Raw genomic sequence first — 56,174 nt, 5'->3', positions numbered from 1 at the left:
GCGCACCCGTACCGGCTCGGGGAGGTGAGCTATCACCTCGGATGGACGTTCCACCATGCCGCGCCGAACCGCTCTGACCTCCCGCGCCGGGTGATGACCGTCATCTACATGGACGCCGGCATCACGGTCGCCCGGCCGGTCAACGACAACCAGTGGGCGGACCTGCGCGCGTGGCTGCCCGGCGCCGAGGTCGGGACCGTGCCGGACACCCCGCTCAACCCCGTGCTGTATGGCGATGCGGGATGACCGGCGCCCCCGCAGGGTTGTCACTGCTTGACGGCGCCGGCCAGGCCGTTCACGAAGAACCTCTGCAGCACCAGGAAGATCGCGATGATGGGGGCGAGCGTGATGACCGAGCCGGCGCACAGCAGCGTCCAGTCGGTGGAGTTCTCGCCGATGAAGGCGTACATCCCGACGCCGAGCGTGCGCAGTTCGGGACGGGCGAGGGTGAACACGAGCGGGATGAAGAAGCTGTTCCACGCCGAGATGGCGGTGAACAGGCCCACCGTGGCCAGCATCGGCCCGGCCAGCGGCAGCATGATCCGCCAGAAGACCTGGTGGAAATTGGCCCCGTCCACCCGGGCGGCGTCCTCCAGCGCCCGGTCGATCGCCCGGAAGTAGCCCATGAACAGGAAGGTGCCGAACACGATCCCGCCGGCGGACTGCACGATGATGATCGACCAGAGGCTGTTGAGCAGGCCCAGCCCGTCCATGATGTCGAAGATCGGGATGATGGTGTAACCGTGGGGCAGGAACACGGTCGCCGCCACCGCGACCAGGACCAGGCCCTTGCCGGGGAACTCGGTACGGGCCAGGGTGTAGCCGGCCATGGCGGTGACGAGCAGGGTGATGAGCACCGTGGCGACGGTGATGGTGAGGGTGTTGAGGAAATACTGCCCGAAGGAGGCGCCCTGCCAGGCCTGCGCGTAGTTCGACCACAGCGGCGTGCCGGGCAGCGGGTCGAGGCCGCGGCCGAAGAACTCGTCGGTGCTCTTGAGCGAGCTGCCCAGCGTCCACAGGAACGGGTAGAGCCAGGCCACCCCGCCCACGAGCAGGAACACGTGCGTCATCACCGGCGCGCGACGGGTCATGCGCGGCCTCCCCTGCGTCTGACCAGGGCCCGCAGGAAGAGGGCCTGGACCACGGCGAACACGATGAGCAGCAGCCCGTAGAAGAACGAGGCCGCCGAGGCCAGGCCGACGTCCCGGTCGACGCTGGAGCCGGAGAACCCGCCGAAGGCCAGGTGGTAGATGTAGGAGTTGACGACCTCGGTGGCGAAGTACGGCCCGCCGTTGGTGAGCACCTGCACGAGGTCGAAGACCTGGAACGAGCCGATGACCGACAGCAGTACGATGACGACGCCCACCGACCTGAGCAGGGGCACGGTGATGTGGCGGAAGCACGCGAAGGCGCCCGCGCCGTCGAGCCGCGCCGCCTCGTAGAGCTCGTCGGGGATCGTCTGCAGCCCGGCCAGGAAGTACACCAGGTTGTAGCCCAGCGTGTGCCAGATCCCGACCCCGATGATGATGATCATCGCGAAGTTCGGGTCGCCGAGCCAATCGATGTACTCGTGGGTGAGGCCGAGCGACATCAGGACGTCGTTGACGACGTCGCCGAAATTGGAGAACAGCAGCTGGACGACCACGCCGACGACCGCGGCCGAGGTCACCACCGGCAGGAAGAACAGCGTGCGGTAGAAGGTCCGCAGCCGCAACCGGCGGTTGTTGAGCACCAGGGCGAGCGCGAGCGCCAGGACGAGCTGGATGGGCACCACCAGCAGCACGTAGAAGAACGTGTTGCGCAGGGCGCCCCAGAAGATGCCGTCCGTCATCACCCGGGAGAAGTTGGCGAGCCCGACGAAGTCCCCGGGCTCGCCGATCCCGTCCCACCGGTAGAAGGTGTAGCCGAGCGAGGCGATGATGGGGTAGATCACGAACGCCAGCAGCAGCACCAGCATCGGCAGGACGTACAGGTAGGACCAGCGGGCGGCGGCGATCCGCCGCCACAGGCCGGAGACCGTCCCCGTGCTCAGCGCACGGGGCCGGGCGGCCAGTCGGACGTCGGTCATCAGGTCATCCGCGCTTGGTCGTGTACGGCTTGGCGATGTCCCAGTCGGCGAACACGTAGTCGTCCATGCCGACCTTGAGCCCCTGCCCGCGGGCCTTCGCGACGGCCTCGCTCAGGGCGCCGTTGAGGCGGTCCTCCAGTTCCTTGAGCGCCTTGGGGGCGTCCTTGAGCTGGCCGGTGTAGATGCCCGCGGCGACGTCGGGGAGGTCCGGCTGGACCGCCGCCACCTCCACCTTGGCGATCTCGGGGTTGCGGATCGCGGGCACCGGGCCGACGAGTGCCGTGCCGGCCATGGCGACGTACTGGCGGAACGTCGGTGAGGTCACGCCCGCCGGATCGTTGTTCTCGGGATAGACCGACAGGCCGTAGCCGCCCTGCACCCAGCGCTTGCCGGCGGCGGGACCGTAGAACCAGTCGAGCCAGGCCCACGCCTGGTCGGGGTTCTTGGCCTTGGCCGAGATGCCCAGCAGGTAGCTGCCCGGTGATCCGTAGAAGTAGCCCTGCGGGGTGCCGGTCGGCGACGGGAGCGTCATGAGGCTGTAGTCCTTGAAGCCGGCCTCCTCCCAGGGCGCCTGGTTCCACACGCCGCCGACGATCATGCCGAAGCGGCCCTTGGAGAAGAACGCCCTGGCCTGCTCGTCCGAGATGCTCATCGAGTTGGGGTAGATGAAGCCGCGGTTCTTCCAGTCCAGGAGCAGCGCCAGGAAGTCGGCGTAGTTGCGGTCGGTGCCGTAGGTCCAGCGGCCGGTGCGGTAGTCCACGTTCTGGGTGCCTCCGGGCGACCCGGCACCCCGGCAGAACAGCTCGATCAGCCACGGCAGCGCCCCCTTCTGCGCGTTGCCGAAGCCGAGCCCGAAGACCTTGCCGCCACTCTTGCTGGTGATCGTCTCGGCTGCGCGGGTGATGTCGTCCCAGGTCTTCGGGATCTGGACCGTCCCGTCGGGGTTGGTCAGCCCGGCCTCCTTGAAGACGCCGTTGTGGAGGTAGAGCTGCAACGCCGGTGCCAGGCCGCTGAAGGGCGCGGAGTAGACCTTGCCGCCGAAGATGTTGACGCCCTCGACGAAGCTGTTGTCGGGGAACCTCGACCGCCACTCGGCGGTGGCCCACCTGTCCAGGGGCATCAGCCACCCCTCGCCGACGTGGACCTCCAGTTTCGGCTTCGTGGGCAGCAGGAACACGTCCGGGGCGGTGCCGCTGCGGAACGCCAGCGCCAGCAGGTCGAGGTACTTGTCGGTGACCTGCGTGGTCTTCTTGACCGTGGTCTTGCCGTTGGCCTGCTGGAAGAGCTTGATCTCGTTGTCCACCCACGGCGCCTGGCTGACGTACCAGTCCCAGTACGCCAGGCTGGTGCCCGAGGCAGGGCCGGCGTCTTCGGGGGAGCCGCCGCAGCCGGCGAGCAACGCGGCCCCGCCGGTGGCGGCGGCGGCCCGCAGAAGTTGCCGGCGGCTGAGTTGTATGGCTGGCATGGTCTTTCCTTTCGGGTCTGCTGAGGTCAGCCGACGACTACCGTGATCGCCTTGCCGCTGATGGTCGGCATCGAGACGGCGACCTCCTTGGTGACGCCGCCGGCCGTGACCTTCACGGTGTAGTCGCCGAGGAAGCCGCGCACCGTGGTCGAGCCGGTCGGCCCGGTGGTGGCCGTGGCCTTCGTCCACCAGGTGCCGTAGATGAGGTCGCGCCAGGCCCGGCCGTTCGGCTTGAGGGTCCAGTCGGTCCTGAACAGGGCCCGCTTGGGATCCCAGGTGTCGCCCTCCCAGAACCCGAACGTGCTGACCCCGGTGACCTGCGGCATGCTGAACATCGTGGTCAGGAAGTCCCGCGTGTAGTCGGCCTGGAGTTGCTCGTCGGTGGTGCCGACGTCGAACTCGGTGATCGCGACGGGCAGGCCCAGCCCGCCGAACCTGTTGATCAGCGTGACCAGGTCCGCCGGCGGGGTGAGCTGCTCACCGGCGAAGTGCCCCTGGATGCCGATCCCGCCGATGGGCGCCCCGCCGTCCTTGAGCGCGCGGACCCGGGCGGTGAAGTGGTCCTGGTGGCGGGCCTCCCAGCCGTTGTCCTCGACGATGTCGTAGTCGTTGAGGTAGAGCCTCGGGCCCGGGTCGGCCTGCCGGGTCAGCCGGAACCAGCGGTCGAGCTCGCCGTCGCCGAGCACGTCCTGCACGTCGTGGTTGGCGTACGGCTCGTTGACCACGTCCCACTCGTCGATCAGGCCGGCGAGCGCGCCCGCCTCCTCGGTGATGTGGGCGTCGATCCTGCTCCGCAGCGCGGCGGGGTCGCCGCGGAGGCCGCAGACGTCGGCGGGCATGTTCCCGCACGACGGCCAGATCAGGGTGTGCCCGCGGACGAACAGGCCGTGGTCGCGCCCCCACTGGAGGGCGGGCAGGGTGTAGCCGTTCCGCTCGGGCAGGTTCTCCCAGTGGTTCCACTTGAGGTTGTTGCCGAGCGTGAACTGGTTGAAGTTGGCCAGCAGCGTGTCGCGGTACTTCTGCGCGGAGGTGTTCTGCGTCATCAGACGTACGCCGTCCGCGGCCGAGCCGAACTTGAAGGCGTGCCTGGTCATGTCCGCCTGGACGGTGGCGCCGGGGACGAGGTGGCCCTCGGCGTCGACGACCTTGACGTACAGGTTGCCCTTGCGGTTGCGTTCGATGCGGTCGGCGGCGGCGGCCCGCCACGCGGCCCCCGCTTCGCGGCCCGCGTAGGTGGCCTGGGGCCAGCCGTCCGGGGTTCCGGCGCCGTACCGGAGCACCGACACGCCCGCGATCTGCAGCACCTGCGGGCCGTACCCGAGCCAGAAGTTGATCCGGACCTGCCCGGCCGCGTAGTCGGCGGCCATCCGGAACGGCAGCCGGTAGCGCTGCCAGGTGCCGCCGAACTTCATCGCCGCCTGGGTGGACTTGGTGTAGCCGCCACCGTTCTGCTCGAACACGAAGTGGGCCAGGCCGGAGCCGGTGGGGGTGGGCGTGATCGAGCGGGCCCAGAAGGTGGCCAGCATCGCCTCGCCCTTGACCGTGGGCAGCGCGGAGGGGGCGCCCACGCCGAGCGAGTACTCGCCGTCCAGGCCGGGAGAGGCGGGCTGCCCGGTCACCGTGATCTGCAGCGCCTGGTCGAAGTCGGGTTGCCCCTGGACGTCGACGATCGTCGTCCGGGGTGCCGGATTCCCCGTGAACTGGGTGAACGCCTCCAGGACGTGGGCCGGCATGATCTCGGTCGGCGGATCCGCGGCGGCCGCGGGCGCCGCCAGTCCCAGAGCCGCGAGCAGCGCCCCGGGAATGACGTACGCCAGCCGGCGCCGCGCTTTCGTCCAGCGACCCATGGTCGGGTCCTTTCTGTCGACGGGCAGGGGGGATCACGACCGGTGCCCCGAGGGCACGCCGGCCTTTTGCTGCGTCGAAATATGGGCGTCGAAATGTGAGCGTCGGAATAGGCGGTGAATTTAGAAGGAGGGTGAAATGGCGGGCGTCAGTTCGGTGCGGGACCCGTGCTGTCCCGGACGACGAGGGTGGTGGGCAGGTGCACGCGGGTGGGGGGCGGGCCGTCCGGCGCGAAGTCCGCCGCGGACTCCGGGGAGATCGCGGCCAGCAGCATCCGGGCCGCCTGCGCGCCCATCTCCTCGAACGGCTGGCTGACCGTGGTGAGGGCGGGCTTGACGTGCGCCGAGGACGGTATGTCGTCGAATCCCACCACCGACACGTCCGCGGGCACCCGCAGCCCGAGGTCGGCGGCGGCCTCCATGGCGGCGTAGGCGGTGGCGTCGTTGTGCGCGAACACCGCCGTCGGCCGGTCGGGGCGGTCCAGCAGCGCGCGCAGCAGCTCACGGGCCGTGGGCGGGTCGAATCCTGTCCGCAGGGTGAGCGGGGCCTCGATCGGAACCCCGGCCGCCGTCAGCGCGTCCTCGTAGCCGCGCTGCCGGTCCTGGCAGCAGGGGTAGGTCATCGGCCCGGCCAGCGACGCGATCCGCCGGTGGCCCAGGTCGAGCAGATGGCGGACCGCGCCGTAGGCCCCCTCGTAGCTGTCCGCCTCGACCGACGGCAGGTCGAGGCGGGAGCCCAGGGTGTTGATCAGGATCACCGGCACTCCCTGCGCGTGCAGGTCGAGCAGCGGCTGCATGGCCTGGTCCTGGTTGATGACCAGAACGCCGGCCGACATCCCCGAGGCGAGCATGCGGTCGATGACCGGCGCGTAGTCGTGGTCGTTGGTGCTCGTGTAGAGAATGATCTCGTACGGCGTGCGCTCGACGACGGACGCGACCCCGTAGTTCAGCGGGGCCACCATCCGCCACGTCAGCCCCGGCACGATCATGCCGATGAACGGCGGCCGCCCCTTGGCCAGCGCGCTGGCGGTGGCGTTGGGCACGTAATTGTGCCGTCTGATGATCGCCAGCACCCGGCGCCGGGTCTCCGGGTCGACCCGCGGGCTGTTGTTGAGCACCAGCGACACCGTCGACTTCGAGACGCCGGCCAGGCGTGCGATATCGCGGATGGTGATTTTCTGCATAGTTGGTTCCTCGACTGCGCCGGCCTTTTGTCAAACCGGTCCAACGCTTGCCAGGAAGGTAACGCTGGACCGGTTCGATAGCAATACCTGAAGGAAAAACGGTAGTAACTTGCCGGTAACTCTTGCGACGAATACCGGCCGGTGTCAGCATCGGTCACGAGCGCCCGGAACCCACTGGACGGGCTCCCGCTCCCTCATCAGGCCCGGCGTGCCCGTGCCCGCCCCCTCCTCCCCCGCCAGCCCTCCGTCAGGCAAGGGATTGACGCATGCCTTATTCCGTTGACGAGTTCGCCTTCGACCTGCGCGGGAGCCAGGCGCCCTCGGACGTCTGGGTCACCAGCGGCTGGACCACGGTCCACGCCCCGCCGGGTTCGGTGTGCGGGGTCGGGGGGTGGTTCGCGCCGCCGTACGCGGCCCCCGACGCCCGGCTGGCCGTCGAGCTGGAGGTGGACGGGCACCGGATCACCGACGGCGCGGCGCCGGGCGTGGCCGGGACCGGCCTGCTGCACGCGGGCGGCACCTGGTGGCCCGGCCGGATCGTCAGGGACGGCACCTACCACCGCCGCCACCGGGGTGAGTTGATCTCGCTCCAGGTCAGGAGCACCCTCACCCCGCTGTACGGACACGCCGGGTTCGTCCTGGAGGTGGAGATCGCCAACCGGGCCGGGCGGGACGTCACCGTGACCCTCCACCCGCACGTGGCACCCGGCGGCCCCCGCCGCGTCCCGCTCGGCGAATGGGGCTGGGTCCCGCCCGTCCCCGGCCCGGCGGCCGTACGCACCGGCCAGGGGGCCTGGCAGGCCGGCGACGTCACCGTCGAGCTCTCCCACGAGGGGCTCCGCCAGGACCTCCCGGCGGGCGGGACGGCGGTGTTCGCGCTGGCCGTCCGCGCCGGCGCGGGCACGTCATCGGGGCGGCCGCGGGAACTGGCCGCAGAGTCCGCCGGCCGGTCGGAGGTTCGGCTGGCCCGGGCCCTGGCCCGGGTGCCGCGGCTCTCCAGCGACATCCCCGGGCTGGAGGCGTACTGGCGCGGCTCCCTGGTCAGCGGGCTGGTCTGCCTGTGGGACAACCCCGGTTTCATCACCTCGCCCTTCGTCGCCACGTCCGGGCTGGACGGCGGGGCGCTGTGCGCCTACGCGTGGGACACCGGCGGGTACGCCCCCCACCTGCTCACTCTCATGCTCGGCGACGCCGCCACCGCCGTACTCGAATCGATCATGAAGGTGGATCTCACCCGCCACTACGCGATCGCCCCCAACGGCACCGGCCTCGGCGTCCCGTACGCCTACAGCGGCTGGTCCCTGGTCACCCTGGCCACCGCCGTCGCCGCGCACCTCGGCCTCTCCCCGTCCCTGGTCACCCAGCTCCACGACCTGGTCGAGGGGCTGGACGCGCGCTTCACCCCGGCGGGCGCGCTGCGCGACTACGGCGACCAGTACAACCTGCTGGAGATGCGCAGCACGGGCTGGGAGCACGTGGTGGCCAGCCCCAACGCCGAACGCGCCTGGTGCCTCGACCGGCTGGCCGAGTTGTCGGAGGTTTCCGGCGCCCGCCTCCCGGCCGGCGACCTGCGCGCCCGTGCCCGCGACATCAGGCAGGCGATCGCCCGGGAGTTGTGGGACGAGGAGGCGGGATGGTTCCGCTGCCGGTATCCCGACGGGCACACCGAAGTGGTCCGGCACGTCCAGGCGTTCGACGCGATGCGGAGCGGCGCCTGCACGCCGGAGATGGCCGGGGCCATGCTCGGGCGGCTGCGTGACGGCTCGTTCCTCGCGCCCTACGGCGTCAGCGCCGTGGCCGCGGACGACCGGGTCCACTACGAGCTCGGCGACACCGACTGGTCGGGCGGCGGGGCGTACACGGGGGAAGGGCCGCAGCTCGCCCTGACCCTCTGGGAGCAGGGCGAGCCCGGCCTCGCCTGGGAGGTCATGCGGCGGCTGCTCTGGATGGGGCGGCACTTCCCGTACTTCCCCCAGGACCACTACTGCGACCGCCCTGCGGCGCCGCCCGCGGGCCGGCGGATCAACATCGTCGCCGGGCTGGCCGGGGCGGAGGCGATCCTGACCGGCGCGGCGGGCGTGCGGTTCCGGCTCGACGGCAGCCTGGTCGTCAGCCCGGCGGCCCTGCCCGGCGGGCACGTGGAGCTGACCGGGCTGGGCTACCGGGGGCGCACGATCGACATCTCGACCACCTCAGGCACCGTCACCGTCGACGGCCGTCCCAGAAAGGCCGGGGAGGTGATCGGGTGAGTCCTGTACGGGCAGCGGCGGGCGGGGATCCGGTGACGGCCGGGCGGGCAGGGTGGCGTGGTCGTCTCAGGACGGGGGCCACAGTCGGGGGCACACGGCGGGGTCGGTGTAGTCGGGGCGGCCCTCGGGGTCACGGCGTACCAGGTCGTCGTTGCCGTGCCGGGACCGCGGGGTGTGCCGGTTGTCGCCCGGCTGCAGGTGCACGGCCAGTGACCGGCGGGGCCGCCCGCTCAGGTTCGGGCCGCTGCCGTGCACCGTACGGCAGTGGTGGAAGCTGACCGCCCCGCGCGGGATCTCCGGCACCACGACCCGCACCCCACGCGAGCCGCGCAGCCGGTCCAGGGACGACAGGTCGGGGTCGAAGAAGTCGAGTGCCATGTCGTCCGGCCACAGGTGGCTGGCGTCGGCGAACGAGATCCCGCCCATCACCTCACCGACATCGTGGAAGGGCACCCAGGCGGTGAGCATCTCCGTGCTCGTGCAGCTCAGCCAGTACTGGCGGTCGGTGTGCCAGCCCACGTTCACGCCGCCAGGCGCGGGCAGCGCGGACTCCGGCGGCTTGTGGAGCAGCTGGTCGTGCCAGAGCCGGATCTCGGCCGCGCCGCTGAGCCGGGCGGCGCACCGGGCGATCAGCGGGTGGCGGACGAGCGCGGCCAGTTCGTCCACCACGAGCGAGGCGTAGTCGTTCTTCCGCAGCACCTCGCCGTGCTCCGGCCGCCAGCCGCCGAGGGGTGCTCCGCCGGGCAACGGCCGGTCGGTGTCGCCCGCGTACAGCCGCGCCATGCCCGCCTCCGCGGCGTCCAGCACCTCGGGGGGCACGATCGGCGCGGAGATCCAGTAGCCGTGGGCACGATAGAACTCCACGTCCTCGTCGGTGGGGAGCAGATGGTCCAGCGCAGCGTTCGAGGTCGTCATGGAACGGAACGGTACGGGCGGGCCGTGGCCCGGGGCGTTCACCAGAACGGCGAGAACGTACACGATCGCGGGGTGGTCCGCCCCGCCGGGCTGCGCGCGGGCTTCCACGCCCACCTCGCCGGGTCCGGCGTGCCCGGCCTGGTGCACGCCGGCGACCAGCGGGCCCCGTCGTCCTGGTTCATCGCCGAGCACCGCCACGAGGTGTGGGAGCTCTACCTGCAGACGGACGGTCCCCCGACGCGGTGGCGGGTCGGGGACGCCGAGTACGAGGTGCCGCCGTACGGGCTGCTGATCGTGTCCCCGCACGTGGGGCACCGCATGGCTCGGCCCGCCGACACGGTCTGGCAGTTCATGTTCGCCGCCCTCGACGCGCCGCTCCTGCTGCCCGAGGCGCCCTGGCGCCGGTCGCCGGCCTTCGTGGCGGACGCGGCCTCGGCCGTCACGCCGTTCGAGACGTTCCTGCGCGAGGTGACCACGACGCGGACCCTGCGTGTCCCCGGGCTGCGGGCCAGCGCCCAGCAGCTGCTGGTGGAGGTGGCCAGGCTGCTCGCCCCGAGCTCGACGGCGGGGCGGCTCCTCCTGCACCCCGCCGTGGCCCACGTGCTGAACGTGCTGGAGACGCGCTATGCCGAGCGCCTGCCCCTGTCCGCGCTGGCCGGGGAGGCCGGGCTCTCGCCGTCGTACCTGGCCGCGCTCTTCACCGCCCAGCTCGGGGTGAGTCCCGCCCGCCACCAGGCGCGCCTGCGCATCCGCCGGGCCAGGACGCTGCTCGCCGAGACGGACCGGAGCGTCACGTGGATCGCGGCCGAGCTGGGTTTCTCCTCACCCCAGCACTTCGCCACCGCCTTCCGTTCCCACACGGGCGCGACACCGCGCGAGTTCCGCGCCGCCGGTCGCCGGTAGATCTCAGCCGTACGATCCAGTACGGTGTCCCATCCAGGAGATTTGTCACACCCGCGGCGTAGCGTGCACCCCATGAGGAACGGGCACACACCACTTGATGGCGAACAGTGGCAGCCGGGGGACCTTGTCGTCGATGCCGATGGGCGTCTGTTCACTCGCGCGAGCGTGCGGGACCAGGACAGAGGGCTGCCGTGGGGCCATCCGCATGACGTGACACGCCACGCCGACGGCGGCGTCCACGTGCCGGAGGGGCAGGTGGCGGAGACGGTTCCGGCGCGGCCGCTCACGTTGTTGCTGCGCGACGGTCAGCCGGTCCTGCCGGCCGCGCCCGCCAACGCCTCGACCGTCCTCGGCACGCAGGCCCACCAGGCGGCGACCGCGGCGGGCGTCGGTGGCCTGTTCCTGGCGGCCACCGCCTTCGACCCCGACGGCGCCGGGGATCCCAGAGCGGCGAGGCTGCGCGCGGAGCTGCTCGACACGGTCGTCGTGGTGGACACCGGGGAGGCCCTGGCGGCGATGTTCGGTGGGGCGGCCGACGGGCTGCTGGTCGAACTGGCGGAATGGCATCGGCGCAGCGTGGAGGAAAGCGCCTGACCGGTGCCCGGGTGCGGGCGGACCAGGCGTGCCCGAGCCCGCCGGCGCTCGGTGAGGTGGCTCCACGCCGACACGACGGCGATGGAGACGACCAGCAACACCGCGCTTCCTGCGAGGTCGAGCACATAGTGGTTGCCCGTGGTGAGCACCACTGCCGCCATACCCAGCGGGAAGATCCACGGCAGCGACGCCAGTCGCGGATGGAAGCCACGCAGCGCGCACCACGCGACATACGCGCACCACAACGACCATCCCACGTGCATGCTGGGCATCGCCGAATACACGTTCTGGCCGCTCTCGATCCCTCGTGAGGCCTGGCCGCCCAGGATGTCGTGTTCGGCGATGATGTCGACGACGCCCGGTAAGGCGAACCGCGGCGGCGACATGGGCAGCGCCCAGAAGACCGGCAGCACGAGAACCATCATCGCGACGAGGGTCCGGCGGACCTTGACGTAGACCTCGGCATGCCGGACGAAGACCCACACCAGCACACCGAGGATCGCCAGGTAGTAGAGGCGGTAGTAGGACCGCCGGCTGGATGAGGGCCGGATGCTCGGTCAGCCACCGCTTCCGCCCACCCTCCCGGCAAGTGCCACTGACCGGGCACGAGCCACCAGGCATGAGAACCGGCCTGCGGCCACCTCACGCGGGCTCACGCGGGTCGTCCTAACCCGCCCGCCCCGGCATGGATCATCACGGGGAGATCGTCCTGTGCAGGCGGCGAGCCTCCTGAAGGACGAGGCTCGATCCCTTGCGCGCCGCCAGCTCCGCCAGCCCGGGGATCTCCGCTCGCGTCCCCGTCAGGACCGCGGCCTGGACGGCGACGCTCAGGAGCTCGCCCAGCCCGCTCCGCGTCTTCTCCCCCGCGGCCGGCAGGAGAAGCGGCACGGCTGTGGTGAGCGCCCGGCACACCTCGGCATGCGCCCCGGCGGCGACCAGGTCAGCGAGGGCGGCGGTGATCTGCCTGAGCGAGACGGCGCCCACCCGGACCAGGTGCGCGACGGCCCAGCCGAGATCCGCGGCCGGGAGCTGCCCGCGCACGGCCAGGACGGTCAGCGCGTCGGCGGCGGCGGCGCGCTGGACTGGTCGGGGGTGGGCCAGGCAGGCGGCGATGGAGACCGCGGTCGCCCTGCCCACCGGGCCTTCGCCGTGGGCCAGGGCCACGACGGCGTCCACGCGGGAGCCGCCGCGCCGGGCGAGCCAGGGCAGCACCTGCACCATGTACGCGGCCACGAGCTCACGATGGGACGGCAGGATCGCCGGCCACCACACCACGTCGTCGGGATAGGCGGCGTATCCGTTGGCGGGCCGTGCCGAGCACAGCTCGCGCAGCCAGTCGGGCAGGCCATCGGGCGCCGCGGTCGAAGCCCATACGCCCAAGGTGAAGTCGGGGTTGATGCCGTAGGGCTGCCCCACCTCGCAACGCACCTCCGGGTCGGGCAGGCCGCCGTCGCGCAGCCAGTCGGCCAGCCGCCGCCCTGCCCGCGTGGGCAGCTTCTCCGCCCGCACGAGCAGGGCCGTGTCCACCTGCCGAGGCAGCCGGAGCAGCGCCTGCTGGAAGTCGGCTTCGAGCGGTTCGACGTCGCCCAGCCGCTCCATGCGGTCCAGCAGGGTCTCGGGATCGAGGTGCCCGGTGGCGGCGGTCGGGGTGGCCAGCAGCACGGGGAGGGTCGCGCCCCGCTCGAACAGGTGAATGATCTCCCGTATGCGGCGCAGGACCAGGCGGTGGGGCAGCACGGCGTCGGGGTAGGCGGGGTCGGCGCGTTCGGCCAGTGCCGTGGTCAGCCGGCGGCTGTAGTCCGGATAGGCCAGCGCCAGGACACAGCGTGACAGCAGTGCGTGGGTGGTGCGGTCGTTGCTGAGGTAGGCGTGGGGCAGGGGATTGTCAGGGTGCCCCCAATGACCGCGCCACATGGGTGCCAGCAGTGCCACGACCTCCTCGCGGTCACGATGGGCCAGCTCCACCATGGCGGCGAGGATCCGTTCGTACTGGCTCGGGTCCTCCGGCCAGCGCAGGCCGGTGAGCTCGGCGGCCAGTTCCGCCGCCGACGTCAGGGGCGGCGCGAGCACGGGCGGCGGGGGCGCGATGAGCTTCGCGGCGGCCGGCGGCTCCGGCTGCGTCGCGGCCGGCACGGTGCCATAGGCGGCGGCCAGGCGCTCGCGTGGCTCGTCGGGCAGCCGGCCGGCCGCCTCGCGGATGGTGTCCCGGGCGGCTTCGTCGGCGTGCGGGGCCAGCTTGACCGCCAGCCGCACCGCGGGGTCCCACAGGGCCGGGAGATCACCGTCGAACACGTGCGCCAGCGCGGCCACCGCGCCGCCGCCCCTGGACGGGGACACGGCCGCGAGCCACTGGATGGCCGCCGTGACGTATTTCCTCTCCGGCCGGAACGCCAGCGCGCCGACCGCCTCGGCGAACAGAGCGTCAGGCAGTGCCCCGGCGGCCTCGGCCCGGCGCAACTCGTCCACCACGAGCCGCACGAGCGGTGAGTCCGCCGAAGGCAGCAGCCGGACGAAGTCGAGCACCGGGATCTCGGCCACCGAGGTCTCCAGGAGCCGCCACAACGTCACGAACGGAGCGATCTCGGCATCCTCGCCGCCGACCAGGAACCGGCTCGCGCAGCCGTCGACCAACGTCCGGCGCGGCAGCCGTCCCGCCGCGGCGAGGGCCGCCAGTTCGCCGGCGATGCTCAGGCACGATCGCGGATCGTGCGCCGGGCCACCGGGACTCGCCTCTCGCTGCTGCCGCCGGCTCTCGTCCTCGTCGGCGACCAGCGCCTCGGCCACACCCTGGGCCTGGAACAGGCGCGGGAGCAGGTGGTCGAGCAGCGGATCCCCGTCGAGGACGGGCCGGCCGCCGTTCTCCCGGTGCCGTGCCGCCGCCCGCCAGGCCCAGCCGGCCACGAACGCGTCGCTCTCCGGCGGCGCGACTCCGGTCTCGATCACCAGCGCGGCGGCGAGCTGCCAGCCCGGCTCGCCCCGCAGTCGCCGCCAGATGCCGCCCGCCGGTGGGCGCAGCCGCTGCACCAGCCGTACGGCGAGGTCCTGCCGCCACTCCGGCGGACGGCGCCGCAGCACGGACATGACCAGCGCGGCGTCGGCCGCCTCATCGCGCACCCGGCGCAGCTCCCGCCGGTTGAGCCAGGCCGCCACCTGCGCGGCCCCACCAAGGCAGGCCGCCCCGGCGAGCCGGTAACCGGTGACCGGCTCGCCGGGCCGTGTCATGACCTGCCGTCGGGAGGCGCCGCCCAGCCGCGTGGCCAGGTGGCCGGCCAGCTGCCCGGCCACCATCCGCCGGTCGGCGTCGCCCAAGCCGTTGAGGAACTCTGCCAGGCGCTGGTCGTCCTCCGCCTCGATGCGTTCGAGGACTTCGTCCCACGGTGTCACGCGGCCGCCACCTCGACATCGGAGGGGCTGGACAGGGGGCGTCCCGGTAATGAAACGATCATGGGCGGCACAGTACCGGCTGCCACTGACATTGCGCGGCGTGGCGCGAGTCATGAGGCGTAGGGCCGCGCGCCGGCTCCTTCGGTGTCACCGACCGCGCCGGCACGGACGCGCTGCTCCGTGACGAGGCCGCCCTTCACGAGGAGTACGCAGGGTGACAAGGTCAGCCATCTTCTGGCGGGAAGGCCGGCGGTCTCGAATAATCGGGCCATGTGGACGACTGCCAGGGCCTGGTTAGGGATGACGCTGCTCGGTGGCCTCCTCGCAGGGTGCGGTGGCGGTGACCCCGTCGCGACCGGCTCCCCCACGGCGTCTCCGACCCCGACCACACCCACGGCATCAACGGCACCGACGGCCTCGGCGCGGCCGTTCGCCCTTCCGGAGGACTGTGATGATCCCCGGCTGGTCGCGGCCATGGGCGCGCTGATCAAGGGGAAGAAGTTCGGCCGGCGGTTCGACTCCGCCGGCAAGGTGACCTGCTCGTGGGGGAAGGAGGTCCCCACGGCCGCGGTGACGATCGCCCTTCCCTCGGCGCGACCCAACTATGAGGACTTCCCCGAGGTCGAGATCGCCGAGCTGACCGCTCTCGGCGTCAAGGCGCAGTCCGGCGGCACCGAGATCGCCGTCGGCGACCGATCCCTGTACAACCAGGCGTTCGTGGTCATCGCCCCGAGGTTCCGGCTCACGGTCGAACAGCTGAGCGAGGAGCGCCGTGACGACGCTCTGCGCGAGTCCGCGGTCGCCCTCACCACGTGGTTGACGTCGTAACGTCCCGGCTCAGGACGCTCCAAGCTCCCGGCTGCTCTCGACCCGGAAAGAACCGCCGGCGGGAACCATGGTGAGCCTGCTCACGGTCCCGTCCGTACCGAGGCGGAACACCCGTGCGCCCGCCGGGGTGACCGCGTCCAGGGCGACGGCGCGGACACCGTCGCCGGACGCGGCCGACAACAGCGTCGTCGCCCGGCCGGACGGCCACTCCCCCGTGGTCATCTCGGCCGAATCCGGCCGCGGATTCGCCAGCCAGACGTGGTCCAGCTTCCACGCGGTCACGACCCTGCGCATCTCCATGACCACCCCGCCGCGCCGGTAGTCGCCGGGGGCATCGCCGGTCGTGACCATCTGGCCCCAGACCAGCACCACGACCCGATCAGTACGCGCGGCGACGATTCCGCTCTCTGCGGCCACCGCCTCCCGCGCCATCTTCCCGTCGCGGATCCGCTGCGCCTGGTCTCGCAGCCGGCCGGTGTACTCCACGTTCGCGCGTCCGGTGGTCGCCTCGTCCACCGCCTGGAGGTTCTCGTCAAGCGTCCGGTAGCCGAAGCCGTTGACGATCCCGTACGCCCGCCGTGCCGCCTCCTCGGCCTGCTGGGCGTAGAGCGGCGGCGGCGCAAGCGCGTCCCGCGTCGCCACGCCCGCCGGTCCGCCGCCTTCGCCGGGCCACCCCCTCCATGCCGCCGCACCGGCCCCACCCGCGATCGCGACGACCGCTGCCACCGCGACGACCCATCCCCGCTTCCAGGCCCGCCCTCGTGCCGGCGCCCCGGCGGACTTCATCGGGGTACGGTCGGCAAGGTGATAGAGGAGCTCCTGGGCCGACGGGCGGAGAGCCGGGTCCTTGGCCAGGCACGCCTGGAGGATCGCGCGCAGGAACCCGCCCAGCTCGGCGGGGGTGCCCAGGTCGGGTTCCCGATGGAGAACGCGGTAGACGACGGCCGGCACCGCGTCGTCGCCGAAGGGATGACGGCCTGTGGCGGCGTAGGCGAGCGTCGCGGCCCAGGAGAAGACGTCGGCGGCGGTGGTCGGCGGATCTCCGGCCAGCTGCTCGGGCGCGATGAACGCGGGGGTGCCGGCGATGTCGGCGTCCGTGGCGGGGCCGCCGACGGCGCGGGCAAGGCCGAAGTCGACGACGCGGGGGCCGTCCGGGCCCATGATCACGTTGCCGGGGGTCAGGTCGAGGTGGGCGACGCCCGCGCGATGGATCGCCGTCAACGCGGTGGCGGTGGCGACGGCCAGCCGTTCCAGCGCCTCGCCGCGACGGGGGCCCTCGCGCTGGACGAGTTCGGCCAGCGACGGCCCGGGGACGTATTCGGTGACGAGGTGTGGCGGATCGGCGGCCGGGTCGGCGTCGAGCACCTGGACCGTACAGAACCCGGAGACCCTGCGGAGCAGGTCGAGCTCGGCCGCCATGCGCCGCCGGGCGGCCTCGCCGGAGATCCGGGGGAGCGCTTTGACCGCGACCTGCCGCCCGTCGTCCCCCACGGCGAGAAAGGCGACGCCTTGACCGCCCGCGCCGAGCCGTCCGAGCAGCCGGTATCTCCCGATCCTCGCGGGATCGCCCGGTCGGAGTGGGGCGATCAGCCTCATTGCGGGCGCCGCTCGAACATGGACCGGTTGTCCTTGGGGGACGTGACGTCCTCCAGCCTCCATCGCCCGCCTACGCGGCGCAGGTGCAGCCGATAGGCCACGACCTTGTGCTCGGGGGCCTTGGCCGAGTCCCCGAGGTGGATGAGGGTCGCGGAATCGGGTCCGTCGAACCGTTCGAAGGCCGTACCGATGTCCCGGTACTGCCAGCTCCACCAGTCGGGAACCTGGTCGTCGGGGACCGCGGCCAGCTCTCGCCACCACCGCGCGGCCCGTCCCGTGGTGCACCGATCGAAGAAGTCGGGGCGCTCCTCCAGGCGGGGCCCGTTGATGAAGGCCTCGGTCTGGCAGCGGGCGGCATCGGCGGCCATCCGCCGCACCTCCGCGGAGGGCCAGGCGGCGCCGGCCGGAGCGGCGGAGCCGGACGGTGTGGTCCGCGCGTAGTCCATCTTCCAGCCGCCGCCCGCGGGAACCATCTCGGCGAACAGCAGGGGATCCTCCGACTTCACCGGAGTTCCGTTCTGGGTGATGGTGCTGAGTCCGGTCACGATGATCGACACCCGCTCCGGCGACGCCCAGACGATTCCCGCGGCGGTCGCCCGTGCCGTCTGCTTCGCCTTGGCGGCCGTCACCGCGTTCTTGGAATTGCCGATCAGATGCTGGTAGTCCTGCGCCGCCACCCCGGAGAGGCTCGCCAGCGTACGCCGTGCTCCGCCGTCGTAGTCCGTGTAGTCGAGGCTGTACCACGCTTCGAAGGCCGTACGTGCCGCCCCCGCCGCCGCCAGGGAGTACGCCGGAGGCTCGCCGGCCGTCGTGGGCTCCGTGACCGTCGTCGTCTCTTGTGCTCTCGCCCACCAGAGGGTCCCCGCCGCCAGGGTGACCGCGGTGACGATCGCTCCGGAGGCCGACAGCGTCCGGCGTAATCGCCTCGGGGACTTCGCCGCCGTTCGTACGCCGGGAGGTGGCTCGGCCCGGGGGCCGAGACCGACATCCATGATGGACAGCGGCAGCTCGGATGCCGTGGGACGGTCGGCGGGATCCTTGGAGAGGCACCGCTCCACCAGGGAGCGGAGATGCCCCGGAAGGGAGCCGAGGTCAGGCGGCTCGTGGAGCACGCGATACAGGACAGCGGGCAGTGAGCCGGCCTCGAACGGGGAGCGACCGGTGGCGGCGTGGACGAGGGTGGCGCCCCAGGCGAAGATGTCGGCGGCGGGGCCGAACCGCTCCCCGAGGATCTGCTCGGGAGCCATGTATCGGGGAGTGCCCACGTGGGCGCTGGCGACGGCGGCGCCGTCCTGGAGGAAGCGGGCGATGCCGAAGTCGATGACGCGCGGGCCGTCGCGCCCGAGCAGGACGTTCTGCGGCTTGAAATCGCGGTGGACGATGCCCGCGCGGTGAATCGCGATGAGAGCCGTGGCCGTCGCCACCGCGAGCCGGTCGAGCTCGGCTCCCGTGATGGGACCGTGCTCGGCGACGAAGGCATGGAGAGACGGGCCGGCGACGTATTCGCTGACGATGTACGGCGGGTCGGCCGTCACATCGGCGTCGAGAACCTGCGCGGTGCAGAAGCTGGATACGCGCCGTAGCACGGCGAACTCGCGCTCGAACAGGCGGCGGGCCTCCGAGCCGACCTCGGCATGGATGACCTTCAACGCCACCCGGGTGCCGTCCGGCGCGTCGGCCAGGTAGACGACGCCCTGCCCACCGGCTCCCAGCCGCCCGGTTATCACATAACGCCCGATGTGCTTCGGGTCGCCTGGAAGCAGCCCATCAACGCTCATCACGGCCCAGAGTAGTGGTCGTTCCACCTACCGGCCAGGGTGCCCGGATGAATCCGGCGCACGTCGCGGAGCCGCAGCCGGACGAGCCCGGTCGATCGCGGTGGGCCGACCGGGCTCGTGCGGTTGGGACGGGTCAGGCGAGGTCGAACCGGTCGAGCTCCATGACCTTGGTCCAGGCCGCGACGAAGTCGGTCACGAACTTGTCGCGGGCGTCCTGGCTGGCGTAGACCTCCGCGAGGGCCCGCAGCTGCGAGTTGGAGCCGAAGATGAGGTCGACCGCGGTGGCGGTCCACTTCACCTCGTCGGTGGCCACGTCGCGGATCTCGTACACGTGCTCCTCGGACTCCGCCGCCTTCCACCGGGTGCCCGGGGCGAGCAGGTTGGTGAAGAAGTCGTTGGTGAGCACGCCCGGCCGGTCGGTGAGCACGCCGTGCCGGGTGCCGCCGAAGTTCGCTCCGAGGGAGCGCAGGCCGCCGACCAGGACGGTCATCTCCGGCGGCGTCAGGTTGAGCATGTAGGCACGGTCGACGAGCAGCACCTCCGGCTGGGTCTTCTCCCCCGTACGCAGGTAGTTGCGGAACCCGTCGGCCCGTGGTTCGAGGACGCGGAAGGACTCGACGTCGGTCTGCTCCTGCGTGGCGTCGGTGCGGCCCGGACGGAACGGAACCGTCACCGCCACGCCGGCCTCGCGTGCCGCCTTCTCGACGGCGGCCGAGCCGGCCAGCACGATCAGGTCGGCGAGCGAGATCTTCGCGCCGCCGGCGTCGTTGAACTCGCGCCGGATGCCCTCAAGGGTGTCCAGGACCTTCGCGAGCTGCTCGGGCTGGTTGACCTCCCAGTTGCGCTGCGGTTCGAGCCGCAGCCGGGCGCCGTTGGCGCCGCCGCGCTTGTCGGTGGACCGGAAGCTCGCGGCGGAGGCCCAGGCGGTGGAGACCAGCTGGGCGGTCGTGAGGCCGGACTCCAGGACCTTCGCCTTGAGGGCTTCGACGTCGGCGTCACCCACGAGCGCGTGGTCGACGGCCGGCACCGGGTCCTGCCACAGCTGGGGCTCGGGAACCCACGGCCCGAGGAAGCGGCTGACCGGACCCATGTCGCGGTGCAGCAGCTTGTACCAGGCCTTGGCGAAGGCCAGCGCGAACTCGTCCGGGTGCTCCATGAAGCGCAGCGAGATCTTCTGGTACGTCGGGTCGACGCGCAGCGCCAGGTCGGTCGTGAGCATCGTCGGCTTGTGCTTCTTCGACGGGTCGTGGGCGTCCGGGATGATCGCCTCGGCGTCCTTGGCCACCCACTGCTTCGCGCCGCCGGGGCTCGTGGTGAGCTCCCACTCGTAGCCGAAGAGGATCTCGAAGAACCGGTTGCTCCACTGCGTCGGCCGGTCGGTCCACGTCACCTCGAGACCGCTGGTGATCGTGTCACCGCCCTTGCCGGTGCCGTAGCTGCTCAGCCAGCCCAGCCCCTGCGCCTCCAGCGGCGCGCCCTCGGGCTCCGGCCCGACGTGGTCGTCGGCGATGCCAGCGCCGTGGGTCTTGCCGAACGTGTGGCCGCCGGCGATGAGGGCGACGGTCTCCTCGTCGTTCATCGCCATCCGCCCGAAGGTCTCGCGGATGAAGTGCGCCGCCGCGACCGGGTCCGGGTTGCCGCGAGGACCCTCCGGGTTGACGTAGATGAGGCCCATCTCCGTGGCGCCGAAGTGCGGCACCATCTCGGTGTCGGAGACGTAGCGCTCGTCGCCGAGCCAGGCGTCCTCCGGACCCCAGAAGATCTCCTCCGGCTCCCAGACGTCCTCGCGACCGAAGCCGAAGCCGAAGGTCTGGAAACCCATCGACTCCAGGGCGACGTTGCCGGCGAGCACGAGCAGGTCGGCCCAGGAGATCTGCTGGCCGTACTTCTGCTTGACCGGCCAGAGCAGCCGGCGGGCCTTGTCGAGGTTGGCGTTGTCGGGCCAGCTGTTGAGCGGGGCGAAACGCTGGGCGCCGTCGCCGGCCCCGCCGCGGCCGTCCTGGATGCGGTAGGTGCCCGCGGCGTGCCAGCTCATCCGGATCATCAGACCGCCGTAGTGGCCGAAGTCGGCCGGCCACCAGTCCTGGGAGGTGGTGAGCACCTCGATGATGTCCTGCTTGAGTGCCTCGACGTCGAGCTTCTCGAACTCCTTGGCGTAGCTGAAGCCCTCCGCCAGCGGGTTGCCCTTGGACGAGTGTGCGCGCAACACCGAGAGGTCGAGCTGGTTGGGCCACCAGTCCCGGTTCGTACGCGGACGACCGCCGGTCTTGGGAGTCGGCGAGTCGATCGCCGGGTTCTCGCTCTCGCTGCCATGCGCGGTCACGGAGTCGTGGGCGACCGGGCAGCCGGCCGCCGCCTTCTGGTCCACGCCCTGCGCGCTGGTAGGGGTGTTGTCCTGGGTGTCGCTCATCTATATAGCTTCCTTCCGAACTGCCGGGTCACCGGGCAATGCGTCCGGTCACACAGTCGGGGCAGGTGCCCCAGTAGACGACTTCCGCCTCGTCGACCGTGAAACCCTGGTCATCCGAGGGGGTGAGACAGGGGGCGTGGCCGGCGGCGCAGTCGACGTCCGCGATCGCACCGCAGGAGCGGCACACCACGTGGTGATGGTTGTCCCCCACCCGCGACTCGTAGCGGGCCGTCGCACCGGCGGGCTCGATGCGCCGCACCAGACCGGCCTTGGTGAGCGCACGCAGCACGTCGTACACCGCCTGGTGGGAAACCCTCGGGAGCTCGGCCCGTACCAGGGCGATCACCGTGTCGGTGTCGACGTGCGCGTGATCGCGCAGCGCGGCCAGCACTGCCAGCCGCGGCCGGGTCACGCGCAACGAGACCGCTCGCAACTGCGCCTCGAAGTCAGACGCCATACAAACCACATATACCACTATTCTGGAATAGTTCAAGTTTGTGGCCCGCGCCCGTAGCTCGGAAGTCCCTAAGCCTGGCGCGCCAGCGCCTGCCTGGCCAGGTCCAGATTCGGGTACGCGTCGAGCGCGCGGCCGAGGACGCCTGTCCTGCGGAGCAACTCCTCAGGCTTGCCCTGGAGACCGGCCACGACCAGCGTGCCTGCGGCCTCGTCGATCCGCTGCTGGATCCGGATCAGGCAGCTGATGCCGGTGGAGTCGCAGAACCGCAGCTCCGACAGGTCCAAGATCATGATCAGCTCGCCTTCGCGCTGGGCCTGGAACGCTCTGTCCAGTACGCGCTCCGCGTCCGCGGCGGTCGTCCAGTCCAGGGCGCCTCGCAGGGCCACGACCTGTGGCGGTGGCTCGGCGCGTACATTGATCATCAGCCGTTGGTGCGGTTCGGTCATCGTCCCTTCTCCTCCGTGCCAAGTGCTTTCACTCAAGGGGGACCTGCCCCCAGCTCGTGGCCTGATGCGGCTGTCACGGCCACCAGGGCGAGCCCATCCTTCGCCCAAGCCACGACTTCGGCCATCGCGATCGCCCCCGGCCCCCGGGTCGTTGAGAACATGAGCCGCCGTCACGCCTCAGCGGGTTCGTTCGTCCGCCGCAATGCCGCCGCCCGGGTGTCCGCCGGGAACAACGCGCGCTCGCCACCGGGCATCTCGACCGTCCGGGTGCCCCGGTGGGCGGTGGGGGTGCGAGGGACGGTCATCGGGCCGGGCAGAACAGCCGTCTGCCCGGCCCGGTATCAGGCGGCGCCGCCGCTGCTCCCCCCGAGGCAGCGGCCGCGCCCGGCCGTTGCCCCGCAATCCCCGGATTCGCGGCACGGCCTGACGGTATAGGTATCCACATCGACGTAATCCGCCCCTTTTGCGAGGGTCAAGTTTGCGGATAATCCGCCCTTGGCGGTGTCCGCGCCCCCGGGCGAGGCGTCATGCGGATGCGGCGAGGCGCTCCATCAGCGCGGCGGCCAGCCGGAGCACCCCGCGTTCCGTCTCAGTGAGAGCGGCCATGGCCGAGGACAGCCAGGCGTCCCGGTCGGCCATGTCGGCAACGAGCGCCTCACGACCGGCCGAGGTGATGTCGACCATGATCTGGCGTCGATCGCTCTCGTCAGCGCTGCGGGTGATCAGGCCCTCGTCCTCCAGCTCGGCGAAGACCCTGGTGAGCGACTGGGGCCGCTGGCGGTCGGCCGCCGCGAGCGCGCCCGCGGTCATCGGGCCGTTGCGCCGCAGATGACCGAGGACCGCGATCTTGTTGGCGCTCAGGGCGTCGGCGCCGCGCTCGGCACGCAGCCGGCGCGAGAGGCGGACGACGACGCGGCGGATCTCCGCGACCTCCTCGCTGGAGGGAATTTCCTTCGCCATGTTCTTAAGCTATCACTTACTATCTCGAAGCGGCGCATGGCCGATTATCGCTGGACAGATGAGGACGAGTGGGCTGAGGTCGTACGTATGGCTTATGAAACTGAAGGCGAGCTTGGTCCGACGGCTGAGGCGCGCGCGGCGTTCGGGGTGCCGGACGGCCCGGCGCTGCGCCTGCCCGGAGGGGGTGGCACCTGCTGGCAGGTGGGTGAGCTGGTGCTCAAGCCCGGCCGGCGTCCGGTGGTGGCGTCGTGGCTGGCCGACGTGTACGCCGGGCTGCACGGCCCCGGTTTCCGGGTGCCCCGGCCGGTACGGGCGGCCGGCGGTTCCTGGGTGGTGGACGGGTGGGCGGCGTGGGCCAGGGTCGACGGCGAGCCGGCTCCGCTGGAGCGGTGGCCGGAGCTGGTCGCCGCCGGGCGGGCGTTCCACGCGGCCCTCGCCGGCAGGCCGGCGCCGGCCTGGCTGGGCCGGGGCCGTAACCGGTGGGCCGTCGCCGACCGGGTGGCGTGGGACGGGGCCGACGTCGAGCCGGCGCCGGAGCTGGCCGACCTCGTCGCCGGGCTGCGCGCCGCCATGCGCCCGGTACGGCTGCCCGACCAGCTGGTGCACGGCGACCTCGCCGGCAACGTGTTGTTCGCGGCCGGCCGGCCGCCCGCGGTGATCGACTTCTCTCCCTGCCACCGGCCGGCCGACTACGCGCTGGCGATCGCGGCCGTGGACCTGCTGGCCTGGTACGCCGCGCCGCCCGAGATCCTCGACGAGCTGAACGGCTCGGACGACATCGACCAACTCCTGCTGCGGGCCCTGGTGTCCCGCCTGGTCACCGAGTCACTCGGCCGGCCCGACCCGGACAGCAGGCAGGCGGTCCGCCGCGCCAACGAGCCGGTGGCCGAGCTGCTCCTGTCGCGCGTGTCCGGCCGCCAGGTCGCCGGCAGGTCCCTGACCGACCGGGACATCGCCGGGCTGGCCGGCCGCGTGCTCGGGGAGGAGGTCACCGCCCTGCGGCCGGTCGAGGGCGGGCACACCAGGGCCGTGCGCCGGATGGCGGAGCTGTTCCGAGGCGGTTCGGCGTTCGTCAAGGCCGGTCCCGGCCCCGCCACGCGAGCGGAGCTGGAGGTGGAGCTGGCCGTGTACGAGGCCCTGGGCGACAGGCCCTTCCTGCCCCGGCTGCTGGGCGGCACGCGCGAGCCGGTCGCCATGCTGGTGCTGGAGGCGTTGGAGCCGCGCGGCTGGGTTCGCCGCTGGACTCCGCCGCTGGTCGAGGCCACCCGAAAGCTGCTCGACGACCTGCACGAGCTGCCCGCGCCGCCCGGCGTCCCCCGGCTGGAGACGACGGCGAACCCCTGGGAGGCCATCGCCGCCGACCCGGCACGCCTGCTACGCATGAACGTCTGCTCGGACCGGTGGCTGGCGACCCACCTGCCCGCCCTCCACGCCACGGCCGCCGAAGCGACTACCAGCGGGGACAGCCTGATCCACCGCGACGTGCATGCCCCGAACCTGTGGTGTCACGATGGCCGCCTCGTACTGACCGACTGGGGATCGGCCGCGATCGGCGATCCCTGGTTCGACCTGCACCTGTGGCTGGTCGCCCGGCACGCGGAAGGCGGCCCGGCCCCCGAGGCGGACCAGGGACCACCCGCCGCCGGCCATGCCGCACTGATCGCCGGGCAACAACCCCTGCTCACCCCGGCCAGGGACGCGAACCCGGCGCTGTTCGACCAACGCCGCCGCCGCCTGGCCGTCGCCCTGTCCTGGGCCGCCCGCCTGCTGGGCATCCCGCCGCCGCGGTCCTCGGCTGTGCCGGGCGACCGGCGCGCGCCCGCCCCTGCGTCGGTCGAGCAGGCCGGACGGCGGGCGGCGGACTGAACCGAGATCACGCCTGGTCCAGCGTCGAAAGGCACCTTCTTCATGGGACCTTCGGCACCAAGCTTTGTGACAACCCCTGCTTCCGGCCATGGTGCCGTTCGGCTAGCGTCGCACGCATGATTCGTGTGTTCCTCGTCGACGATCACGAGGTCGTCCGCCGGGGTGTGGCCGCCCTGCTGGAGTCGGAGGACGACATCGAGGTCATCGGCGAGGCGGGCACCGCCGAGTCGGCGATGGCCCGCATTCCCGCGCTCCAGCCGGACGTCGCGGTCCTGGACGTGCGACTGCCCGACGGCAACGGTGTCGACGTCTGCCGCGAGGTGCGTTCCCGGCTCCCGGGTCTCAAGTGCCTCATGCTGACCTCGTACGCCGACGACGACGCCTTGTTCGAGGCGGTGATGGCCGGCGCCTCCGGCTACGTGCTCAAGCAGATCCACGGCTCCGACCTGATCGGCGCGGTACGCACGGTGGCGTCGGGCCAGTCGCTGCTCGACCCGCAGACCACCGCCGCCATGCTGCAGCGGCTGCGTGACCAGGCCGCCAGGAAGGACCCCCTGGCCGCGCTGACCGAGCAGGAGCGGAACATCCTGGACCTCATCGGGGAAGGGCTCACCAACCGGCAGATCGGCGAGCGCATGTTCCTGGCCGAGAAGACCGTCAAGAACTACGTCTCCAACCTGCTGTCCAAGCTCGACATGCAGCGCCGTACGCAGGCGGCGGCGCTGGCCGCGCGACTGCGGGCGGAGCGCCGCGACGGCCCTTCCTAGAGCCCTCACGCAAGGGGCATGGGCACCCGGTACGGCGAGTTCGGGAGAGGACACGCCGGCCTGGTCAGTCCGTAGTAGGACACCGCGGCGACGAGCAGACCGAGGCCCCACGCCGTGTAGCCGAACATCTCCATCGAGACCCTCCAGACCGGGGCCTGGGCCAGGTTGCCCTCGCCGAGGAGCCAGGCCGCCATCCCGGCCACGCCGAAATAGCCCGCCAGGCCGGCGCCCACGAACCAGGCGGGCCCGAGTACGAGCCAGCGCGGCACGTCACGCCCCGCCAGGGGGACCACCCACCGTGGCCAGATCCTGCCGAACCGGTGGACCAGGGCCAGCGGCAGCAGGGTGCCGGCCAGGATCAGCAGCACCACGAAGACGGCGAAGGGCGTACCGAGCGCGAACGGCGGCCTGTGCGCCGTGACCGAGTCCAGGATCAGCGCGGCCACGCGGACCGAACAGCCGGCGATCGCGACGTAGGCGGCCAGACGGGCCCACCACGGCGCGGGATCGGTGCGCCGCTCAGGCGAACGGCCATGGACCCGGGCGCAGTGCGGACAGGCCCGCCGGACCCTGCGCTGCTCGGCCACCGCGCACACCAGCGTCAGCGCGCCCGCCGTCGCCCCGGCCGCCCGGGCCAGCAGGCTCCCCCAGTCGTCGACCTCGCCGAACAGCAGGGTCGCGACGCTGATGGCCAGCATGTACGAGTACAGGATCAGCCCGGCGCCGGCCACCCATGCCACCCCCACCAGCGTCCACCGCGCGGGCGCCGGCCGGCGCTGCCCGGCGCCCGCGGCGATCAGCGAGCACGCCACCGCGGCCGAGAAGGCCAGCGCCACCGCCATCCACCGCCCGGGCGAGAACACCTCCTCGGGAGGAGCGAACGGGGAGCCCGGATTCGCCAGCCACCACACGTTGGCCGCACCGTAGGCCGAACACCACACCGCCGCGAGACGCGGCCACCCGCCCACTGCGTCAGCTCTCATCCAGGCTCCTCGACCCGTGCCATCACGACCTGGTCATGCTCGCCCACCGGGCCTGTGGCCTCGCTGAGAGACCCTGAGAGCCCACTCAACCGCGACGTCCGCCCCCGCCCGCCTTTCGCACGCCTCCGCACGCCTCCACACGCGGGCGGTGCGTGGACCGGCTTCAGCCGGCCGGCGGCTGGTGCGTCCGCTGATAGTGCCGCCGGGCCTTCATCCTGTTCCCGCACACGGCCATGGAGCACCAGCGAGCCCGGTTGGTCTTGCTGCGATCGAGGAGGAACAGCCGGCACTCGCCGTTCGCGCAGGGCCTGAGCCGCCCAGGCCGCGCCCTCCGCACAGCGTCCCAGGCCAGCACGACTCCGACGCTCATCGCCCGCCCGGGCAGCACGTCGAGTGACCATTCCACGCCCTGCTCCGACATGGCCGGACGGCAACCGGCGCCTTCGAGGAACGGCCCCAGGGCGCTCACCGGCAGGGCGCCCCGAAGCACCCCTTGCAACGCGTCCCTGACCTCCCGTACGGCATCGCGTTCCTGCGCCGACCCCTCACCGCCACGCTGCCGCAGCCAGGCACGCGCCTCGGCCGGATCGGCAAGGAGGTCCTGAGGGACCCCGTCGACGAGCGGGGTGCTGTTGAGCACGTCCAGCAGCACGTCTTCATCCACCCATGTCATCGCCTCGAACATCCCTAACCTTTCATGTCCGCTTGACAGGTTAGCATTCCTTCTGCTTCCGTCTAACTATTGAATCCAATTTTGGGGGTTAGTCATGGGGAACGTCCACCACCGTTACGCGACCGTGCAGGGCCGGCGGCTGTTCTACCGCGAGGCCGGACCCGCGGACGCGCCCGCGCTCGTCCTGCTCCACGGCTTCCCGACCAGCTCGTTCATGTTCCGCGAGCTCATCCCGGCACTGGCCGACCGCTACCACGTCATCGCCCCCGACCACCTGGGGTTCGGGCTGTCCGACGCCCCGCCCGCCGACGAGTTCGCCTACACCTTCGACGCCCTCACCGAGCTCACCGCGGGCCTGCTGGACCGGCTCGGCGTCTCCCGCTACGCCCTCTACGTCCAGGACTACGGCGCCCCCATCGGCTGGCGGCTCGCCCTGAACGACCCGGACGCGATCACCGCCATCATCACCCAGAACGGCAACGCCTACGAAGCAGGTTTCGTCCCGGGATTCTGGGCCACCGTCTGGGACTACCACCGCGAGCAGACACCTCAGACCGAGAATGCCGTCCGGCAGGCGCTCACCCTCGACGCGATCCGGTGGCAGTACCTCACCGGCGTGCCCGACGAGACCCTCGTCAGCCCCGACACCTGGCACCACGACTACGCCCTGGTCTCCCGGCCGGGGAACGACCGCGTCCAACTGGACCTGTTCCTCGACTACGCCACCAACCCGCCGCTCTATCCCCGCTTCCACGCCTACCTTCGCGAACGTCAGCCGCCCCTGCTCGCCGTCTGGGGCAAGGGCGATGAGATCTTCGGCCCCGACGGCGCCCGCGCGTTCGCCGGCGACCTTCCCGACGCCCGGATCCACCTCCTGGACGGCGGCCACTTCCTCCTGGAAAGCGCCCTCGACGAGGTGACGCGGCTGATCAGGGATTTCCTTGACGGGATCGATCCGCGCCCCTGACCCGCCTTTCGAAGCCCCTGACCCGCCCCTTGCGGCCCCTGGCCCCGTGGAGCGGCTGACCCGCCCCTTGGAGCCTGTGACCCGCCACGTGGAGCCGCTGGCCTGCCCCTTGACGCGCGGCGGGGCCCGACGGACCGGCGATCAGGCCCGCGCAACGCGACGCCCACCTCCGGTCACCGGGAGGTGGGCGTCCGGTCGTGCGCACTACTGCAGCCAGGCGTTCCGCCGGACCACCGGCAGGTTGCCGAGCCCCAGCGTGCGGCCGGTTCCGGCGAGCGCCAGCCCGATCAGCACGATCGCGTAGACGATGTGCTCGTCCATGAAGGGGTTGGTGTCCAGCGGCAGCTCGGCCGCCCACATGAGCACCAGCATGGCCGTGCCCGCACCCGCTGCGATCTTCGTCCCGACGCCCAGGACCAGCGCCAGTCCGACACCCAGCAGACCGGCCATGAACAGCCAGTCCACCCAGGCCTGCCCGGCAAGGCCCGCGAAGAACCCGCCCAGCGCCTTGTCGCCGGTCCCCTTCAGGAACCCGGTCGTCGGGCTCCCGCCCACGACCCACGCCTTGGCGGCCGGAGTCGCGAACCCCCAGCCGAACGCCTTGTCCAGGAACGCCCAGAGGAAGATCCAGCCGATCGAGATCCGGGCGATCGCCCAGAGGTGATCGACCGGACGGCGCGCGGCGGTGATCTGCGCGACGGGCGAGTTGACGGTGGTGGCCATGACGGCCCCCTTTCGAGGCGGAAGCGTCGTCTTTGTCACGCCCCAAGCACACCGCAGCCGATCACCCCGGAGCAGAGCACTACGGCCCGACCGAAAGGGACCTTCGTCCCGGGTGCCTGCCCGGCGGAACGTACGCGAGTAAGGCACCGTCTCCCCTGGACCGGCGCTAGTCCAGGCTCCCCAGCGGAACGCGCCAGCGTAGCCGGGTGCCGCCACCACCGGGCGTATCCAGCTGCGCCGTGCCCCCGAGCCGGGCGGCGCGGTCCTCGATGTTGCGCAGGCCGCTGCGGCGCCCGCTCTCTCCCGCTCCCACGCCGTCGTCCGTGACATCAAGGATCACCTGGTCGGCCGCGACCTCGACGGCGACCTCGGCATGGGCGGCGTGGGAGTGGCGTACGACGTTGGACAGGGCCTCGCGCAGCACCGCCAGCAGGTGCTCGGCGACGGGCTCGGGCACGAGCGTGTCGAGCTGCCCCTCCATCCGCAGGCCGGGCATGAAGCCCAGATGGCCGCCGGCCCCCTCCACGAGATCCACGATCTGCCCGCGCAGCGTGGGCGCGACCTCGCCCAGCGGCCCCTGCAACGCGAAGATCGACGAGCGGATCTGCCGGATCGTCGCGTCCAGCTCGTCCACCGCATGCTGCAACCGCTTACCGGCCTCGGGATGGTCCACCAGCCGGACCGTGCTCATCAACGTCATAGCGGTCGCGAACAACCGCTGGATCACCACGTCGTGCAGGTCCTTGGCGATCCGGTCCCGGTCCTCCAGCAGGCCGAGCCGCTCGGCGTCCCTGCGCGCCTCGGCCAGCTCCAGCGCGATCGCCGCCTGGTCCGCGAACCCCCGCAACACCTGCCGGTCGATCCTGCTGAACCGCGGCCTCCCGCTCCGCTTGGCCAGCACCAGCACCCCGCGCACCGCCGAGGCCGCGCCCAGCGGGATCATCAGCACCGGCCCGTAGCCCAGCTCGCGCAACGGCGACCCCGCCTCCCGCGTGTCGGGCCCGGACATCGGCTCGCCCTGGGTGAACACCTCACCGGCGAGCGTGGCCGCCACCTCGAACGCCGTCCCCAGCACTTCGTCCGCGCCGTCGCCCTCCGCCACCTCCACGATCAGCGACTGCTTCGACGGGTCCGGCAGCAGCACCTGCACCAGGTCCGCGTCCCCCATCTCGCGGGCCCGGGCGGCGACCACGCTCAGCACCTCACGCGGCTCGGCGCCCGACAGCAGGATCGTGGTGACCTCCGAGGACGCCTGCAGCCAGGTCTCCCGGCGCCGCGACTCCTCATACAGCCGGGCGTTCTCGACCGCCACGCCCGCGGCGCTGGCCAGCGCGATCACCACGGCCTCGTCCTCCTCGTCGAAGTCGCCGCCGCCGCGCTTCTCCGTCAGGTAAAGGTTTCCGAAAACCTCGTCTCGCACCCGTACCGGGACGCCGAGGAACGTGCCCATCGGCGGGTGGCCGGGCGGGAACCCGTACGACTCCGCATGGTCGGAGATCCGGCTCAGCCGCAACGGCCGCGCATCCTTGATCAGCAGCCCCAGCAGCCCCAGGCCGTGCGGCCAGTGCTCGATCCTGGCGATCTCCTCATCGCTCAGCCCCACCGGGATGAACTGCAGGAGCGTCTGCTCCTCCCCCACCACGCCGAGCGCCCCGTAGCTGGCGTCGACCAGCGTGGTCGCCGTCTCCACGATGCGGCGCAGCACCGTCTCCAGATCGAGGTCGCTGCCCACCGACACGACCGCTTCCAGCAGCGCGTGCACCCGGTCCCGGGTGGCCAGCACGGCGTTCAGCCGCACCTGCAACTCGGCCAGCAGCTCGTCGAGCCGCATGTTCGGCAGCAGCGGCCTGTGCTCGCTCTCCACACCGACCAGTCTCCCATCTGCCCACCATGCGGACGAGTTCGCCGGGGCCTTTCGGCGCCCCGGAAGGGCGAAGGTCACAGAGGGCTCGCCGCGGTCGTCCGGGCTCGAAGGCCGCCGCATTCGAACGTTGATGGCGGGCGGTGGGCGATCTATGGTCGCGTCATGGGCATTCCGACCGAGCCGATCGGCAGCATCCCCCGCTCTCCCGAGCTGCTGGCCGCGCTGCAGGCGCACGCGCAGGGCCGCATCGACGACGCCGAACTGGCCGCATCCACCGACCAGGCGGTGGCCGCCACCATCAGCCGGCTTGAGGAGCTCGGCTCGCCGGTCGTGACCGACGGTGAGCAGGCCAAGCCGAGTTTCGCGACCTATCCGATCTCGGGGCTGCCCGATCTCGCGCCGGACGGGGCGGTGATCCCGTTCGCCGACGGGCACACCCGGCAGTTGCCGCGCCTGACGGGCGGGCCGTTCCGGTACACCGTGCAGGCCGCGCGCTACCTGGAGACCGCGCGACGGTACGCGAAGGTGCCGGTCAAGCAGGCCGTCATCGCGCCGTCGGCCCTCAGCCTGCTGTACCCGGCCGGCGGCATCGACGGCTACCCGCGCGAGACGTTCCTCGACGACCTCGCCGACCAGGCCGAGGCCGACATCCGCGGCTGCCTGGACGGCGGCGCGCACATGGTGCAACTCGACTTCACCGAAGGCCGCCTCGCGCTCAAGCTCGATCCCTCGGGCGGCGTCCTGGACGACTTCGTCGCGCTCAACAACCGGGTCCTGGAACGCTTCTCCGGCGGCGAGCGGGCGCGGATCGGCGTACACACCTGCCCGGGCGGGGACCAGGACTCCACCCACAGCCTCGACGTGGACTACGCCGGCCTGCTGCCCAGGCTGTTCCAGCTCAGGGCCGGCGCCTTCTACCTCCAGCTGGCCGGCGAACCCGACCCCGAGAAGGTGCTGGCCGTCGTCGCCGAGCACGCGCCCCCGGACGTACGCATCTTCGTCGGCGTGGTCGACCCGGTCGATCCCGTCGTGGAAACGCCCGAACAGGTGCGCGATCGCGTCCTGACGGCCGCCCGCCATCTCCCGGCCGACCGGCTGGGGACCTGCGACGACTGCGGGTTCTCGCCCTTCGCCGACGACACCTCCACCTCCCGCGACCTCGCCTTCGCCAAGATCCGGGCCCGGGTCGAGGGCACCGCCATGGCCGCCCGGGACCTGGGCCTCTGAGCCTCCACCTGCCGCCGCGGGACGTTGGTCACTCCAGAATGTCGGTGAGCGGGCGGCGGGGGACGTCCTTGCTGTCGAAGGTGACCCCCAGCCGCATGACCATCTGCGGGTACTCACCGGAGCAGAGCTCCTGGCGCAGGAACTCCCGCAGCAGATCCAGCTCCAGGGCCTGCGTGTGGAAGGCGGCGCTGACCCCGTGCGCGGAGGCGTGCAGCAGGACGCGCTGCAGCGCCTGACCGGCCGCGATCCACTCCTCGCGGCCGTCACCCCGCGTGGTCACCACGGCCACCACCCCGGTCGACACCTCGGCCGGCTCGGCGCGCGTGCCCCAGCCGTGCCGCCAGGAATACCGGCGCTGCGGAAAGTCCGGCTCCGTCGGCACCGGCTCGCGCGGGTAGGCCTCGGCAGGCACCCCGTCGGTACGGGTGCTGCCCGGTGGCCGGGACCAGCGGATGAGCTCCAGGCTGAACCGCTCGTCCTGCGCCTGAACGCCCTGAGCCGCCTGCGTGAGCGCCGCGAGCACGTGCACCGCGGCCGGCGCGCGGATGGGCGTCAGCTTGGCGCCCTCCCTCATGGCGCCCCTGGCCAGCGACTCGATGAGCCGGTCGGGAAGCGGTACGTCGGCGAAACCGGCCCGATGGGTACGCCGCCGCTCGATCTCACCGCCGAGAACCCGTGTCAGCTCGTCGGCCTCCAGCTCCTCACCCGGCCGGATCGTGGCCACCAGGCCCGGCCGGTCGGGATCGGGCAGGATGCGGACGGCGGGTTCGTAGCCCTCGCAGCGCATCGCGGTGCTCATGGTGAACAGGGCGGCACCGCAGCTGATCAGCAGCTCCCGGCCGGCGGCGTCACTCACCGGAAGCTTCCTGGAGGTGTCGGCCCGCAGGCTGATCTCCTCCCCGGTGACGGCGAAGGACCAGGGCTGGGTGTTGTGCACGGACGGGGCCCAGCGGCCGGCTTCCACCGCGGCGTCCAGTGCCCGCTTCGGCGATCGGATGCTCATGGTGCACCTCCAGGAGACGATGGGCTCAGCGCATCACACCGCGGGCGCCCGGCGAAGCACGCCGGCTCCTGGTTTGCCAAGCCTTGTGTCCACCACCATCATGTCCCCCCTGGTGGTCGAGCCGTTCCGCCCGAAGGGTCGGGCCGAAGGACCCTGTCCGGTACGGCAGGCGAATGGGTAGCTTCCCCCCAGGCAGAGCGCGTCAACCACGACGTGCCGCCGGTCACGTCATCACCATGGGGAGGACACGCTCATGACACACACCGGCGACTTCGGGCGTCGCATCACCCATCACCGTACGAGGCTCGACCTCACCCTGGAACAGGTCGCCGACCGCGCGGACATGTCGGCCGGCTACGTCCAGTACCTGGAAGACCACCTGGGCACCCCCGACATGGGCACGGTGACCCGGCTGGCCGGGGCGCTGGAGACCACCGTGGCGGACCTGCTGGGCGGCGGCCGGGACCGCCCGCCAGGACCCGGCCCGGCCATGGCCGAACCGGTCCTGGAGGTGCTGGAGCCCGAGGAGTGCCTGCGCCTGATCGCACCCGGCGGGATCGGCCGGGTCGCGTTCCAGGGCTCGTACGGGCCCACGGTACTGCCCGTCAACTACAAGCTCCACGACGGCGCCATCGTCTTCAGGACCGCGCACGGCGGCCCCATGGACAAGGACCTGAGGACCGGGCTGGAGGGCGTCGAGATCAAGATCGGTTTCCAGGTGGACCGGATCGACGAGGCCCAGCGCGCGGGCTGGAGCGTCCTCGTCCAAGGGCCCGCCCACCACGTCCCTGACGACGAACTGGCCACCGTGACCGATGCCGAGGTCACCCCGTGGGCGGGCGGCGAGCGCCACCTGTACATCCGCGTCGTGCCCCACCAGATCACCGGCCGCCGCATCCACGGCCTCTGAAGCCGGCCGGCGCCGGCCGAGTGCCCGCCGGTGACGGCAAAAGCCGGCCAGGAAATGTGAAAGCTTTCAGTACCGGCCCCTCGCGGCCTGCCCCACAGCCTCGCGGTCTGCCGAGAGTGGGAGGTGTGAACGACACCTTGGGCGTGGTCATCGGCTACGACGGCTCCGACCACTCGATGCAGGCCCTGGACTGGGCGATGGACGAGGCCGAGCTCCGTACCCTTCCTCTCACCGTCTGCCATGCCTGGCATTGGCCGTACGGCGAGGGGGACCAGGCGGCCCGTGACTCGCTGCAGCGCGCGGCCGAGCACGTGCTGTGGCACGGAACCGACTGCGCGCGAGCCAGCGCTCCCGGGCTTGACGTGCGAGCCGACCTGTACGAAGGGTCGGCGGCCGGGCGGCTGGAGGAACTGTCGGCCGATGCCGAACTGCTCGTGGTCGGCTCCCGCGGACCGGGCGCGGTGGCCCGGACCCTCACGGGCTCCGTGGCCTCGCATGCGGTGGCCCATGCACGGTGCCCGGTGATCGTCGTACGCGGCCGGGGATCGCTGCCACGCAGGCCCCACCCCGGGCCGATCGTGGCGGGCATCGCCGACGATGACAAGGCCGACGCGGTGCTGGGCTTCGCCTGCGCGGAAGCGGCCATGCGGCGCCTTCCGCTGATCGTCGTCCATGCCTGGCACCCGCCTCCGGTGGCCTGGGGCGGCGTCACCCTGCCGGCCCTCGACCCGCTCGCCGTCCGGAACGCGGCCGAGGATTGGCTGACCCGGGTCCTCCTGCCGTGGCGGGAGCAGAACCCGGAGCTCGCGATCGAGGCGCGCACGCCGCATTCGCGAGCCGGCGAGGCACTCGCCGAGGTGGCCGACGCGACCTTGATCGTGGTGGGGAGTCCGCGTGGAAGGTTCGGCTCGGTGACGGCGACCCTGTTGCGGCACTCGCCCTGCCCGGTGGCGATCGTCAGGCAGGAGGCTCGCCCCTGACGCACCCCAGGTCTAGCGGATGAGCAGCGAGCGCAGCACTATGCCGGGCTTGGCCAGGTCGTTCGGATGCCTGAGCATGGAGACGACCTCGTTGAACACCCGGGCGATCCGCACGTCCGTGACGGTGGCGTTGAGCACCCGGTCCGCGATCGGCTTCGTCAGCGCGTAGCCGGGCGGGTAGGGCCCGTCCACGTGCGGCAGCGCCAGATCGGCGGACGTGGACGTGGTCCAGGCCGCGTCCACCACCACCTTCTGCAGGGCGAAGAACTCCCGGGCCGGCGCCCGCAGGTCCGGCGCCGACCGCAGGTACATCGACAGCGCCGCCGCGTGCAGCGCCGCGGACGTCATCCCCTGGCCGTACACCGGGTTGAACGACGCGACCGCGTCGCCGACGCTGACGAGGCCGGCCGGGAACCGCCGCAGCGCGTGGTAGTCCCGGCGGCGGCTGTCCGGGTGACGGTAGGTGGCGATGTCGCCGATCAGCTCCTCACCGGCCAGGGCGGCGAACTCGGGCGGGAAGTCGGACCGCATCCGGCGCAGCAGGTCGTCCCGCGTGCTCCCCGGGCGGTCGTCGCCGTAGCCGGCCATCATGAGCATCCACCGGTCGTCCTCGACGGCGAAGAAGGCGACCCCGGCCACGTCGACTCTCGACTTCTCCGTGTACGCGCTCATGACCACGGTGTGCTCCGGATTCTGCTCCCGCCTCCGGAAGTACGCCGTCGCGTAGTTGAGGTCGAGCGTCATCCGCCGTAGCGGCGGGCGTTCCCAGCCGCCCTGCTCCAGCCAGTCGGACAGCCTGCTGGAACGTCCCATGGCGTCCACGACGAGGTCGGCGCTCTCGACACCGTCCATCCCGTCGGAGTCGGTGCGGACCCCGGTCACCGCGTCGCCGTCGATGACGAGTCCGGTGCCCCTGGCCTGCACCACCTTGACGTTCGGGAGCTGGAGCACGCGCCGGCGGACCAGCCCTTCCAGGAAGGGGCGGCTGCCCGCCAGGATCTCGCTCTCGTCGGGCACGACGACCTTGCGCCGGCCGTCCACGTAGGTCACCCTGCTCTCGGGCGGCACCGCGACCGCCCCGAGCGCCAGAGCCTCCCGGTTGAAACCCGGGAACAGGCGTTCCAGGTGGAGGAGGCCGCCGGGGAGCAGCGCGTGTAACTGGGTGCTCTGCGGCACGCCGCGCCGCGGTCCGGTCCCCCGCAGCTCGTCCCGATCGATGATCACGACGCTGTCCGCGTGATCGGCGAGCACCCGCGCGGCCAGCAGCCCGGCGATGCTGCCGCCGAGCACGACGGCCTTGCCGATCACCGGGTTCGGACGTTCGGGCGGCCACAGCTCGGTGATCGCGGCGAAGACGCGGGCAGGTGATGCGGTCACGATGATCTCCTCCAGCAGGGCGGTCATTCAGCTTCCGGGTCATGAAATAGACGGCATGCCAGCCGTTTTCGTGACGGACCTGCCGGACGAATTTTCCCGGACCGCCGGCCACGGCCCAACTCCCGGCCTCTCCTTCCCCGTACGGCTGGTGACTCGCCGTGACCCCGGTGCTTAGAATGCGGCAGGCACCGTTCTCAAGGTGTTCCGCCCTCCCCCGGAGGTGGCTCATGGCCAGCGAGACGATCCAGCTGCAGGTGCGCGTGATCGACGCCGCCGCCGATCCTCAGGAGCTGGACTCGGCCACCGCCAGTCTGAGGAACGACCTGCTCGAACTGGACGTGGTGGTGAGCGCGGGCACGGCGGGAGAGGCCCCCGAAGGCTCCCGGGCGGTCCTGTCGTTCACTCTCGGCGGCATGGTGATCGCACTGGCCGGCACGGAGCTACTGGCCTCGATCGTGAACGCCGTGACCGCCTGGCTCAATCGCCACCAGCACCGTTCGGTCAAACTGGAGGTCGACGGCGATGTGCTGGAGCTGACCGGCATCCGGGCCGTGGAACAACGCGAGCTCACCGAGGTCTGGTTGCGCCGCCGCAACCAGCCGGACGCACCCGGGCAGGCCGGCCGGCGCCTCGCGCTGATCGTGGCCAGCGACGAGTTCCGCGATCCTGGGCTGCGGCGCTTGCGGGCGCCGGCACTGGACGCCGACGCCCTGACCAGGGTGCTGGGCGACGAGAACATCGGCGGGTTCGACGTCCGTACGATGCTCAACGAGCCGACCGCCGTGATCAACGAGGCGGTGGAGGAGTTCTTCGCCGACCGTCACCCCGACGACCTGCTGCTGCTGCACTTCTCCGGTCATGGCGTCAAGGACGACAACGGCGAGCTGTATTTCGCCACCCCCAGCACCAAGCTCAACCGGCTCGGCGCCACCGCGGTGTCCGCGGAGTTCGTCAACCGGCGGATGAGCCGCAGCCGCTGCCGGCGCATCGTGCTGCTGCTGGACTGCTGCTACGCGGGCGCCTTCGCGCGCGGCGCACTGCCCAGGGCGGGCTCGGACATCCACGTCGAGGAGCAGTTCGGCGGGCGCGGGCGGGTCGTCATCACCGCCTCCAACGCCCTGGAGTACGCCTTCGACGGGCCCGACCTCGCCGATGCGCAGGAGACGAGCTCGCCTTCGGTGTTCACCAGCGCGCTGGTGGAAGGACTGGAGACCGGCGAGGCCGACCAGGACCAGGACGGCTATGTGGGCATCCAGGAGCTGTACGACTTCATCTACGACAAGGTGCGGGCCGTCACCCCCAAGCAGACGCCGGGCAAGTGGACGTTCGACGTGCAGGGCGAGCTCATCATCGCGCGGCGCGGCCGTCCCGTGGACCGGCCCGCGCCGCTGCCGAGCGAGTTGCAGGAGGCCATCGACCACCCGATCGCCAAGATCAGGGAAGGGGCGATCGACGAGCTGGCCCGGTTACGGCACAGCCGGCACGCCGGGCTCGCGCTCGCGGCGCGGCTGGCTCTGGAGGAGCTGACCCACGACGACAGCCGGTCGGTCTCGGCCGCGGCGACCCGCGCCCTCGGCCTGCCCGCCGCGTCATCCCCTCCCGCGCCATCCCCTGCCGCGCCATCCCCTCCGCCAGCATCCCGTCCGGCTGCATCCCCTCCGCCAGCAACCCGTCCGGCTGCATCCCGTCCGCCTGCATCCGCTCCGCCTGCATCGGCTCCGGCTGCATCCGCTCCCGCTGCATCCCCCGAGGTTCCCGGCCCGGCGGCCGCGCCTCCCCGCGCCGCCGCGCCACCTGCCACTCCCCCTACCTCGCCCCCTGTCTCGTCCACCGCCGCGCCTCCTGCCGCGCCTCCTGCCGCGCCCGTGGCCGTGACAGGCGCCACCGACCGCGCGACACCTGCGGATGCCGATGGCGCCGCGGACGTCGGCCGTGACACACCCGTGGACGTCACCCGTGCCGCCTCGGCGGATGCGGCGTCCGGCACGCTGAGCGGCCAGGCATGGCCGGCCCTCGCGCTGCGTGGGGTGGCGCTGCTGTCGGGACTGCTCTTGATGCTCGGCCCGGGGTTCGCCCCTGTGCTGGGTGGCCGCGAGCTGGTCGCCGACTACCTGATCTGGTACTGGTTCCTCATCGCGGCGGCGTTCGCCGTCGGCCTGCTGCCCGAAGGCCGCCGGCGAACCGTGGGTCTCGGCGCGTCCGCCGCTCTGGCCGCGCTGCACCTGGGGGTGTTCGCTCACCTCCAGTATTTCACCGGCACGGATGTCCTCACCGTGGTGGCCGCCATGCTGATCCTGGCGGTCGTGTTCACGGAGACGGCCCTGGCGCAGCCCGGCCGCGAATGGTGGAAAGTGGCCGGATCGGCCGGCGGGCTGCTCGCCCTCGTCATGATCTACGTCAACCAGCGCATGTCCCGCGACATCGCCGATGATCCCGGCGAGGAGACCCCGTGGCTGGTGGTGTTCTCGGCCGTGGTGCTCTTGCTCGGCTATGTCGTGACCCGGCTCATCCGGGGCTGGAGAGCGGGAGAGAAACGGCCGCCGCTGGTGCTGGGCGCGGTGGCGACGTTTCTGGTCTTCGCGGACGTGTGCGCCATCTACCTGATGGAGGGCGGCTCCGACTACCCGCAGATCCCCGCGTACCTGCCTGCCCTGCTGGTGCTGCTGCTGATGGCCGCACAGACGCTGGAGGACCGGCCGGAACTCCTGGTGGCGGTCCAGCTCACCGTCATCGCGGGCATGGTGCACAACCTGGCGCTGGTCCGCACCTGGCCGGTGTTCGTGACCGTGCTCTTCGCCGCCGCGGTCTGCGCCGGGGCAGCCGTCTACCTGCCCGGCAGACGCGCGGCTCGACCACGGTGACAGTCGCTCCAGGCCGTCGGTGCTCGGACACGCGAACCCGACGGCACGACAGGTGACCTGGTCCTGCCTGGCTTCTAGGCCGGTGGTGTTGAGGCGCGCAAGATGATCTCGGTGGGGAGGATCACCCGGCGGGAGGTCGGCGGGGTGTCGCCGATCATGGAGAAGAGCATGTGGGCGGCGGTGCGGCCGATGTCGTGGAGGGGCATGCGGACCGTGGTCAGTGTCGGGGTGGTACGGGCGGCGAAGGATCTGTCGTCGAATCCGCTCACCGCCACGTCGTCGGGGACTCGCAGGCCGAGGGCGTGGGCGGCGTCCAGGACTCCGGCCGCTATCGTGTCGGAGCCGCAGATCACACCCGTCGGGCGCGGCGACTCGCGCAGCACGGTCGCGGCCTCGGCCGCTGCGGCTTCGGTGTCGAAGGGAACGCGGACTTCGCGGGCGGAACGGATGGTCTCGCCCGCCTCTTTCACGCCTTTCCAGAAGCCGGCCGAGCGCAGGCGGCAGGCGGAGACGTGGGCGGGGCCGTTGAGGAGGACCAGGTCGTGGCGGCCCGCCTGGAGCATGTGCCGGGTCAGGTCGTGGGCGGCGACGTCGTGGGTGCAGTCGACCCAGCCGACGCCGTCGAGCCGGCTGCGGTGGCCGATCAGTACGGTCGGCGCGCCGATGCCGGTGAGCTGCTTGATCAGCGGATCGCGGGCTCCGGCGGCGGGCAGGACGACGCCGTCGACCCGGCGGCGTACGACGGTGTCGACCACGTGCGCGGCCTTCTGGGACGACATCGTCAGCAGCAGCACGTCGTAGCCCGCCCGTTCCGCTTCGTCGCCGAGCGCGCCCAGCAGAGCTGGATATATGGGGTGCATGACGACCTCGGAGGCGTGCAGCGGGAAGACCACGGCAAGGGTCTGACTGCGGCCGGTGGAGAGCATGCGGGCGGTCGGGTCGATCTGGAACCGGTGCTCTTCGACGATCTCTTTGATCCGCAGCCGGGTCGCCTCGCCCACGCCCGCCTGGCCGTTCATGGCGCGGGAGACCGTCCCGGCGGATACGCCGGCGATGGCGGCAATATCCCTGATTGTTAGCTTTCCGTCCTTTTTAACGGTAATCATCCCATCTCTGTGTGCCGGCATGAAATGTGTACGTAACCTCTTGTGCCCGCTTCCGGCAGGGTCCACTATACAACGCAACCGGTTGAGTAAACCGGTTGCGTAGCACGAGGCACGAGATGGACTCGGAGGGATCCTGCCTTGACTGACCTGGGGATCGGCATTGTCGGGCTGCACAACCACTACCACGCGTACCCGTTCGCGGACTATCTGCGAAAGGGTGTCGACGGGCTCCGGCTGGTGGGGGTCGCGGACGAACGGACCGATTTGGCGAAGGAATTCGCGGCGACGTACTGCGACGGAGACTGGACGGGCGACTACGCCGAACTCATCCAGCGGGACGACGTGGACGCGGTGATCATCACGTCGTACACCTCGGCGCACGCCGACCACGTCGAGCTGGCCGCGGCGGCCGGCAAGCACGTGCTGCTGGACAAGCCCATCGCGACGACGATGGCCGACGCGCGGCGCATCGTCGCGGCGAGCGGCCAGATCAAGATCATGATGGCCTACCTGCTCCGTTACCTGCCGGCCTACCGGCGGGTGCTCGACGCGGTCCGGCAGGGGGCGGTCGGAGATCTGGTGTCCGGGTTCTACTCGATCAGGTTCCCGGTCGGCGCCATCACCGACAGCCCGCACACCGATAGCCAGGGCTGGTACGCCGACCCGATCCGCGGGGGCGGCGGCGGCTTCCTCGACCACGGTGTGCACTTCACCGACTTCTTCCGCTGGTTCTTCGGCCAGGAGGCGGTCGCCGTGACCGCGCACATCGGGTCGCTCACGTACCGCGACCTGGGGGTGGAGGACTACGGCATCGCGACCTACACCATGGACGGCGGCGCGATCGTCACCGTCGAGAGCACCTGGCACGCGCCGGACTACTTCGGGCCGCTGTCGAGCCCGGACCACGCGTCGCTGAGCGGCACCCGGGGCGAGATCGAGCTGCACTATCAGAAGAGCCCGCAGATCGAGTTGCAGGGCGTCGACGAGCCGTGGACCGGCCGCCAGTACTTCGACCTCGTCGGCGAGGAGCGGTACGAGGCGTGCTACCGCGACCTGCTGGTGGCCTTCGCCGACTACGTGAACGGCGGCGAGCCCGACGGGGTGCCGACCGCCGAGGACGGGCTGCGGGCCCTGGAGATGATCCTCGCGGCGTACGAGTCGCATCGCACGGGCACGCGCGTCTCGCTGCCGCTGGCGGAGGGTGTGCGATGAGCGAGGTCAACGTCGCCCTCGTGGGCGCCGGGCGGATCGCCCGCGTGCACGCCGCCGCCTACCAGGGACTGTCCCTGGGCCGGCTGGTGGCCTGCACCGACCCGGTCGAGGCCGCGGCCGAGGGGCTGGCCCGCGACTTCGGGCTGCGGGTGGCGCCCGACCTGGACGCGCTGCTCGCGGACCCGGACATCGACGCCGTCGTGATCGCCTCGCCCAACGCGATGCATCCCGATCAGACCATCGCCGCGCTGCGGGCGGGCAAGCACGTCTTCTGCCAGAAGCCGATCGCGCTCACCGTCGCCGAGGCGGACCGGGTGGTGGCCGAGGCTGCGGCCGTGGACCGCGTCCTGCAGTTCGGCTTCATGCTGCGGTTCACCCCTCCCATGCCGCAACTGCGGCGGCGGATCGAGACCGGCGAGCTGGGCACGATGATCGCCTCGCGGGCGGCCGTGTTCGGCTGGGAACCGTCGAACGACTGGTTCTACGACCCGGCCCAGGGCGGCGGAGTCATCCTCGACACCCTGGTCCACTTCGCCGATCTCGTGCTCTGGCTGTTCGGTCCTGCCAGGACGGTGTACGCCGACGGCGGCGCGTACGTGCTCGACGGCGCCCGCCGCTTCCGCAGCCCCGACAACGCCACCGTCCAGGTCAGGCACAGCTCCGGCGTGGTGACCAGCATGTACGTGTCGTGGACCGCCGGTCACGGCAACTTCACCCTGGAGACGTACGGCACCGGCGGGAGCGCGGCCGTCGACCTGGTGCACTCCCAGACCATGCGCACCTTCACCCGCGGCGAGTCGCGATGGGGGTTCCCCGACCTGGTCTGGGACTACGGCTACCAGGGTGAGCAGCGGCACTTCGTCGAGCGGGTGGCCGGGGTCACGAAGGAGCCGATCGGGGTCGGCGCGGCCGAGGCCCGGGACGCGCTCGCGCTGGTGCTGGCCGCGCAGCGGTCGCTCGACGAGGCCCGGGTGGTGGAGCTGTGATCGGCGTCTGCGTGGTGGGCGCCGGATTCTGGGCGCGGGAGATGCACCTGCCCGCCCTGGCCCGGATCCCCGGCGTCAAGATCACCGGGGTGGTCGCGACCAGCGAGGAGTCGGCGAAGTCGGCGGCGGCCCCCTACGGCGCACGCGCCTTCACCGATCTTGAGCAGGCGGTCGCCGACCCCGGCGTGGACGTGGTCGACATCGTGGCGCCCCCGGACGTGCACCTGCCGGCCGTGCTGGCGGCGGCGGCGAACGGCAAGCACGCGATCTGCATCAAGCCGCTCGCCCGGAACCTGGAGGAGGCCGACGCCATGCTGGCGGCGGTCGAGGCCGCCGGGACCCGGCTGTTCTACGCCGAGAACGTGCCGTTCATCCCCGCCGTCCAGGAGGCCAAGCGGCTGGTCGACGCCGGGCACATCGGCGAGGTCTTCCGGGTCAAGGCCTGCGAGGGGATCGGGGCGCCGCACTCGGAGTGGTTCTTCGATCCGGAGCGCAGCGGCGGCGGCGCGATGCTCGACATGGCGGTGCACAGCCTGGAGTTCTGCCGGTTCTTCGCCGGCGCTCCCGTACAGGGGGTTTACGCGGACGCGGGTACCTTCGTGTGGGGCGAGCGCACCACGGCGGAGGACACCGCGGTGCTGACGCTGCGCTTCGCCAACGGGGTGCTCGGCCAGTGCGAGGACAGCTGGAGCCTGCCGGGGGCGATGGACTCCCGTTTCGAGGTGTTCGGCACGGCAGGCCGTATCCTCATCGACAACCTGCATAGACAGCCGTTGCAAGTGGTCAGCGCGACGGGGTCGCCGGTCGGCGGCGCGGGGTGGTCGTTCCCGCTGCCGGTGCCGGGGCTGCTCGCCGACGGGCATCTGGACATGCTCACCCACTTCGCCGACTGCGTCCGTACGGGCCGGCCCTCGGTGTCCGAGGGTCGGGTGGGACGCGACGTGCTGGCGGTCGTCGACGCGGCGGCCCGCTCCCTGGCCAGCGGACGCCGGGAGACCGTTCGATCAAACATTCGTACGAATCAAGGGGAAATATCGTGATCCGGGTTGGGATGATCAGCTGGGCGCACGTCCACGCCGAGTTCCGGGCGCGTGCCCTGGCCGAGATCCCCGGCGTCCGCGTCGTGGCGATCTCCGACGACGACGAGACCCGGGGCCGCGCCGCCGCCGCACGCTTCGGCGTGGACGACTTCGTACCGGACTGGCGGGACCTGGTGACCCGCGACGACATCGATGTGGTCATGATCCACTCGGAGAACTCGCGCCACCGCGACCAGGTGATCGCCGCGGCCGAGGCCGGCAAGCACGTCTTCTGCGAGAAGCCGGTCGCCACCACGGTCGCCGACGCGACGGCGATGGCCGCCGCGGTGCGCGCGGCCGGCGTGGACGGCACGGCCGCGTTCGTCAGCAGGTTCAGCAAGGAAGCCGACCGGGCCAAGCGCATCGTCGACTCCGGCGCGCTCGGCCGGATCCTGCTCACCCGCGGCTTCATCGGGCTGGCCGGGATCGCCGAGATCGGCTGCCCGCCGGACATGGTCGCCTGGATGTCGGACCCGGCGCTCGGCGGGGGCGGCGCCTGGATCGACGAGGGCTCGCACGGCATCGACCTGCTGCGCTGGCTGGTCGGCGACATCACCGAGGTGACGGCCATGACCGCCAACCGCGCCAAGCCGGGCCTGGACGGGGAGGACATCGCGGTCGCCCTGGTCCGCTACGCCGACGGGGGACTCGGCGAGGTCGGGACCGTGTGGAGCCTGGCCGCCGACATCGGCATGCGGAACTCCCTGGAGATCTACGGCACCGAGGGCACGCTGGTCATGCGCGCCACGGACCCGTTCCCCCGGGTGGAGGTCTACCGGTCCGGCGAGGACCCCCTGTACCGCGGCTGGACCACGCCGCACATCGAACCCGACGTCAGCGAGCCGCACGACTACGGCTCATGGCCTCCCCACGTGCACCACTACAAGAGGGAGGTCGCGTCCTACGTCCATCGCGTCCAGAACGACCTGCGGCCGTTCGGCCCCACACTCGATGACGGCCTGGCGTGTCTGGCCGTGATCGAGGCGGGTTACGCCTCGGCCGCCGCGGGAGGCACGGCCGTGCCCGTGGCCAGGGACGCGCTCATCACCGGTACGGCCTGACGTGCCGGGCAACCCGCTTGTCGATCAAGAAGGAGAGGCCGTATGTCCCCACGACGACATTCATCCCGGCACCGGCTGGCGCTGGCCCTTCTCGCCGGGCTGACCCTGACGGCCTGCGGCGGTGGCGGCGGTGGCGGTGCCACGACCGGGCAACCCGACGCCGCGCCCGCGACCCCCGGCGGCCCGATGGGCCGGTTCGCCGGCGAGGAACTCGTGCTCTCCCGGTGGGCGGGCGACCCGTGGACCAGCGGCCAGAAGCAGGCCGCGGCCGAGTGGGCGAAGGCCACCGGCGGCACGCTCGACATCGACGCCGTGCCGTACGAGAACCTGCACGACAAGCAGGCGCTCACGCTGACCGGCGCCGGCGGCTACGACCTCCTGTACGTGCACCCCAGCTGGTTCGGCGAGTTCGCCAAGGCCGGCCACCTGGCCCCCATCGACGGCTACCTGGCCGACGCCAAGCGCAACCCGAGCGGGTTCTCGGCCGACTCCTACCTGCCCAACGTCCTGGCACAGGGCAAGTACGACGGCAAACAGTACTGCCTGCCCGACTTCGTCTCGACCACCCTGCTGGCCTACCGGAAGGACGTCTTCGACAAGGCCGGCCTGCCCGCGCCGCAGACGCTCGACGACGTGGCCGCCGCGGCGGCCAAGCTGAACGGCCAGGACGGGATGGCGGGCATCGCCCTGCCGGGCAAACGGGCCGGCGCCGTGGCCGACATCATGGGCTCGCTGCTCACCGCGCAGGACAACTGGTGGTACGGCCCCGACCAGAAGACCACCCTCGACAAGGCCAAGGCTGCCAAGGCCATCGACTTCTACGTCAAGGCCGCGAAGGCCGCGCCCAGCGGCGTACTCAACTTCCACACGGACGAGGCCGCCACGGCCGCCGCCCAGGGCAAGGCCGCGATGATCATCAGTACGACTCCGTCCCTCCATGCCCTGGAGGACCCGGCGAAGTCGGCGACGGCCGGCAAGTGGGGTTACGCGCCGCTGGCGTTCACGGCGGGCCGGCCGGCCGGTGAGCTGATCTACTGGAACTGGTGCGTCGCGGCCAAGTCCGAGCACAAGGACGCCGCGTACTCCTTCCTGCAGTGGTACACCAGCGGCGCGCAGCAGGCGAAGGTGGCCATCGCCGCCGCCACCGCCGGCGGGACCAAGGACTTCTACACCAACCAGGACGTCCAGGCGAAGCTGCCCTTCCTCACCGCGATGAACCAGGCGCTGACCACGTCCAACCCCCAGCCCAGCCTGCCGACCTGGCCGAAGGCCCAGGACCAGATCGAGCTGGCCGTGCAGGAGGCCATCCAGGGCAAGCTCACCCCCGACCAGGCGGCCGACGCGATGTTCCAGGCCGTCCAGACGACCCTTGGCGGCTAGCCGAGCGGCAGGTCCTGAGGCCGGTCGGCGGCCTTCGGACCTGCCCACCACGGGAGAAGTCATGGCATCTCGCACTCGCCGCCGCACCGGACGGGGGCTCGGCCACGCGATGCTCGGCCCGGCGCTGCTCCTGCTGCTGGCGCTGATCATCGTCCCGCTGGTCTACTCGGCCGGGCTGTCGGCCTACAGCTGGAAGCTCACCGACATCGACCTGCCCAAACAGTTCGCGGGGCTGGCCAACTACACGAGGCTGCTCGGCGACCCGACCGTGCGCACCGCGGTCCTGAACACGATCGTCTACGTGGTGGCCGCGGTCGGCTGCGAGCTGGTGCTCGGCTTCGTCATCGCCGCCGCGCTGTTCGAGATGACCAAGGGCCGCCGCCTGGCCAACGCCCTCATCCTCCTGCCGATGATCATCGCTCCGGTCATCACGGCCCTGCTCTGGCGTTACCTGCTGGATCCACAGTTCGGACTGGTCGCGCAGGTCATGGGCGTCTTCGGCGCCCCGAGCGGGATCGGCTGGTTCGGCGACCAGCATCTGGCCCTGCCCGCGCTGATCGTCGTGGACATCTGGCAGTGGACGCCCTTCGTGATCCTGATCCTGCACGCGGGCATGCTCTCGATCGGGCAGGAGCAGTTCGAGGCCGCCAGCATGGACGGCGCGAGCCGGCTGGTGGTGCTGCGGCGGATCATGCTCCCGGCCATCGTGCCGCAGATCATGATCGTCCTGTTGTTCCGCACGATGGACACCTATCGCATCTTCGACACGGTCTTCGTGCTGACCAAGGGCGGTCCTGGCCTGGCCACCGAGACCATCGGCCTCTACACCTACCGGACCGGATTCTCCTACTTCGACATGGGTTATGCCATGGCACTGAGCATCTTCATCCTCGTCACGGTCGTCCTCGTGTCGAGCGTCTACATCAGGCTGCTGCGCCGCCGGGAGGTGCTCCGATGAAGCGTCGTGACTGGTGGGTGATCGGGTGCTACGCGGTCGTCGCCGTCTTCCTGGCCTGGGTTCTCGTGCCGATCCTCACCGTGGTGCTGAACTCGGTCAAGTCGCCGCCGGACATCTTCTCGGCGACGCCGCGCCTGGCGTTCACGCCGACCGGGGACAACTTCGCGAAGGTCCTCGGCGAACTGCGGTTCCAGGACTACCTGGTCAACAGCACCCTCGTGGCGCTGGGCAGCACGGCGTTGTCGATCGCGGTCGGGGTTCCGGCGGCGTACGCGCTGGCCCGGTTGCCGATCCGGGGGCGTGAGTGGTGGGCGTGGCTGATCCTTTTCACCCGGATGGTGCCGGCCGTGGCGCTGGTCGTGCCGATGTTCGTGATCTTCCAGAGCGTTTCGCTGCTCGGCACGTACGCGGCGCTGGTGGCCGCGCACACCACCTTCAACCTGCCGATCGTCATCTGGATGATGCGGTCGTTCTTCGAGGAGCTGCCGCCGGACCTGGAGGAGGCCGCGCAGGTCGACGGGACCGGCCGGTTCGGGGCCTTCCTGCGGGTCGCGCTGCCGCTCACCACGCCGGCTCTGGCCGCGACCGGCGTGCTGTGCCTGCTGTTCTCGTGGAACGAGTTCCTGTTCGCGCTCGTGTTGTCCGGCCGCGACACGCAGACGGTGCCGATCGGCGTCGCCTCGTTCATCGGGACCGTCTCGGTGGACTGGGGTGGCAGCTCGGCCGCGGCGGTGCTGGCCATGGTGCCGGTGTTCGTGCTCGGCCTCGCGGCGCAGCGCTTCCTCGTACGTGGCTTGACCTTCGGAGCAGTGAAAGGCTGAGGATGACCATCATCGGCGCGCAGTACTACCGCCCACCGAACCCGCCGCGCGAGGACTGGGACCGGGACCTCGGCCGGATGCGGGCGGCCGGGCTCGACACGGTCAAGTTCTGGGCGTGCTGGAGCTGGATGAACCCGGCGCCCGGCGGCTTCGACTTCGCCGACCTCGACGAGCTGATGGACCTGGCGGCGCGGCACGACCTCGGCGTGGTCGTCAACACGATCCTGGAGAACGCGCCCTACTGGCTGGAACACCGCCTGCCGCAGGCCCGCTACCTCGACCACGAGGACCGGCCGGTACGGCTGGTCGCCGCCATGAACACCCCCGGAGGAGGCTGGCCCGGCCTCTGCTTCGACAACGAGGAGGTGTGGGCGGCGGCGGAGGACTTCCTCAGGGCCTTGGCCGACCGTTACCGGGGCCACCCGGCGCTGCGCGTCTGGGACGTATGGAACGAACCCCACCTGGAGCCCGCCTCCTACCACCCCGGCCGCGTCTACTGTTACTGCCCGGCCTCCCTCGACCGTTTCCACAAGTGGCTGCGCGACCGGTACGCCACCCTCGGCGAGCTCAACACCGCCTGGTCGCGCCGCTACTCCTCCTGGGACGAAGTGGCCCCGCCCCGGCAGTTCGAGTCGGTGCCCGACATGATCGACTGGCGGGAGCACTGGTTCGCCAACCTGGCCGGCTGGCTCGACCGGCGCTGCGCGATCGTCCGCGGGGCCGACCCCGGCACACCGGTCATGACGCACGTGGCGTTGAGCGGTTTCACCGGCCAGCTGGCCACCCACACCCTGGACGAGTTCGACCTGACCGGGCCGGTGGATCTGTTCGGCACGTCGAGTTTTCCGACCTGGCTGATGGGCGACGACCCGGTCGAGCACCTGTTCAACCTCGACGCGGCGCGGGGCGCGGCCGGGGGCAAGCCGTTCTGGCAGGCGGAGTTGCAGGGCGGGCGGGGAAGGCGGGACGGCTACCGCGGCACCGCCCATCCCCGGGCGGACACGGTCGCGTTGTGGATGTGGAACGCGGTGGCGTCCGGCGCGTCCGGGGTCGTGTTCTGGCAGTGGCGGCCCGAACTGCTCGGCCCGGAAAGCCCTGGTTATGGCCTGTGCGCGCCGGACGGAGAGTTGACCGATCGGGTCCGGGCGGTGAGCGACTTCGCGGCCGTTGTCGCGGACTGGGGGGAGGTCGTGCCTGAGCCGGGGCGTACCGGTCTGCTGGTCTCCCGGCGTTCGGCTCTGCACGCGTTCGCCACCGATCGTGGTATGGATCTTTATCGGGACGCGGTGATGGGGGCGTACCGGCTGCTCGCGGACGCCGACGAGCCGGTCGAGGTCCTGCACGACCTGCGACTGGAGGCTGAGGGGGTGCCCGAGCACATCGAGGCGATCCTGTGGCCGATGCCCGCCACGGCCTCCACCGGGCTGGCCGCCGCTCTCGACGCGTTCGTCCGCCGTGGCGGCATCCTCGTGTCCGAGGCCGCCCCCGGCGAGTACGCCCCGGGCGGGGCCCGGCGTCCGCGGGTGCCAGGCGCTGGCCTCGACACGTTGTTCGGTGTGCGCCAGATCGACGCCGATCTCGCCGCGGATGACCTGTCCGTTCATCTGGAGGACGGGACGATCCTGCCGGCCTGCTGGCAGCGTGATCTGCTGCGCCTGGAAGGGGCGGAGGCGGTGGCGTACTTCACCGACGGCTCACCGGCCGTCACCCGCAACCGGACGGGCGACGGGCAGGCCATCGTGGTGGGCACCTACCCGTCGCTGGCCTACGCGGGGCACGGTGCTCCGTCACTCAGATCGGCCCTTTCATCCCTGCTGGGGATGCTCCAGAGGAGGAGGACGCTCACCTGGCACACTCCCGGTCCCGGCCTGTACAGCCGTCCCGTGACCGTCGGAGGCCGTCGCGCCGTCATCGCGATCAACTGGACGGAGAAGGACCAGGAAGCCGGCTGCGCGCACGACACGATCAACGTACCCGCGCGCTCCGGGCGGCTCCACCTGCTGTGACGGACGTTGGCGCGGTGGGTCAAGGCCGGGCGGGTACGCCGGGGAGGGTGTCGGGCACGTCGTACACGGGCCATCCGTCGGGCCCACGGCGCACGGTGGGATGTGGCCGATAGGCATCCTGGCGACCGAGGTCGATGAGGTGCACCACGGTCGCCCCCCGCATCGCGAGCGCGTCGGCGAGCAGCATGCGGTGGCAGTGCCACCAGAGGGTCTCCGCGCACATCACCACGAGACGTTCGGCGCCGGCGCGCGCCACCAGTTCGTCGACCGCCGCCCGGAACTCGGCGGTGTCCATATGATCGGCGTATCCGGCGAAGGCACCATGGCGCAGGGCGGTGTGGCGGGAGCCAGGGAGCGCGGTACGGCGACCGCCCAGGGACCGCCCGTGCCATTCGTAGCCGATGCCCGATCCGGCGAGGGCCTCAGCGAGCGCCTCACGACCGAAGTGCGGGTGCCGCCGAGATCCAGGGAATCTGCGCACGTCGGCCACCACCGACACCGACGCCTGACTCAGGACCGCCAGGAACGCGTCGATCGGCCGCGCCCCATGGCCCACGGTGAAGACCAGGCGAGCATCACTGCTCCCACCCGCCCCCGCCGTCGCGGCAGACCGCTGCATGCTCAGGCGACCACGCGGACCGACTGCAACGAGGGGTCGGCGGCGTCCGGAATGACCATGCCGCCCTCCAGCCCGCTGTGAAGGTAATCCAGCACGTCCCGGGTGAGGCGCTCCCCCGGCAGCGCGGCCGGGATGCCGGGCGGATAGGGGGTGAGCAGCTCGGCACTGATCCGCCCGCTCGCCTGCTGCCAGGGCACGTGCTCGACCCGGCAGAAGAACGCGTCCCGCGGCAGCATGGCCTGCTCCAGTCGCAGCTCTGAAGGCGGCGGGATGCGCAGCGGAGGGGCAGGCGGCAGATCGGAGGCGCGCCGGGCGAGGTCGTCCAGCGCCCGCAGAAGCCGGTCGGTGCTCTGCTCGTCGTCGGCGTGGGTCAACTGGACCCCGATACGGCGGTGGTCGGACACCCCGACATTGATCTGGTGGCGCTCACGCAGCCGGTCGGCGACCTGGTAGCCGCCCGTGCCCAGGCCGCTCACATCGACCATGAGCTGCAGCGGGTCGGCGTCGAAGGCGCGTCCGGGGCCGCAGAAGTCGTCGCGGCCGTGCACGTGCAGGCCGCTGATCTCCTCGATCCGTTCCCGCGTCGTCTTCGCCAGCGAGAGCGTGCGGTCGTAGATGGCGTGGCCGTGTTCGACCATCTGCCGGCGCCAGCCGTCCAGGGCGGCATAGACCAGCACCGACGGGCTGGTGGTGCTGAACAGGTCGGCCCGTTCCTTGAGCAACTCGGGTGCGATCAGGTCGCCCTGGAGATGGAAGACGGAGCTCTGCTCCAGGCCGGAGCCCATCTTGTGGATGCTGGTGACGCACACGTCCGCGCCGGCGTCCATCGCCCAGGTCGGCAGGTCGGCATGGAAGGGCAGGTGCGCGCCCCAGGCTTCGTCCACGATCAGCGGCCTGCCGTGTTCATGACAGATTCTGGCGATGGCGGCCAGGTCGGTGCACGTGCCATACGGCGTCGGTGTGACGACCAGGGCACCCTTCGCGTCGGGGTGCTCGGCGAACGCCGCAGCGAACGCCTCGGGCGCCGGCGGGTGGGCGAGATGCAGTTTCTCGTCCCATCGCGGCTCCACCCACACCGGGCGGATCCCTGACAGAACCAGGCCCGCCACCACGGATTTGTGCGCGTCCCGGCCGATCAGGAGCTTCTCGTCAGGTCCCGCGACCGACAACATGGACGCCTTGACCGACAGGGAGCTGCCGCAGGTCGAGAAGAACGTCTGCTCGGCGCCCACCGCATGCGCCATCAGCTGCTCGGCCAGTTGCAGGAACCCTCCCGAGCTCGACCGGTCGTCCAGGCCGCCGACCGAGAGCACGTCGGAGCGGAACACCGCTTCGCCCAGCACCGCGCTGACCCGCGGATCGACGCCCCGGGCCTGCTTGTGGCCCGGCGGGGTGAAGGGCAACTGCCCGCTGTCGTGGTATGCCTGCAGTGCCTCCAGGATCGGCGCCTGAGATTGATCCATGGGCCCCCTTTGCCCCATGGCGGGAGGCGGAAACGGCTTCTTGCCGACGGTTGACCTGGATGCTCTGGCTAGTCTCGGGACATGCACGAGCGGACGGTGAGGCGGGTCGCCGCAGGGGACGGGTTCGTGGTGGAACAGGTCCGGTTCGACGCGGTGGACGAGGAGTGGTCGGCACCGGAGGCGTCCGGGGAATACCGGCTGATGTTCGTGTGGCAGGGCGCGTTCCTGGCCCGCGTCGACGGGCGGGAGATGCGCGCCGACCCCACCATGGCCTACCTCACCGCGCCGGGCCAGGAGCACAGCATCGCGCACCGGGTCGGCTCCCCCGACGTGTGCACCGCGCTGCGCTGCGCGGGCTCCTTCTTCGACACGCCGCCCCAGGGGGGATGGTTCCCGGTGACGGGAGCGATGGCGGTGGCGCACCGGATGCTGACCGCCGGCCTGGCCGACCCGGCCGAGGCGCTCGGCACCCTCCTGCACGCGCATCCGGCGGGGACCGGCGGGGGCGGGGCACGCGCGGCGCTGGCGGAGCGGGCACGCCGGTTACTGAGCGAGGATCCGGCTCTGTCGCTGCGGGCGCTGGCGGGCTCGTTGAGTTGCTCCCCGTACCACCTGAGCCGGGTCTTCCACCGCGAACTCGGCCTCACCATGGCCGCCTACCGCAACCGGGTGCGGGTCCTGCGTGCTGTCGCGGCGCTGGAGGCAGGGGCACGGGACCTGGCCGGGCTGGCCACCGAGCTGGGCTTCGCCGACCAGGCCCACCTCACCCGCACCGTACGGGCCGAGTGCGGCACCCCGCCCGCCGGATTGCGCAAAATTCTTCAAGCGGCGGCCGTAATCCGCCCACCAGACTCTGAGGCATGATCGCACGAGTTTGGCGGGCCACCGCCGCGCACCCCGGTCAATACCGCCGCGTCTTCGAGGAGGAGGTCCTGCACGATCTCCAGGAGGTGCCCGGCTTCCGTGGCGCGTACCTGCTGGCGGACGGCCCCGAGCTGGTCACGCTCACGCTCTTCGACTCGATGGCCGCCGTACGGCGGTTCGCCGGGGACGGTTACGAGCACGAGCACGTCACCCCGGCCGCTCGCGCCACCCTGCTCAGGTCGGATCCGGCGGTACGGCACTACGAGGTACTGGCCCAGGCTGACGGGCCCGGCGGCTGACGAAGCCTCGGCATGGCCGGACCGGTCGCGGCGACGGAACCGCCCCGGCCGCTATGAGTCCGGCCCCGGCGTGCTCGGCTGGTGCTGCCGCGGTGCGACGAGACGCAGGTAGTGCTCGATCGCGGCGGAGACGCGCGCGAGGTCGCCGGTGGCCAGGAGATCGAGCAGCGCGCCGCGCAGGACGGCCAGAGCCAGGGTGCGTTCGGCCGTGGCCGTCGCCGTGGTGAGGTCCGGGAACTGGGCCTCGGCCAGCAGCTCCAGCCAGTCCTCGACCGTCTGCCGGGCGAAGTCCGCCCATGGGCCCTCCGGCTCGATCAACGAATGCGCGTACGCCTCGAACCAGAGCTTGAGCAGCGGCCGCGTCGGCTCCGCGGACAGCCATTGCCAGGTGGCGCGTACCGCGGCGGTCAGGTCACCGCGTTCGCCGACGTCCTGGGCCAGGGCTCGGGTACGGGCGAGGAACTCCAGCTCATCGCTGCGCGCCCGGGCCAGCAGGGCCTTGGTCAGCCCCTCCTTCGAGCCGAAGAGAAACAGCAGCACGCGAGGGCTGGAGCCGATGGCGGTCGCGAGCGGCCGCAGGGACAGCCCCGCCAGCCCCTGGTCCAACACGTAGACGTAGGCCCGTTCGAGCAGTTCCTGCTGGCGGGCGGAGGCGGGTCGCGCTGTCTGGCTCATAGGGCTACTCTGGCACTGAAACGACTGTTTCAGTTATCGAGGCGTGAAAAATGCCGAGCCGTATGGAGCTGCCATGGGACACCAGCCGACCGCAATCCCGTCGATCCGCCGCCTGGGACAGCCGGGTGACCTCGGCTGGGTGGTGATGGCCCACGGCGAGGTCTACGCCACCGAGTTCGGCTGGAACGCCGACTTCGAGGCACTCGTCGCGCGCATCGTCGCCGACTACGCCACCGACCACGACCCGGCCCGCGAGGCCGCCTGGATCGCCGAACTCGACGGCCGCCGTGTCGGCTGCGTCTTCTGCGTCGCCAGCGATCAGACCACTGCGCAGCTGCGCATCCTGCTGGTCCACCCGGACGCGCGCGGGCACCGGCTCGGCGCCCGGCTGGTGGACGAATGCCTCACCTTCGCCCGCCAAGCCGGCTACGAACGCATGAAACTGTGGACCAACGATCCCCTCGTCGCGGCCCGCCACATCTACCTGTCGCGCGGGTTCGACCTGGTCGAAGAGGAGGAGCACCACAGCTTCGGCGTGGACCTCGTCGGCCAGGTCTACGAACGGGACCTGCGCGCGCCGACGACCGCGGCCGGCAACGCGATCGCGCAGCCTGCCCGATGACCGCGACCCTCACCCTCGACCACTTCGCCGACGCCCTGGCCTCCCCCGGCCTCGCCCCCGAGCACAGCTGGCGACCTTTACTGGTGCGGCTGGCCGGCGGAGAACACCCACGATTCAGCGCTCTGTGCCGCCGGCACGGCATCACCATCCTGGACACGATCGACCGCCAACTCGACGAACTCGCCTCACTGCGGCCATCGTCGGGCGAACGACCGGAAGTGCCAGGCGACCTGGCGGCGTACGGGTGCTGGGCCTATCTCCCCTGGACAGCGCAGGTCGCACACCTGCTGCCCCCCGACGAATACCTCCGGGTCGTGACGGACCGCAACCGCAACAAGATCACCCGCGCCGAACAACTGCTACTGCGTACGAAACGCGTCGGCGTGCTGGGCCTGTCGGTGGGCGCGGAGGCGGCGGTCACGATCGCCCAGGAACATCTGTGCGGACACCTCGTGCTGGCCGACTATGACCGCCTGGAGCTGTCCAACCTCAACCGGCTCGGCGCCGGCCACGCCGACATCGGGCAGTTCAAGACGCGCATCGCCGCTCGCCGCATCGCCGCGATCGACCCGTACCTCCAGGTCACCCTCCTGGAGGAGGCGATCGACCAGGACAACGTCGAGGACTTCCTGCACGGCCTCGACCTGCTGGTGGAGGAATGCGACGGCGCCGCGGCCAAGTACGACACCCGTACGGCCGCCCGCCGGCTCGGCCTGAACGTCGTGTACGCGGCCGACGAGCGCGGCTTCCTCAGCGTCGAGCCCTACGCCACGCACCCCGAGCTGCCCCCGTTCCACGGACTGGTCGGCCCCGGCCTCGCGACCTCGGCCGACCGCTTCACCGCCCTGGTCGCATGGCTGGGCGGCCTATCGGCCCTGTCCGCACGCTCCCAGGAGTCGGTCGGGCTCATCGGAACGGACCTGTCTGGATATCCGCAACTCGCCGGGGAGGCCCGCTACGCCGCCGGCCAGATCGCCCACGTCGCCCGCCGCCTCCTGCTGGGCGAGCGCCTCCCGCCCTTCCACGGCCACCTGGACCTGTCCGAAGCCATCACCTGACCACCCACGAGTCGAACAAGCACCACCATCAAGGGAAAACGCATCATGTTCCTGGCCTACTGCGGCGAATGCGGTGATCGCTTTCTGCTGCCCGCCAACCACGTCATCGGCGTTCACAACCTCGACATCGGGGTCATAGCCGTCGAGCTCACCTGCTACGAAGGCCATCACATTCTCCTGATCAGCGGGAACGACATCGACATCCCCGGACCCGCCACCGTCTGAGAGCCGCCACCGTGCTCAGCCCCGTGGCGAACCCGGCCTGCGAGAAGCCACCTGCCCGCGGTCACATGCACATCCCGCCCGGCGGGACATCCCGGTTGGCCGCCGGCGGCGGAAGAACTCCCGCAGACATTGACGTGATCTCAGCGAATTGTCGGTAGGTAGTTGTGCTCGAAATGGGTGAGCACAAGGGCGGCGCGGGCGATGTCGCCGATTGTGCTGGGGCTGGCGGTAATGTGCTGGAGGATCCGCCAGCGGCCTTTGAGCAGGGCGAATCCGCGTTCGCCGAGACATCGCAGGGCGCGTAGGAGCCGGTTGTAGGTGCGGTTGTCCGGGCTGAGAACCTGGTTGCCTTCGGGCTGTTTGATCGGCGTATGAATGCCGATCCCGGCGCCGTCGTAGCCGCTGTCGGCGAGGGTGGGCAGGCCGGCTGCGGCTGCGGCGTACAACGCGCCCAGCAC

At 71.3% G+C, this 56,174-nt stretch carries 50 protein-coding genes and 1 pseudogene (1 of these 51 running past the window's edge); 25 read left to right on the top strand and 26 right to left on the bottom strand.

Annotation, left to right across the window (positions count from 1 at the left end; genetic code table 11):
- Positions 1–246: the final stretch of a phytanoyl-CoA dioxygenase family protein gene (locus BLS95_RS43715; RefSeq protein ID WP_090945511.1), read on the top strand. The gene continues 564 nt to the left of window position 1, outside the view; the window shows 246 of its 810 coding nt (coding positions 565–810); its start codon lies beyond the left edge, outside the window; its stop codon occupies positions 244–246.
- A gap of 20 nt (positions 247–266) precedes the next feature.
- Here BLS95_RS43715 and BLS95_RS43710 read toward each other — a convergent pair whose 3' ends face one another.
- The 5 genes from BLS95_RS43710 to BLS95_RS43690 all read right to left on the bottom strand — a co-directional run bounded on the left by BLS95_RS43710 (position 267) and on the right by BLS95_RS43690 (position 6,561).
- Positions 267–1,091, bottom strand: a complete 825-nt coding sequence (locus BLS95_RS43710; RefSeq protein ID WP_090945510.1) for a carbohydrate ABC transporter permease — start codon at positions 1,089–1,091, stop codon at positions 267–269.
- Positions 1,088–2,068 (bottom strand): carbohydrate ABC transporter permease, encoded by a 981-nt coding sequence (locus BLS95_RS43705; protein ID WP_090945509.1) that lies wholly within the window; start codon positions 2,066–2,068, stop codon positions 1,088–1,090. Before BLS95_RS43705 ends, BLS95_RS43710 begins: the two co-directional genes overlap by 4 nt.
- A 4-nt stretch (positions 2,069–2,072) precedes the next feature.
- Positions 2,073–3,533 carry an ABC transporter substrate-binding protein gene (locus BLS95_RS43700; protein ID WP_090945508.1) on the bottom strand — a complete coding sequence of 487 codons (1,461 nt, stop codon included), beginning with the start codon at positions 3,531–3,533 and terminating at the stop codon, positions 2,073–2,075.
- A gap of 26 nt (positions 3,534–3,559) precedes the next feature.
- Positions 3,560–5,380, bottom strand: a complete 1,821-nt coding sequence (locus BLS95_RS43695) for an endo-1,4-beta-xylanase (RefSeq protein ID WP_090945507.1) — start codon at positions 5,378–5,380, stop codon at positions 3,560–3,562.
- Between the two features lie 146 nt (positions 5,381–5,526).
- Entirely contained in the window at positions 5,527–6,561 is a 1,035-nt protein-coding gene (locus BLS95_RS43690; protein ID WP_090945506.1) for a LacI family DNA-binding transcriptional regulator, read from the bottom strand.
- Between the two features lie 266 nt (positions 6,562–6,827).
- Between BLS95_RS43690 and BLS95_RS43685 the strand changes: the two genes are divergently transcribed.
- Complete coding sequence (locus tag BLS95_RS43685) at positions 6,828–8,810, top strand: MGH1-like glycoside hydrolase domain-containing protein (RefSeq protein WP_090945505.1); 1,983 nt, start codon at positions 6,828–6,830, stop codon at positions 8,808–8,810.
- Positions 8,811–8,876: 66 nt separating this feature from the next.
- On the opposite strand, the gene BLS95_RS43680 is transcribed toward BLS95_RS43685, so the two are convergent.
- Positions 8,877–9,725: a phytanoyl-CoA dioxygenase family protein gene (locus BLS95_RS43680; RefSeq protein ID WP_090945504.1), complete on the bottom strand. Its 849-nt coding sequence runs from the start codon at positions 9,723–9,725 to the stop codon at positions 8,877–8,879.
- A 24-nt stretch (positions 9,726–9,749) separates the two neighbouring features.
- Between BLS95_RS43680 and BLS95_RS43675 the strand changes: the two genes are divergently transcribed.
- A complete protein-coding gene (locus tag BLS95_RS43675) occupies positions 9,750–10,628 on the top strand; it encodes an AraC family transcriptional regulator (protein WP_176993696.1) in 879 nt (292 codons plus the stop codon).
- A 210-nt stretch (positions 10,629–10,838) separates the two neighbouring features.
- A complete protein-coding gene (locus BLS95_RS58550; RefSeq protein ID WP_245765653.1) occupies positions 10,839–11,222 on the top strand; it encodes a hypothetical protein in 384 nt (127 codons plus the stop codon).
- A 137-nt stretch (positions 11,223–11,359) separates the two neighbouring features.
- On the opposite strand, the pseudogene BLS95_RS60015 reads toward BLS95_RS58550, so the two are convergent.
- Both BLS95_RS60015 and BLS95_RS43660 read right to left on the bottom strand, forming a co-directional pair.
- Positions 11,360–11,707, bottom strand: a pseudogene (locus BLS95_RS60015) (phosphatase PAP2 family protein); the annotation flags it as partial.
- A 208-nt stretch (positions 11,708–11,915) separates the two neighbouring features.
- Positions 11,916–14,606, bottom strand: a complete 2,691-nt coding sequence (locus BLS95_RS43660) for a DUF7824 domain-containing protein (protein WP_090945500.1) — start codon at positions 14,604–14,606, stop codon at positions 11,916–11,918.
- 270 nt (positions 14,607–14,876) lie between these two features.
- Here BLS95_RS43660 and BLS95_RS54900 point away from each other — a divergent pair, with 270 nt between their 5' ends.
- Positions 14,877–15,434: a hypothetical protein gene (locus BLS95_RS54900; protein WP_143044126.1), complete on the top strand. Its 558-nt coding sequence runs from the start codon at positions 14,877–14,879 to the stop codon at positions 15,432–15,434.
- Positions 15,435–15,443: 9 nt separating this feature from the next.
- Here the strand turns inward: BLS95_RS54900 and BLS95_RS43650 are convergent, their stop codons facing one another.
- From BLS95_RS43650 to BLS95_RS43625, 7 genes are all read right to left on the bottom strand, one after another.
- A complete protein-coding gene (locus BLS95_RS43650; protein WP_176993695.1) occupies positions 15,444–17,030 on the bottom strand; it encodes a serine/threonine-protein kinase in 1,587 nt (528 codons plus the stop codon).
- The gene (locus BLS95_RS59345) at positions 17,027–18,808 is read right to left on the bottom strand and encodes a serine/threonine-protein kinase (RefSeq protein ID WP_090945497.1); all 1,782 of its coding nucleotides are present in this window, start codon (positions 18,806–18,808) and stop codon (positions 17,027–17,029) included. The genes BLS95_RS43650 and BLS95_RS59345 overlap by 4 nt, the downstream gene beginning before the upstream one ends.
- Positions 18,809–18,941: 133 nt before the next feature.
- Positions 18,942–21,218 (bottom strand): catalase/peroxidase HPI, encoded by a 2,277-nt coding sequence (gene katG / locus BLS95_RS43640; protein WP_090945496.1) that lies wholly within the window; start codon positions 21,216–21,218, stop codon positions 18,942–18,944.
- A gap of 28 nt (positions 21,219–21,246) precedes the next feature.
- Positions 21,247–21,675, bottom strand: coding sequence for a Fur family transcriptional regulator (locus tag BLS95_RS43635; protein WP_090945495.1), 429 nt, complete (start codon positions 21,673–21,675; stop codon positions 21,247–21,249).
- Positions 21,676–21,743: 68 nt separating this feature from the next.
- Positions 21,744–22,121, bottom strand: coding sequence for an STAS domain-containing protein (locus BLS95_RS43630; RefSeq protein WP_090945494.1), 378 nt, complete (start codon positions 22,119–22,121; stop codon positions 21,744–21,746).
- A 170-nt stretch (positions 22,122–22,291) separates the two neighbouring features.
- Positions 22,292–22,426, bottom strand: coding sequence for a hypothetical protein (locus BLS95_RS59340; RefSeq protein WP_281250104.1), 135 nt, complete (start codon positions 22,424–22,426; stop codon positions 22,292–22,294).
- Positions 22,427–22,646: 220 nt separating this feature from the next.
- A complete protein-coding gene (locus BLS95_RS43625) occupies positions 22,647–23,081 on the bottom strand; it encodes a MarR family winged helix-turn-helix transcriptional regulator (RefSeq protein ID WP_090945493.1) in 435 nt (144 codons plus the stop codon).
- An 87-nt stretch (positions 23,082–23,168) separates the two neighbouring features.
- Here BLS95_RS43625 and BLS95_RS43620 point away from each other — a divergent pair, with 87 nt between their 5' ends.
- Together BLS95_RS43620 and BLS95_RS43615 are read left to right on the top strand one after the other, a co-directional pair.
- Positions 23,169–24,947, top strand: coding sequence for a hypothetical protein (locus BLS95_RS43620; RefSeq protein ID WP_143044125.1), 1,779 nt, complete (start codon positions 23,169–23,171; stop codon positions 24,945–24,947).
- Positions 24,948–25,063: 116 nt separating this feature from the next.
- The gene (locus tag BLS95_RS43615; RefSeq protein ID WP_090945491.1) at positions 25,064–25,714 is read left to right on the top strand and encodes a response regulator transcription factor; all 651 of its coding nucleotides are present in this window, start codon (positions 25,064–25,066) and stop codon (positions 25,712–25,714) included.
- A 5-nt stretch (positions 25,715–25,719) separates the two neighbouring features.
- On the opposite strand, the gene BLS95_RS43610 is transcribed toward BLS95_RS43615, so the two are convergent.
- Together BLS95_RS43610 and BLS95_RS43605 are read right to left on the bottom strand one after the other, a co-directional pair.
- The gene (locus tag BLS95_RS43610) at positions 25,720–26,697 is read right to left on the bottom strand and encodes a hypothetical protein (RefSeq protein WP_143044124.1); all 978 of its coding nucleotides are present in this window, start codon (positions 26,695–26,697) and stop codon (positions 25,720–25,722) included.
- Between the two features lie 163 nt (positions 26,698–26,860).
- Positions 26,861–27,370 (bottom strand): CGNR zinc finger domain-containing protein, encoded by a 510-nt coding sequence (locus tag BLS95_RS43605; protein ID WP_090945568.1) that lies wholly within the window; start codon positions 27,368–27,370, stop codon positions 26,861–26,863.
- A 94-nt stretch (positions 27,371–27,464) separates the two neighbouring features.
- Between BLS95_RS43605 and BLS95_RS43600 the strand changes: the two genes are divergently transcribed.
- Positions 27,465–28,337 (top strand): alpha/beta fold hydrolase, encoded by an 873-nt coding sequence (locus BLS95_RS43600; protein WP_090945489.1) that lies wholly within the window; start codon positions 27,465–27,467, stop codon positions 28,335–28,337.
- Positions 28,338–28,541: 204 nt separating this feature from the next.
- Here the strand turns inward: BLS95_RS43600 and BLS95_RS43595 are convergent, their stop codons facing one another.
- Positions 28,542–29,060 (bottom strand): DoxX family membrane protein, encoded by a 519-nt coding sequence (locus BLS95_RS43595; RefSeq protein WP_090945488.1) that lies wholly within the window; start codon positions 29,058–29,060, stop codon positions 28,542–28,544.
- Positions 29,061–29,226: 166 nt separating this feature from the next.
- Entirely contained in the window at positions 29,227–30,924 is a 1,698-nt protein-coding gene (locus BLS95_RS43590; protein ID WP_425434789.1) for a sensor histidine kinase, read from the bottom strand.
- A 162-nt stretch (positions 30,925–31,086) separates the two neighbouring features.
- Here BLS95_RS43590 and BLS95_RS43585 point away from each other — a divergent pair, with 162 nt between their 5' ends.
- Positions 31,087–32,151, top strand: a complete 1,065-nt coding sequence (locus BLS95_RS43585) for a uroporphyrinogen decarboxylase/cobalamine-independent methonine synthase family protein (protein ID WP_090945486.1) — start codon at positions 31,087–31,089, stop codon at positions 32,149–32,151.
- Between the two features lie 28 nt (positions 32,152–32,179).
- On the opposite strand, the gene BLS95_RS43580 is transcribed toward BLS95_RS43585, so the two are convergent.
- Positions 32,180–33,154 carry an Acg family FMN-binding oxidoreductase gene (locus BLS95_RS43580; protein WP_090945485.1) on the bottom strand — a complete coding sequence of 325 codons (975 nt, stop codon included), beginning with the start codon at positions 33,152–33,154 and terminating at the stop codon, positions 32,180–32,182.
- A gap of 253 nt (positions 33,155–33,407) precedes the next feature.
- Between BLS95_RS43580 and BLS95_RS43575 the strand changes: the two genes are divergently transcribed.
- Positions 33,408–34,064, top strand: coding sequence for a helix-turn-helix domain-containing protein (locus BLS95_RS43575; RefSeq protein WP_090945484.1), 657 nt, complete (start codon positions 33,408–33,410; stop codon positions 34,062–34,064).
- A gap of 125 nt (positions 34,065–34,189) precedes the next feature.
- Positions 34,190–35,044, top strand: coding sequence for a universal stress protein (locus tag BLS95_RS43570; RefSeq protein WP_245765651.1), 855 nt, complete (start codon positions 34,190–34,192; stop codon positions 35,042–35,044).
- A 12-nt stretch (positions 35,045–35,056) separates the two neighbouring features.
- On the opposite strand, the gene BLS95_RS43565 is transcribed toward BLS95_RS43570, so the two are convergent.
- Complete coding sequence (locus BLS95_RS43565; protein WP_218136267.1) at positions 35,057–36,448, bottom strand: FAD-dependent oxidoreductase; 1,392 nt, start codon at positions 36,446–36,448, stop codon at positions 35,057–35,059.
- A 200-nt stretch (positions 36,449–36,648) separates the two neighbouring features.
- On the opposite strand from BLS95_RS43565, the gene BLS95_RS43560 reads away from it, so the two are divergent.
- The gene (locus tag BLS95_RS43560) at positions 36,649–39,282 is read left to right on the top strand and encodes a caspase family protein (protein WP_176993694.1); all 2,634 of its coding nucleotides are present in this window, start codon (positions 36,649–36,651) and stop codon (positions 39,280–39,282) included.
- 74 nt (positions 39,283–39,356) lie between these two features.
- On the opposite strand, the gene BLS95_RS43555 is transcribed toward BLS95_RS43560, so the two are convergent.
- Entirely contained in the window at positions 39,357–40,388 is a 1,032-nt protein-coding gene (locus tag BLS95_RS43555; RefSeq protein WP_176993693.1) for a LacI family DNA-binding transcriptional regulator, read from the bottom strand.
- Positions 40,389–40,526: 138 nt separating this feature from the next.
- On the opposite strand from BLS95_RS43555, the gene BLS95_RS43550 reads away from it, so the two are divergent.
- From BLS95_RS43550 to BLS95_RS43515, 8 genes are all read left to right on the top strand, one after another.
- Complete coding sequence (locus BLS95_RS43550; protein ID WP_090945481.1) at positions 40,527–41,600, top strand: Gfo/Idh/MocA family protein; 1,074 nt, start codon at positions 40,527–40,529, stop codon at positions 41,598–41,600.
- On the top strand, positions 41,597–42,586 hold the full coding sequence (locus BLS95_RS43545) for a Gfo/Idh/MocA family protein (protein ID WP_090945480.1): 990 nt from the start codon (positions 41,597–41,599) through the stop codon (positions 42,584–42,586). Before BLS95_RS43550 ends, BLS95_RS43545 begins: the two co-directional genes overlap by 4 nt.
- Positions 42,583–43,626: a Gfo/Idh/MocA family protein gene (locus BLS95_RS43540; protein WP_090945479.1), complete on the top strand. Its 1,044-nt coding sequence runs from the start codon at positions 42,583–42,585 to the stop codon at positions 43,624–43,626. The genes BLS95_RS43545 and BLS95_RS43540 overlap by 4 nt, the downstream gene beginning before the upstream one ends.
- Positions 43,623–44,726, top strand: a complete 1,104-nt coding sequence (locus BLS95_RS43535; protein ID WP_143044123.1) for a Gfo/Idh/MocA family protein — start codon at positions 43,623–43,625, stop codon at positions 44,724–44,726. The genes BLS95_RS43540 and BLS95_RS43535 overlap by 4 nt, the downstream gene beginning before the upstream one ends.
- A 42-nt stretch (positions 44,727–44,768) precedes the next feature.
- The gene (locus BLS95_RS43530; RefSeq protein ID WP_090945477.1) at positions 44,769–46,106 is read left to right on the top strand and encodes an extracellular solute-binding protein; all 1,338 of its coding nucleotides are present in this window, start codon (positions 44,769–44,771) and stop codon (positions 46,104–46,106) included.
- Positions 46,107–46,167: 61 nt separating this feature from the next.
- Positions 46,168–47,064 (top strand): carbohydrate ABC transporter permease, encoded by an 897-nt coding sequence (locus BLS95_RS43525; RefSeq protein ID WP_090945476.1) that lies wholly within the window; start codon positions 46,168–46,170, stop codon positions 47,062–47,064.
- Entirely contained in the window at positions 47,061–47,885 is an 825-nt protein-coding gene (locus BLS95_RS43520; protein ID WP_090945475.1) for a carbohydrate ABC transporter permease, read from the top strand. The genes BLS95_RS43525 and BLS95_RS43520 overlap by 4 nt, the downstream gene beginning before the upstream one ends.
- Before the next feature lie 2 nt (positions 47,886–47,887).
- Positions 47,888–49,891 carry a beta-galactosidase gene (locus BLS95_RS43515; RefSeq protein WP_090945474.1) on the top strand — a complete coding sequence of 668 codons (2,004 nt, stop codon included), beginning with the start codon at positions 47,888–47,890 and terminating at the stop codon, positions 49,889–49,891.
- A gap of 19 nt (positions 49,892–49,910) precedes the next feature.
- Here BLS95_RS43515 and BLS95_RS43510 read toward each other — a convergent pair whose 3' ends face one another.
- Both BLS95_RS43510 and BLS95_RS59335 read right to left on the bottom strand, forming a co-directional pair.
- Positions 49,911–50,510 (bottom strand): DUF488 domain-containing protein, encoded by a 600-nt coding sequence (locus BLS95_RS43510; protein ID WP_090945473.1) that lies wholly within the window; start codon positions 50,508–50,510, stop codon positions 49,911–49,913.
- Between the two features lie 2 nt (positions 50,511–50,512).
- Entirely contained in the window at positions 50,513–51,973 is a 1,461-nt protein-coding gene (locus BLS95_RS59335; protein ID WP_090945472.1) for an aminotransferase class I/II-fold pyridoxal phosphate-dependent enzyme, read from the bottom strand.
- Positions 51,974–52,054: 81 nt separating this feature from the next.
- On the opposite strand from BLS95_RS59335, the gene BLS95_RS43500 reads away from it, so the two are divergent.
- Together BLS95_RS43500 and BLS95_RS43495 are read left to right on the top strand one after the other, a co-directional pair.
- Positions 52,055–52,837: a helix-turn-helix domain-containing protein gene (locus BLS95_RS43500; RefSeq protein WP_090945471.1), complete on the top strand. Its 783-nt coding sequence runs from the start codon at positions 52,055–52,057 to the stop codon at positions 52,835–52,837.
- Entirely contained in the window at positions 52,834–53,136 is a 303-nt protein-coding gene (locus tag BLS95_RS43495) for an antibiotic biosynthesis monooxygenase family protein (RefSeq protein WP_090945470.1), read from the top strand. Before BLS95_RS43500 ends, BLS95_RS43495 begins: the two co-directional genes overlap by 4 nt.
- A gap of 51 nt (positions 53,137–53,187) precedes the next feature.
- Here BLS95_RS43495 and BLS95_RS43490 read toward each other — a convergent pair whose 3' ends face one another.
- Positions 53,188–53,811 carry a TetR/AcrR family transcriptional regulator gene (locus tag BLS95_RS43490; RefSeq protein WP_090945469.1) on the bottom strand — a complete coding sequence of 208 codons (624 nt, stop codon included), beginning with the start codon at positions 53,809–53,811 and terminating at the stop codon, positions 53,188–53,190.
- 73 nt (positions 53,812–53,884) lie between these two features.
- Between BLS95_RS43490 and BLS95_RS43485 the strand changes: the two genes are divergently transcribed.
- From BLS95_RS43485 to BLS95_RS43475, 3 genes are read left to right on the top strand one after another with little or no spacing between them, the layout of a single operon-like run.
- Positions 53,885–54,433 (top strand): GNAT family N-acetyltransferase, encoded by a 549-nt coding sequence (locus tag BLS95_RS43485; protein WP_090945468.1) that lies wholly within the window; start codon positions 53,885–53,887, stop codon positions 54,431–54,433.
- Positions 54,430–55,491 (top strand): ThiF family adenylyltransferase, encoded by a 1,062-nt coding sequence (locus tag BLS95_RS43480; RefSeq protein WP_090945467.1) that lies wholly within the window; start codon positions 54,430–54,432, stop codon positions 55,489–55,491. The genes BLS95_RS43485 and BLS95_RS43480 overlap by 4 nt, the downstream gene beginning before the upstream one ends.
- Positions 55,492–55,536: 45 nt before the next feature.
- Positions 55,537–55,716, top strand: coding sequence for a hypothetical protein (locus BLS95_RS43475; RefSeq protein ID WP_090945466.1), 180 nt, complete (start codon positions 55,537–55,539; stop codon positions 55,714–55,716).
- A gap of 140 nt (positions 55,717–55,856) precedes the next feature.
- Here BLS95_RS43475 and BLS95_RS43470 read toward each other — a convergent pair.
- Positions 55,857–56,174: transposase family protein (locus BLS95_RS43470; protein ID WP_143044122.1), on the bottom strand; the 318-nt coding region annotated here is incomplete at its 5' end.

This window comes from Nonomuraea jiangxiensis (assembly GCF_900099965.1).
Classification (GTDB): Bacteria; Actinomycetota; Actinomycetes; order Streptosporangiales; family Streptosporangiaceae; genus Nonomuraea; species Nonomuraea jiangxiensis.
Note: the sequence above shows the minus strand (reverse complement) of the source record. Positions and strands in the feature narration are given on the sequence as shown.

What these genes read in the sequence shown, in the direction of transcription:
- BLS95_RS43710 (WP_090945510.1), bottom strand. Translation starts at nt 1,091, where the DNA reads ATGACCCGTCGCGCGCCGGTGATGACGCACGTGTTCCTGCTCGTGGGC.
- BLS95_RS43705 (WP_090945509.1), bottom strand. Translation starts at nt 2,068, where the DNA reads ATGACCGACGTCCGACTGGCCGCCCGGCCCCGTGCGCTGAGCACGGGG.
- BLS95_RS43700 (WP_090945508.1), bottom strand. Translation starts at nt 3,533, where the DNA reads ATGCCAGCCATACAACTCAGCCGCCGGCAACTTCTGCGGGCCGCCGCC.
- BLS95_RS43695 (WP_090945507.1), bottom strand. Translation starts at nt 5,380, where the DNA reads ATGGGTCGCTGGACGAAAGCGCGGCGCCGGCTGGCGTACGTCATTCCC.
- BLS95_RS43690 (WP_090945506.1), bottom strand. Translation starts at nt 6,561, where the DNA reads ATGCAGAAAATCACCATCCGCGATATCGCACGCCTGGCCGGCGTCTCG.
- BLS95_RS43685 (WP_090945505.1), top strand. Translation starts at nt 6,828, where the DNA reads ATGCCTTATTCCGTTGACGAGTTCGCCTTCGACCTGCGCGGGAGCCAG.
- BLS95_RS43680 (WP_090945504.1), bottom strand. Translation starts at nt 9,725, where the DNA reads ATGACGACCTCGAACGCTGCGCTGGACCATCTGCTCCCCACCGACGAG.
- BLS95_RS54900 (WP_143044126.1), top strand. Translation starts at nt 14,877, where the DNA reads ATGTGGACGACTGCCAGGGCCTGGTTAGGGATGACGCTGCTCGGTGGC.
- BLS95_RS43650 (WP_176993695.1), bottom strand. Translation starts at nt 17,030, where the DNA reads ATGAGGCTGATCGCCCCACTCCGACCGGGCGATCCCGCGAGGATCGGG.
- BLS95_RS59345 (WP_090945497.1), bottom strand. Translation starts at nt 18,808, where the DNA reads ATGAGCGTTGATGGGCTGCTTCCAGGCGACCCGAAGCACATCGGGCGT.
- katG (WP_090945496.1), bottom strand. Translation starts at nt 21,218, where the DNA reads ATGAGCGACACCCAGGACAACACCCCTACCAGCGCGCAGGGCGTGGAC.
- BLS95_RS43635 (WP_090945495.1), bottom strand. Translation starts at nt 21,675, where the DNA reads ATGGCGTCTGACTTCGAGGCGCAGTTGCGAGCGGTCTCGTTGCGCGTG.
- BLS95_RS43630 (WP_090945494.1), bottom strand. Translation starts at nt 22,121, where the DNA reads ATGACCGAACCGCACCAACGGCTGATGATCAATGTACGCGCCGAGCCA.
- BLS95_RS59340 (WP_281250104.1), bottom strand. Translation starts at nt 22,426, where the DNA reads ATGACCGTCCCTCGCACCCCCACCGCCCACCGGGGCACCCGGACGGTC.
- BLS95_RS43625 (WP_090945493.1), bottom strand. Translation starts at nt 23,081, where the DNA reads ATGGCGAAGGAAATTCCCTCCAGCGAGGAGGTCGCGGAGATCCGCCGC.
- BLS95_RS43620 (WP_143044125.1), top strand. Translation starts at nt 23,169, where the DNA reads ATGGCTTATGAAACTGAAGGCGAGCTTGGTCCGACGGCTGAGGCGCGC.
- BLS95_RS43615 (WP_090945491.1), top strand. Translation starts at nt 25,064, where the DNA reads ATGATTCGTGTGTTCCTCGTCGACGATCACGAGGTCGTCCGCCGGGGT.
- BLS95_RS43610 (WP_143044124.1), bottom strand. Translation starts at nt 26,697, where the DNA reads ATGAGAGCTGACGCAGTGGGCGGGTGGCCGCGTCTCGCGGCGGTGTGG.
- BLS95_RS43605 (WP_090945568.1), bottom strand. Translation starts at nt 27,370, where the DNA reads ATGACATGGGTGGATGAAGACGTGCTGCTGGACGTGCTCAACAGCACC.
- BLS95_RS43600 (WP_090945489.1), top strand. Translation starts at nt 27,465, where the DNA reads ATGGGGAACGTCCACCACCGTTACGCGACCGTGCAGGGCCGGCGGCTG.
- BLS95_RS43595 (WP_090945488.1), bottom strand. Translation starts at nt 29,060, where the DNA reads ATGGCCACCACCGTCAACTCGCCCGTCGCGCAGATCACCGCCGCGCGC.
- BLS95_RS43585 (WP_090945486.1), top strand. Translation starts at nt 31,087, where the DNA reads ATGGGCATTCCGACCGAGCCGATCGGCAGCATCCCCCGCTCTCCCGAG.
- BLS95_RS43580 (WP_090945485.1), bottom strand. Translation starts at nt 33,154, where the DNA reads ATGAGCATCCGATCGCCGAAGCGGGCACTGGACGCCGCGGTGGAAGCC.
- BLS95_RS43575 (WP_090945484.1), top strand. Translation starts at nt 33,408, where the DNA reads ATGACACACACCGGCGACTTCGGGCGTCGCATCACCCATCACCGTACG.
- BLS95_RS43565 (WP_218136267.1), bottom strand. Translation starts at nt 36,448, where the DNA reads ATGACCGCCCTGCTGGAGGAGATCATCGTGACCGCATCACCTGCCCGC.
- BLS95_RS43560 (WP_176993694.1), top strand. Translation starts at nt 36,649, where the DNA reads ATGGCCAGCGAGACGATCCAGCTGCAGGTGCGCGTGATCGACGCCGCC.
- BLS95_RS43555 (WP_176993693.1), bottom strand. Translation starts at nt 40,388, where the DNA reads ATGATTACCGTTAAAAAGGACGGAAAGCTAACAATCAGGGATATTGCC.
- BLS95_RS43545 (WP_090945480.1), top strand. Translation starts at nt 41,597, where the DNA reads ATGAGCGAGGTCAACGTCGCCCTCGTGGGCGCCGGGCGGATCGCCCGC.
- BLS95_RS43530 (WP_090945477.1), top strand. Translation starts at nt 44,769, where the DNA reads ATGTCCCCACGACGACATTCATCCCGGCACCGGCTGGCGCTGGCCCTT.
- BLS95_RS43525 (WP_090945476.1), top strand. Translation starts at nt 46,168, where the DNA reads ATGGCATCTCGCACTCGCCGCCGCACCGGACGGGGGCTCGGCCACGCG.
- BLS95_RS43520 (WP_090945475.1), top strand. Translation starts at nt 47,061, where the DNA reads ATGAAGCGTCGTGACTGGTGGGTGATCGGGTGCTACGCGGTCGTCGCC.
- BLS95_RS43515 (WP_090945474.1), top strand. Translation starts at nt 47,888, where the DNA reads ATGACCATCATCGGCGCGCAGTACTACCGCCCACCGAACCCGCCGCGC.
- BLS95_RS43510 (WP_090945473.1), bottom strand. Translation starts at nt 50,510, where the DNA reads ATGCAGCGGTCTGCCGCGACGGCGGGGGCGGGTGGGAGCAGTGATGCT.
- BLS95_RS59335 (WP_090945472.1), bottom strand. Translation starts at nt 51,973, where the DNA reads ATGGATCAATCTCAGGCGCCGATCCTGGAGGCACTGCAGGCATACCAC.
- BLS95_RS43500 (WP_090945471.1), top strand. Translation starts at nt 52,055, where the DNA reads ATGCACGAGCGGACGGTGAGGCGGGTCGCCGCAGGGGACGGGTTCGTG.
- BLS95_RS43495 (WP_090945470.1), top strand. Translation starts at nt 52,834, where the DNA reads ATGATCGCACGAGTTTGGCGGGCCACCGCCGCGCACCCCGGTCAATAC.
- BLS95_RS43490 (WP_090945469.1), bottom strand. Translation starts at nt 53,811, where the DNA reads ATGAGCCAGACAGCGCGACCCGCCTCCGCCCGCCAGCAGGAACTGCTC.
- BLS95_RS43485 (WP_090945468.1), top strand. Translation starts at nt 53,885, where the DNA reads ATGGGACACCAGCCGACCGCAATCCCGTCGATCCGCCGCCTGGGACAG.
- BLS95_RS43480 (WP_090945467.1), top strand. Translation starts at nt 54,430, where the DNA reads ATGACCGCGACCCTCACCCTCGACCACTTCGCCGACGCCCTGGCCTCC.
- BLS95_RS43475 (WP_090945466.1), top strand. Translation starts at nt 55,537, where the DNA reads ATGTTCCTGGCCTACTGCGGCGAATGCGGTGATCGCTTTCTGCTGCCC.